Below are 57671 nucleotides of genomic sequence, written 5' to 3' on the forward strand. Positions count from 1 at the left end.
AGAGAAATAAGGTAATTAATTTTGTGAAAATCATTCCCAATAATAAAATTTTGGAGGGGTTAGATGCCTAAACAATGGTGGAAAGAAGCAGTAGTTTATCAAATTTACCCAAGAAGTTTTAACGACAGTAATAAAGATGGTATTGGTGATTTAAAAGGTATTACAGAGAAACTTGATTATCTTGCAAAACTAGGCATTGAGGTGATTTGGTTATCTCCGGTATATCAATCACCAAATGATGATAATGGTTACGATATTAGTGATTATCGTGCCATCATGGATGAATTCGGTACACTGGAAGATTTTGATGAAATGGTAACGGAAGCTCACAAACGCTCTATAAAAATCATGATGGATCTCGTTGTTAATCATACATCGGATGAACACGAATGGTTTGCCTCTTCACGTTCATCAAAAGACAGCGCTTTCCGTGATTATTATATTTGGAAACCGGCTAAGAAGGATGGAATGCCACCAACAAATTGGGGTGCAGCATTCGGAGGCAGTGTGTGGCAATATGATGAGAAATCGAATGCATACTATCTTCATCTATTTAGTAAAAAACAACCAGATTTAAATTGGGAAAACAAAGATGTCCGTCATGAAGTGTATAGCGTAATGACCTACTGGTTGGATCGTGGTGTAGATGGGTTCCGAATGGACGTTATAAATATGATCTCTAAAGATCAACAGTACCCAGAAGGAGAAATGGTAGAGACTGGTTATAGTGATGGCTCACCATACTATTTGAATGGGCCTCGGATTCATGAATTTTTACAAGAAATGAATCAACAAGTATTAAGTAAATATGACACGATTACGGTAGGTGAGATGCCTGGCGTTAATGCTGAACAAGCACGTTTGTATACTGGTGAGAATCGAAATGAACTAAATATGGTTTTTCATTTTGAACACGTAGATATAGGAAGTGGGAAGTTTGGTAAATGGACGCCACAACCATGGCAACTAACTGAATTGAAAACAATCTTTTCGCGATGGCAAGAAGGTTTAGAAAGAGATGGTTGGAACAGTTTATATTGGAGTAATCATGATCAACCACGAGCTATTTCGAGATTTGCGAATGACTCTGAGGAGTATCGTGAGGTCTCAGGTAAAATGTTGGCAACCTGTTTGCATATGCTAAAAGGTACACCCTATATATATCAAGGGGAAGAGATTGGAATGACGAATGTTGCGTTCGAAACAATTGATTCATACCGTGATATTGAAACAATAAATGCCTATCTAGATTACACAAAGAAAGATCTATTAAGTGAACAAGAAATGATTCAAGCAATTCATGCACGTAGTCGTGATAATGCACGGACGCCAATGCAATGGTCGAATGCGTTAAATGCTGGATTCACCGAAGGGAAACCATGGATTCCGCTTAATCCAAACTATCCATTTATTAATGCGGATAAAGCACAATCAGATTCGAATTCTATTTTTTATTATTACCAACAATTAATAGCATTACGAAAAAAACATCCAGTTATTGTCCATGGCAAATATGAATTATTACTCGATGATGATGAACAAATCTATGCCTATACAAGAAAATGGAAGGAAGACACGTTACTTGTTATCTGTAATTTTTCTAGTGAGTCCGTAAGCTTTCATCTTCCAAAGCACATATCATTTAATGAGAAAAATATATTACTAGCAAACTATGATGTAAGTGAAAAAGATCCAATAGAGAACATTACTTTAAAAGCCTACGAAGCACGAGTGTACAACTTAAGATAAAGGATTAGAGGGGGACGATCATGAATAAGAAGTGGTGGAAAGAAGCAGTAGCCTATCAGATTTATCCAAGAAGCTTTATGGATTCAAATGGTGATGGGATTGGAGATATCCAAGGTGCCATTCAAAAGCTTGATTATTTAAAAAATCTTGGTATTGATGTAATCTGGATGAGTCCAATTTACCAATCACCAAATGATGATAATGGTTACGACATAAGTGATTATCAGGATATTATGGATGAGTTTGGGACAATGGAAGATTTTGATCAATTACTAGAAGAGACACATAAACGAGGGATGAAAATCATTATGGACTTAGTGATAAACCATACATCTGATGAACATCCATGGTTTATTGAATCGCGTTCTTCTAAAAATAATGCCTATCGTGATTATTATATATGGAAAAAAGGTGAAAACGGGAAAGAACCAAATAATTGGGAGTCGATTTTTAATGGATCTGCCTGGGAGTATGATGAAAAAACAAATGAATATTTTATGCATGTATTCTCTAGAAAACAGCCAGATTTAAATTGGGAGAATAAAGCGGTAAGAGATGAATTATACAAGATGGTAAATTGGTGGTTGGATAAAGGTATAGACGGTTTTAGAGTCGATGCCATCTCCCACATAAAAAAAACAGAAGGGTATCCTGATATGCCTAACCCGAATAAGTTAACATATGTACCATCATTTAAAGGACATATGAATCGACCAGGTATTGATACATTTCTTAGTGAATTTGCAGAAAAGACACTCCATCATTATGACATTATGACTGTCGGCGAAGCGAATGGTGTGAAAGTAGAAGACGCTGATCAGTGGGTTGGAGAAACTAAAGGTTACTTTAATATGATTTTTCAATTTGAACATTTAGATTTATGGGGAAAAGGTTCATCGAATGGACTAGATATTCATGCATTTAAAGAAACACTAACCAAATGGCAAACTGGTCTTGATGGAGTTGGATGGAATGCGCTATTTCTAGAAAACCATGATCAGCCAAGATCAGTCTCCACATGGGGAAATGATACTAATTTGCGTCAAACTTCAGCAAAGGCTTTGGCAACCTTATATTTCCTCATGCAAGGCACGCCATTTATCTATCAAGGACAAGAAATAGGCATGACAAATGTTCAATTTGATTCAATTGATGAGTATAACGATATCGCAATAAAAAATCTCTATAAAAAAGAACGAAAAGAAGGGAAATCGCATCAGAAAGTAATGGAAGTGATTTGGAAGAGTGGTCGTGATAATTCGCGGACACCGATGCAATGGTCAAGCGCGAATAATGCTGGTTTTACAACAGGCAAACCATGGCTCAAAGTTAACCCGAATTATGCTGACATAAATGTCGAACAAAACTTAGAAGATCCGAACTCCATCTATCATTATTACAAGAAATTGATCACACTACGACGATCTAGTGAGACGTTACTATATGGTAGCTATGATTTAATAGGAGAAGAACATGACTACGTGTATGCATACACAAGAACACACGATGATAATACCGTATTGATTACAGTGAATTTATTTGAAAGTGAAACAACGATCACGTTACCAGATGAATTTAAAAATAAAGAACGGTCATTATTGCTTAGTAATTATAAGGTTCAGGAAAGCAATACTACAACCTTATCATTACAACCTTACGAAGCGAGAGTGTATCAATTAAAGTAAAAAGTAAAAAGGATCTATCCAACTCTGGATAGATCCTTTTCGTGATTCAACAAACCTTGACAACTTTATTTAACAGCACCATCAGCTATACCTTTAATAATGTACTTTTGTAAGAACATATATAAGATAATTATTGGAATAATCGCTAACACTAACGCAGCTAATGCTAAATGCCATTGTGTTGAATACTCACCAAAGAAATAAAAAGTTTTCAAAGGAATCGTATACATTCCTTCTTTATTTATTACTATGGATGGTAAGAGATAATCATTCCAAAACCAAATTGCATTTAGTACGATAACCGTTACCGTTGTTGGACGTAACATGGGGAGGATGATATAGCGATATACTTGAAATCTATTACATCCATCAATAATAGCTGCTTCATCAAGAGAGGTTGGAATACCCCTTAGAGCCCCAAAGAAGAGGAAAACAGCTAAACTAGACCCTAGCCCTAAGTACATAATGGAAATTCCAAAACGATTTAACATATCGAAAGAACCAAAAATGGATACTAAGGGAATCATAATTGCTTGGAATGGGACCAACATCAAGATTGCAAACAAAAAGTAAATAAGTGTACTCGTTTTCGTTTTCCTTCTAGATAGTGCATATGCTGCCATAGAAGAGAAAATAACAATTAACAATATACTAAAACCTGTTATAAAAACAGAGTTTAAAAAGCTTCTTACGAAATCGAGTTGTATAAAAGCTTCAGGATAATTGGCTACAGTTCCGTCATTAGGTAGTCCTAACGTATTCGTGAAGATTTCTCCTTTTGTTTTAAAGGAGTTGACGATCACTAAATAAAACGGATAAATCCAAATTACTGAAGTTATAAAGCCTAGAAATAAATAGATATATACAGATAGCTTCTGCTGTTTCATTACAAATCGACCTCTCTTTTACGTGTAATATAAATTTGTAAGACAGATATTATTGTAATAATCACCAAAAAGATAACAGCTTTAGCTTGGGCATAACCCATTTCCTGAATTTTAAAAGCTGTATTATAAATGTTCATTGTCGCCATTTCGGTCGAGCTAAAAGGCCCACCAGCAGTTAGTGCCATATTTTGATCATACACTTTAAAGGCATTTGAAAGTGTCAAGAACATACTAATTGTGAATGCTGGTGCAACTAAAGGAAATTTAATCTTCCAAAATTTCTGCCAAGCATTCGCACCATCAATCGTGGAAGCTTCTAATAATTCTTCTGGCACATTATTCAAAAACGATATATAAATAACCATTATATAGCCACTCATTTGCCATACAAATAAGATAACTAAACCCCAAAAGCCGGTATTTGTATCTGATAACCATCCATTAAAGGCATCAATTCCTGTAATTTCTCCTATACTCGCAAAAGCTTTTAAAAAGATAAACTGCCAGATAAAACCTAAAATGATGCCACCTATTAGATTTGGCATAAAGTAAATAGTTCTGAATAAGGTACTAGTGATTTTGCTGAACTTTTGTGTAACTAATAATGCAAAACCAAGTCCTAGTGCGTTAATACCAATTACAGATGCTATTGAAAACCCTGCTGTAAATAGCATACTATCCCAGAATTGTCCATCGCTTATTAATCTTGTATAGTTGTCTAATCCAATAAAGGCAGCAACTTGAAAACCGTTATATTCTGTGAAAGAGTAGTAGATACCTTGAATAAACGGGATGATTATGACAAGTGTAATTGCTAATAAACAAGGAATTAAAAACATCCAATAAGAACTTTTTTTGAAAGTCACGAATATCCAACCTTTCTATTTAACGCATAGTGTCGAAAAAAAGTTCGACTCTATCATTTAAATTATCCTGGTTCAATCGTACGTTAAGTGTGATAAACGGACGATTGAACCAGATTAAAATTTCACTTTATCTCATTTTAGAATAGTTTTCTTTTGTCACTTCTTCAAAGTCCTCCCATGTAATGTCACCATTTAGATACTTTTGAAATTCAGGAAAGAGAGCTGTTGAAAAGAATCCATCTGGATATTGGTTATTTGCCCATACACCAGTTTCACCGTTCATTAGCATTTCATAAATAGTTTTAGATACTTCATCTGCTATTGCATCTGTATCATAGCCTTCATGTGCAGGTATATATTTAAAATCACTCATAATTTTCTCTTGACCATAATCAGAGGTGTACATCCAATCCATAAATGCTTTGGATTCTTCGACAGACGCTTCATCTTTGTCACCGTTTATTCCCCAGAACCAAGAGGGACCTGCAATTATTTTACCTTCAGTATCATCTTCCACATACATCGGTAAGATACCAAGCTTTTCACTTGCAAAGCTCTCATCAATGCTGTCTAAGGATGGGATAATCCAGTTACCTTGATGTATAATAGCAACTTGCCCACCTGCAAACATTTCTTCCACTGATGTACTATAATCTAATGATAATATTGGCTGTGCATTGTATTGATTGAACAAGTCAGTATATTCTTTCATTCTACTTCCGTATTCAAGATCTAATTGTTCAGATTCATAAGCTTCAATTACGCTATTGTTAAATTCAGGTGAAGTAAAATGACTTGAAAATTGACTTACAACCCAATCTTCTTTTCCGCTAAAAGCGAACACGGACTCTAAACCAAGTTCTTCTTTTTGGCTATCGATCGTTTCCACAGCCTCGACAAAATCTTGATAAGAACCTATGCTTTCTGGATCTACTCCAGCTTGATTAAATATATCTTTATTAATCATCCAACTATAACCTTCTATATTTAGAGGGATGCCATAAGGCGTGCCATCCAGTGTTGCCCCCTCTAATGTGCCATCAATTGCAGTCTTAGCAGATTCCATTTCAGATACATCAATTAAATAATCTTGATATTTTGCAACATCAGATAGTCCCCCCAATAAAAAGATATTAGGTTCATCGTTTGATGAAAACTTTGCTTGTAATGCTGATGTTGCGTCTTGTCCGCCACCAACCGTAGTTAAATTAATCTTTACATCGGGATTCTCTTCTTCATATTTTGCTATCATTTCTTCTAGTTGATCTTTTGTTTCTACTTTAATATTAAAAATGGATAGTTCAACTTGATCGTTGTTACCGCTTTCAGTATTTGTCGAACAAGCAGATCCTATTAGTAAAAATACTGTCAGTGTAAAAAATAATCCTATTAATCTTTTTTTCATATTAACCCTCCTAAAAGTAATTACCTTCCAGATTTCAAGTGTATCTATACAAATGTTTATCTACAACATGGCCATTGTCTTACTTACAAGGAAAAAAACTATGAATTGCAGAGGAACCTATCACCTCCTAAATATATTATAATAAGTCAACTTTCATACTAGGGCTATAAAAGATTTACAATACAATATTTAATTCATGTGAACCATGAAGCTTAATTTTTACTTCTCCTGAATCTGTTTCTAACTCCCCGCTTGAAATGGAGCTAATCGTATCATATCCTTTAAGCACAATGGAATAATTTAATTCTTTCATATTCGTTTCAATAGCAATATGCTTACCTTTTTTTATAGCTGTGACGTTACCAATTTGCTTACCATCGAGATTGGTAACAGAGGTTTCTGCTAGTAAGTCATCTTTTAGTTCATAAATTGTAAAAGTAACATTTTCAGCAAATTCATAATCAGGTCGATCATTTTTTTCACCTAAAGCTAAAATCGTGTTCTCCTTAACAAATATAGGCATATCAAGGTAATTATACTTTTTGCTTTGCCAAGAACCGCCTTTTACCACGTTACCAGTTAATAAATGTGTCCAGTTACCATCAGGTAAATAGTACGTACCGACACCTTCCTCATTAAAGATAGGAGCGACTAACAATGAATCACCAAACATATATTGTCGATCAAGTACATGTGTGTTTGGATCTTGAGAAAATTCTAGTAACATAGGTCGCATTACTGGGACACCTGTCAGGTGATTATCAACAGATGTACGATAAATGTAAGGCATTAATTTATTTTTTAATTTAGCAAAGTGTTTCGTCACTGCAACAGCTTCTTCATCGTAAAGCCATGGGACACGATACGAAGAGCTTCCATGTAAACGACTGTGACTAGATAAAAGTCCAAAAGCTGTCCATCGTTTAAATAAGTCTGGGCTTGCTGTATTTTCAAATCCACCTATGTCGTGGCTCCAATAACCAAAACCTGAAAGTGAAAGAGATAAGCCGCCACGTAGGCTCTCAGCCATTGATTCATATGTTGCGTCACAATCACCACCCCAATGAACGGGGAATTTCTGACTTCCAACTGTAGCTGATCTTGCAAAAACCACTGCTTCTTGTTCGCCTTTTTCTTTCTTTAATAACTCAAATACCACTTCGTTATATTTATAGGCATAATAATTGTGCATGCGATCTGGATCAGAGCCATCAAAATATGAAACATCTATTGGTATTCTTTCACCAAAATCAGTTTTGAAGCAATCTACACCCATGTCTAACAGTTCTTTCAGTTTCGATTGATACCATTTACAAGCAGCAGGGTTTGTGAAATCAACAATTCCCATGCCAGCTTGCCATAAATCCCACTGCCATACGTCACCATTATTCTTTTTGATTAGGTAGTCCATTTCAGCTGCTTCATCAAATAATGGTGATTTTTCTGCAATATATGGATTAATCCAAACACAAATCTTTAATCCTTTTGCTTTTAAACGTTGTAACATTGATTCAGGATCTGGGAATGCATCCTCATCCCATTTAAAATTACTCCATTGGAATTCTTTCATCCAAAAGCAATCAAAATGAAAAACACGTAATGGTATATCACGTTCTGCCATCCCGTCAATAAAGTGATTGACAGTTTCTTCATTGTAGTCTGTTGTAAATGAAGTGGAGAGCCACAAGCCAAAAGACCAAGCAGGTGGTAACGCTGGTTTACCTGCTAGTTGTGTATAGTTACGTAATATTCCTTTTGAATTGGTACCGCTTACAATATAATACTCTAGCATTTCTCCCTCAACACTAAACTGTGTTTTGGAAACTGCCTCAGCACCTACTTCAAAACTTACATTTTCCGGATGATTAACTAATACACCATATCCACGATTGCTTAGGTAGAAAGGGATGTTTTTATAGGCTTGCTCTGAGCTTGTTCCACCATCTTCATTCCATATATCAACCGCTTGCCCGTTTCTCACAAAAGGGGTAAAGCGTTCACCTAATCCATAAATATATTCCCCAACATTGAGGTTCAATTGACTGCGGATATAACTTTCTTTCTCTGGTCCTTGAACCCAAGCAATCCCTTTTGTATCTAACTGTGTAAGTTTTTTATCGCCATAATAAAATTGAATAGTAAATGGATCTCGTTCGACTCTTACTTTCATATTTCCACTATGAAAGATGGTTTCTTCTGCTCCATTTTCAGTAGTAAAGTTTAATGGAATCGAATTATCAATTAACTCAAAGTTGGGCGTTTTGTTTTTTGCTCCTTTATGATGCCAGGCTCTTACTCGAATTACATCTTCCAATGGTGAAGATAATTGAATCGTAAGGGAAGAAGTGTTTAATGTATCCCCTCTGTCTTTAATAACTTTACATGGTGCATAAAGTGTTAATATGTCCTTCGTTTCCGATGTATCACGAATAACATATGGATGATTAATCGTAAAACCTTCTTTAGTAAGCCAGTATCCATTCGTAAATTTCATTTTGACACCCCATTCATTTGATATTACGTGTATTGAATTATCTACTTCTTTTCCTAACTTTTTTATATACTTTATATTTATAATTATATTGATATTTTAACTCTTTTTATTGCACTATTCTAATATTTAATAACACAATTCTGATATAATGAGCAAAGGGAGGCTACTATATGGATAAATTTATGTTGTTGGAGGATAGGGAACATGGAGATAATATGTTTCCTTTTCGTGTATACACAGTTGATTATTTAGATGGAGATGCAATATTTAACGTACATTGGCACCATGAATTGGAGTTTATTTATGTCGAAGAAGGTAAGATTAACTTACAGGTCGGAACTGAAAATCACACATTAAGAGAAGGGCAAGCTTTTTATATACCAACCGGCCAGCTACATGGTGCCTTTCCGATTGATAAAATACCGTTTAAACTTCATGCCATTGTATTTCATTTTAATTTATTAAGAAGTTTTAGTTACGATCGGATGGAGTCGAATTATTTAGAGCAATTAGAAAATCCAGCTATTTCAAGTGCTGTTAGGTTGTTACCTAATGAAAGTGAAGGGGAGATATTGAAGATTGTAAATAAATTAATAGATGCCTATGTTAATCGAAGACCTAGTTTGGAACTCGTAATTAAGGGATATTTATTTTTATTATTTGCTGAGATGTTTGATAAACAGGTATGGAAGTATAATGATCAAATAAGTTTCAAAGATTCAAATAAAATTACTTTACTAAAAACTGTCTTAAAATACATGAACAAAAATTATAATCAAAAACTTACTGTGCTTGACTTAGCTGCACAAGTTCAAATGAGTGAAGGACACTTTAGTCGATTTTTCAAGTCTTTGGTTCGTATGACACCGATGGAATATTTAAATAAAATAAGAATTAGCAATGCTTGTAAATTGTTACAAAAAACAGATAAAAAAATGATAGAAATTGCAATGGATGTTGGTTTTAATAATCAAAGTTATTTCATCCGCCTATTCAAAAAACAAAAGGGGTGCACACCGATAGCATATAAAAGAAAAAATCCTGCTATTAATCTATCAGAAGATTCCTCACATAGACCTTCTTGAAAAACATGAGAGTTTGTATAATTGAAATAGTGTCATTATCAAAGAAGAAGCACTTAAACATAACAATCAAAAAATCAATTTTATATCTTTTGGGTTTGTCCTACATTAGGAAACAGTTAAGTTATTTGCCTTTTATGACTTAGGTAGCACGAAAATGACTCATGAGATGGGCAATAGAAATAAAGAGTAAAATGGTACATCTTTAATTTTTATATGCTTAGATCAATTGTAAAGAAAGTGAAAGCTATTGCCAAACAATAATGAAAACGTATACAATATAAGAATATGATGCTAAAAATAATGAAAATTACATATCATGAATAACGATTGGCCTTTAAGTTAACTTGTTTCTTGAAAACATATTATTGTTTAATGGATACATTTCGAATTAAGGAATATTTTTTACCAACAGATGTGTGCTCCATGTAGTGTCGTAGTAGTTAAGAAAAAAATTTAGGACTGTGATGACTCGATTAATCGTACAATCGAAACCATTTGCTGATAGGGCAACAAAGAAAGAAAGCTACGTCGGAACAATCATCAACTGTGACGTAACAGAATCTCCTGACCCGCTACTCAAGTGAAATTGACTCCCTTTCCGCAGGCACGGCTTCAGCTAACTCGGAAACAAAGAACGTTACCGAGTGGATCTTCAGCCCGCGCTGTTCCTGCAGGAGTGTCGCCAATTTCATTTGATACGCTAGTTAGGAGAAATAAACAGCAATATTCACTATGAAGAATTAGGTTATCTAGGGAATGAAGCAAGTTTGAAGAAAAACAGTAATTGTAATGTTGAATATAAACAATTGATAAGCTTGTCTAGCTAAAGTGTCATTATTCCATACGCAATCATCATGTAGATTCTGAACTAGCTTTGGAAATATACGTAGACTCCTGTGGGAACAGCGCGGGCTGAAGATCCACTTAGTAAAGCGCTTTTTGCTTTACTAAGTTAGCTGAAGCCGTGCCCACGGAAAGCGGAGTATATTTCCTAAGCGGTATGTTACGTCGCAATTTCTCTCAAATGTGAGGTTTTAAGAGTAATTAGGCTCCAAAATAGTCATTCATTTAAAATAGATAAAAACAAGTAATTTTGTACCCATTACTCTAATTAGGGATGGTGAGAAGAAATGGGATCATTAATAAAGGTACTCATTGTGGATGATGAGTTGTTAATTAGGCAAGGCATCTTACACTATGTTAATTGGGAAAAAGAGGGGTTTGAAATTGTTGGCGAAGCATCCAATGGGGTGGAAGCATTAGCGCTAATTGAAACGCAAAAACCAGCTATCATTATTACGGATATCGTGATGCCGGTTATGGATGGAACTGAATTTATAAAAAAGGTAAAAAAAGAACAGCCCCACATAGATGTGATTGTTTTAAGTAGTTTCAATAACTTTGATTATGTGCGAAGCACGTTTCAAAATGGGGTAGCTGATTATATATTGAAACCGAAACTTGATGGTAAGATATTGCTTGATACACTTAAGCGCGTTGTAACTAACCGTTCACTTTCTAACAATATAGAAACAGCAGATGAAACAATAGATAACCAAAAATCGATAAGTGATCTATTTAAAAAGTTATTAGCGGGTTATGCATCAACAAGTGAGCTAGAGTTGTTAAAAACATCTTTACCAAATGAGATGTGTTGTTTAGTCGAATTAAATGTAACGAGTCAAGACGAACAAACTGCAATCAAACCGTTAGAGCAAATAGAATTTATGGTGCAAGCATTAGAGAAATCGGTTTGCCATTTGCTTGAGAGTACTGAACGAGCGAGTACTTTTATTATAAATTTATCATTTGATGCATATGAGATGCTAATCGCGACGATTACTGATCGTAATCATTTAACAAGTAACTTTACATGGTTAATAACTGAACAGTTTAATCAGGTTGACCAATTACCAGCTATCTATCAAGGTCAATTGGTCGCGATGCGCAAGTATTTATTTTATTTAACGGATGAGCGTGTACTTCGATATAACAACTTGCCTGACAATGTCATACCTGAAGTACCATTTGATTTAAATTACTTTCTTGAATTGTTTAAATATAAAAAGGTAGATGAATCGATTTACTATTTAAATAAACATATTGATTATTTAACAAATGACTATACGAGTGACCGTTCAGCATTTAAATCTTTTTTAGGTAATGTTATTTTTAATGTAATGGTCGTGATGGATCAATTAAAATATGATACTAATGAATTTAAAAAGGATAAATACGAATACTTTAATCAAATTAATAATGCGTATACCGCTGAACAAGCCCGAAAAGCACTTGCTCAGTTTATGCTAGAAATTAAGGCAATTATTTATCAAGCAGATAGTAAAATACAAACAACGAATATGACTGTCTTACTCGCTTATATCGATGAGCATTATTCAGAATCAATTAGTTTAACTGGATTGGCTAAACACTTTCACTTTAATCCGTCTTACTTGTCTGCTTATTTTAGTATGCATCACAACTTGGGGTTTAGTGAGTATTTAACAGGAGTACGTATAGGGAAGGCTAAAGAACTTTTAGAAAATAGCCAAATCTCCATTTCTGATATTAGTGGAATGGTAGGTTATGCCGATCATAGTTATTTTTGCAAAGTATTTAAAAAGAGAGTCAATAAATCCCCTGGTAGTTACCGAAAAGATAGATTGAAATGAGACAGTTTAAATGGATTAAACTAATTGAAAAGAATAACTTATTCATTAAAATATTCTTTGTTACCGTCATTAGTATTACGTTAGTATCATTGTTGATTACAGTTAGTTCAATTCGTATGTCAACGGAGCTTTTTTTAGAGACGTTTAGTATTACAAATTCAAAAATTAATACACAAATACGCTCTCAGTTTGAAGCGTATAGTAATGCGGTAGTGAAAACATCAAATCAAATTGAAAGTAATGGGACGATCAAACGTGTGTTAAGTGAGGAAGAATTTGATTCGCTTAATTTAGCTGGTTCATATTATGAAATTATTAATCAGCTAGAAAGTATTTACTCAAATTTACAGCCTTTAGGTGCTAATATGATTGTCACAAGTACAGATCAACAATTGTATAATATGAACTACTCTTATTGGCCAACTTCCTTGCCAATCTTAAAAAAACATCCGATTACGCAAATTACTTTAGCGACACCAGATCGCATTAATTATCATTTTGTCAAGCCTGAAACACTTAATGGAGAGGCAATGTTGGTTTCAACTAAAGCCTTATCTGAATTATCATCTGATCATATTTATGGCATACTGTATATTTCCATTAATGAAAAACAACTTAGAAGTTTCTATGAAGGATATACAAGCGCAGGCAATGATGTGCTGCTTATTGACCGAAGTGGTAAAGTAATCTCAAGTAATAATGAAGCAAATATTGGTTTAGATAACGTAGAATTATTAGAATATGCCCAAAAGGGTGATGATGAAGATATAGAGATTCAAGATATCACGCTTGGAAGCAGTGATTATTTGTTCTTGTCAGAATACATACCAGGTTTTGATATGTATTTAGTGAATCTGATTGATAAACAAAAAGTAACAAGTAGTCTAATTAACACACGTGAAATTATTCTAATTAGTAGTAGTATTGTTTTCTTTGCTGTGATTGGTGTGTTTATCGTATCACGTCGTATTACGAAGTCGTTGAGTCGACTAGTTACACAGATTGCAAAGCAAACCAAACATGATTTCAGTAAACGAATTGAAGAAACTGGTGGCTATGAGGCAGAAAAAATTGCGCGCGCCTTTAACTACACGTTAGATGAGCTACAAGATTATGTGAAAATTGTAGTAGAGTCCCAGAAAAATCAACGTGATGCAGAGCTAAGGGCATTACAACATCAGATAAATCCACATTTTCTCTATAATACGTTGACAACAGTTAAGTTCATGGTTATGCAAGAAAAAACCGAACAAGCAATGGAAACAATTCATGCACTCATCTCCTTATTACAAAGTGCATTAGGAGAAGTGAGCCAGACGGTTTCTGTTGAGCAAGAACTTGAAAATATGAAGTATTATGTCTTTATTAATCAAGCACGTTACGGTGAACGTATTAAGGTGAATTACTTTATCGTTCCAGATGTATTACACTACCACATACCAAAACTCGTTTTACAACCATTTATTGAGAATGCTTTCTTTCATGGCTTTAATAAAAAGAAAGAAGGTTATATCCAAATTATGATTCATCAAGAAGCGGATACATTAGTATGTGAAGTTGTTGATGACGGGGATGGTATGCAGTTGGAAAAAGAACAATTCCCTTATGTTTATAAAGGTAAACGCCAAATGTTTAGTGGTATTGGCATGCGGAATGTACATGAACGAATTCTTTTACTTTATGGTGATCGCTATGGTGTGCAAGTGTCTAGTACAATCGGAGAGGGTACTAAAGTAGTTGTTCGATTACCATTAATTACAAATTCATTAGATGATGAATCGTAACTCAATTTTTCCTGCTTCGTAAAATATTGTAATTTATTTCCAAACAGCTTGTTGCGATGTAAAAGTTATCTAATAACTAAAGAAAATACAAATTCTAAAGAAAATACAACTATAAATCTTACCGGTTATTTAACTGCATAAATAATTACAAGGATAGTCTAAAGATCGTTCTAACGATCTTTTTTTTCGCGCGTTATACTAAGAATGTAGTTAAAGATAACGCTTACAAAAAAACAGGGAGGTTTAATTATGAAAAAGTTATTTTTATTGGTATTTGCAATAGTTAGTGTATTTCTATTAGCAGCTTGCGGTGGAGATGGAAGTTCAGATGAGACAGAAGGAACAGACAGTACATCATCTGAGGACACGAGTAGTGGAACTCAAGAAATATCTGTTTGGGCTTGGGATCCTAACTTTAATATTGCGGCGCTTGAACTTGCAGAAGCGGCATACGATGGAGAGACAGATATAGAATTAGAAATTATTGAAAACGCACAAGACGATTTAATTCAACGATTAAACACAGGATTAAGCTCGGGAACAACGCAAGGTATGCCTGACATTGTGTTAATTGAAGATTATCGTGCGCAAAGCTTCTTACAATCATATCCAGATGCTTTTTATCCATTAACGGATTATATTAATGCAGATGATTTTGCAGCTTATAAAACAGAAACAACCAGCCTTGATGGCGAACAATATGGTGTACCGTTTGATTCAGGTGTAGCTGGTTTGTATGTACGCACAGATTATCTTGAAGAAGCAGGATACACGGTTGAAGATGTAACAAACATTACTTGGTCCGAGTATGTGGAAATCGGAAAAAAAGTGAAAGAAGCTACAGGTAAGGATATGATTACATTAGATCCAAATGATTTTGGGATTATACGGACCATGATTCAAACAGCAGGTACATGGTATTTTGAAGAAGATGGTTCCACACCTCATTTAGCTGATAATGCAGCATTAGAGGAATCATTTGAAATTTATAAAGAAATGATGGAAGCAAACATTGTGAAGATGAACTCAGATTGGAGTCAGTTTGTTGGAGCATTTAATAGTGGGGATGTTGCTAGTGTACCTACAGGCAATTGGATTACACCAAGTGTGAAAGCAGAAGAATCACAATCAGGAAATTGGGCTGTCGTTCCAGTTCCTCGTTTAGAAGTAGAAGGAAGTGTAAACGCTTCAAACTTAGGTGGTAGTTCATGGTATGTATTAAATACAGATGGTAAAGACGCAGCAGCAGAGTTTCTTGCGAACACATTTGGTTCAAATGAAGCTTTTTATGAAGAGTTAGTTACAGAAATCGGTGCTATTGGTACGTATATTCCTGGTATTCAAGGAGAAGCGTTTAAAGACGAAGATGAGTTCTTTAGTGATCAACCGATTATATCTGATTTCACAGAGTGGACAGAAGAAATTCCAGCAGTCAATTACGGCATGCACACCTATGCAATTGATGATATTTTAATCAACGAAATGCAAAACTATTTAAATGGTAAAGCTTTATCTGATGTGATGAATGATGCACAATCACAAGCTGAAACGCAGTTAAGATAAGAATAGAGAAAATGATCGTGAGATACGTTCGTTAATCACGACGATTGTATCTCACGCTCTTATTTTAATCGAAGGGAGTAACAAGGTATGAAACAGCTCTTTAAAAAGAATAATATCGGATGGCTCTTTGTCATCCTATCAGTTATTGCAATCACACTGTTTTATTTTTACCCAATGATTGACGCACTATTCTTGTCTTTACAATCAGGTATGGGCTCGACATTAACCTTTACAGGACTTGATAACTGGGGTCGCCTATTTAATGATCCTACTTTTATTGCAGCTTTGATCAATACAAGTATTTATTTAATCGTTCAAGTGCCAGTTATGATCCTATTAGCCCTATTATTCTCCTCTTTATTAAATGACCAAACCTTAAAATTTAGAGGCTTTTTTAGAACAGCAATATTTTTACCAGCAGTAACGTCACTGGTAGCTTATTCTGTTATTTTTAAATACATGTTCAGTGGTGATGGAATTGCTAATCAATTTTTAATGAGTCTATCGATTATTTCAGATCCAATAAACTTTTTATCAGACCCCTTCTGGGCAAAGATTACAATTATATTAGCAATCACATGGCGTTGGACTGGTTACAATATGATATTTTATCTTTCTGCTTTACAAAACGTAGATAAATCAATTTATGAAGCAGCAAAAATTGATGGTGCATCTTCGTTACAACAATTTCTAAAGATAACGATACCGATGTTGAAGCCAATTATTTTATTTACAACGATTACATCAACAATCGGAACGCTTCAGATCTTTGATGAAGTCGTCAATATTACCGGTGGTGGACCGGGTAATGCAACTATTTCCATTTCACAATATATTTATGATTTATCGTTTAAATATACTCCTGATTTTGGATATGCAGCCACTGTAGCCTATGTGATTGTTATTCTAGTGGTCATCCTATCTACTATTCAATTTAAATTGGCAGGTGATAAAAAGTGAAAAAAATAAAAAGAATTTCAGTCTATACATTTTTGTCGATTGCTACGATCATTTCCATTTATCCATTCTTTTGGATGATCGTTAGCATGACTAATAAATCGGTAGATGTCACACAAGGAAGACAGTTACCAGGTACACACCTAATTGAAAATTTGAAAAATCTATTTGAACAAGTTGATATTGTCACTGCTCTTACTAACTCAGCAATTATTGCAGTTGCTTCTACATTTTTGACATTACTTCTTGCGTCATTAGCAGGCTATGGCTTTGAAATGTATAAGAGTAAAGGGAAAGATATTGTTTTCAATATCTTATTGATTTCGATGATGATTCCGTTTGCAGCAATAATGGTACCACTGTATCGTCTGTTTGGACGAATTTCACAAACAGCACCAATGATTGGAATTGATACATTAGCGGCAGCCTTTTTACCAACCATTACGACCGCATTCTTCATCTTTTTCTTTCGACAAAACACAAAAATGTTTCCAAAAGATTTAATTGAGGCAGGTAGAATTGATGGATTAAGTGAAATAGGTATCTTTTTCCGAATTTACGTTCCAACAATGAAAACAACATATGCCGCAGCAGCAATTATTGCTTTTATGAATAGTTGGAATAATTTCCTTTGGCCATTAGTAGTATTACAATCACCAGGAAATCAAACGATACCATTGTTAATTTCTAATCTTGGTTCAAGCTACTCACCTGATTACGGTATGATCATGTCCGCGATTACGATCGCAACGTTACCAACAGCCATCGTGTTTTTCTTTATGCAGAAGCACTTTGTTGCTGGGATGATGGGGTCTGTTAAAGGATAATTAGCACGCAAAAAGCAAATTCACGCTTGCTTTTTGCGTGAAATTAATAGAGTTGGAGGTTTACAATGTCTATTTTATTTAATGAAAAAACAAAAGAATTCCATCTTCAATCTAGTAAAGTTAGTTATATCTTAAAGGTACTAGAAAATAACCAATTAGGTCATTTGTATTTTGGTAAACACCTGAACCACCAGGATAATTTCACACATTTATTTCATACCGCTCAAAAAGATAATACTTGTTATATCAGTGATATAAGTGATCCTTTTTCACTAGATTTAATCAAACAAGAATATCCGGCTTATGGTACGACAGATTTTCGTGAACCAGCACATCAAATTTTACAACAAGATGGTAGTAGGATTACCAACTTTGAATACGTTAGTCATGAGATTTATAAAGGAAAACGTGGATTGGAAGGATTACCTGCTACATATGTGGAGTCAGAAGACGAAGCAACAACGTTAGAGATTACCTTATATGATCAGGTGATAGAGACAGCGTTAATTTTATCTTATACGATTTTTGAAACCTATCATGTACTTACGAGATCTACACGTTTTGTTAATCGTGGCTCTGCAAATGTGAATCTATTGCGTGCGCTTAGTGCAAGTATAGATTTAAATGATAGTAACTATGAAATGGTTCAATTATCTGGTTCGTGGGCACGTGAGCGACATGTGAAAAAAAGGCCGCTTCAACCTGGATTGCAAAGCATTGCAAGCACTAGGGGAACAAGTAGTGCCCAACAAAATCCGTTTATTGCATTAAAACGTCCAGAAACGACAGAGCATCTAGGAGAAGTCTACGGATTTAGTTTAGTTTATAGTGGTAATTTCCTGGCTCAGGTTGAAGTCGATCATTATGATGTCACACGTGTGATGATGGGGATTAATAACTTTGATTTTAATTGGCTTTTAGAAGCAGGTGGTTCTTTTCAGACACCCGAAGTCGTGATGGTTTATTCTGATCAAGGTTTGAATGGGATGAGTCAAATTTATCATCAACTTTATCGAAATCGACTTGCAAGAGGGAAGTGGCGTGATCAAGATCGTCCAGTTTTAATAAACAACTGGGAAGGAACGTACTTCGATTTTGATGAAACGAAAATAGTGACGATGGCAAAAGAGGCAAAGCAATTAGGTGTGGAGTTGTTTGTGTTGGATGATGGTTGGTTTGGAAAACGCAATGATGATACGACTTCATTAGGTGATTGGTTTGTTGATCGAGATAAATTACCAAACGGAATCGCACATGTAGCAAATAAAATTTGTGATTTAGGTCTTGAATTTGGTTTGTGGTTTGAACCAGAGATGGTTTCACCAATTAGTCAGCTCTATCAAGAACATCCAGATTGGATAATTCATGTAGCTGACCGTAATCGTTCGCAAGGTCGTAATCAATATGTACTGGACTTCTCAAGAAAAGAAATTGTTGATCATATTTTTCAAGTAATGGCAAAGGTGTTAAAAGAGGCACCAATTTCCTATGTGAAATGGGATATGAATCGCTATATGACAGAAATAGGATCGATAACGTTACCACCAGAACGTCAACAAGAATTACCGCATCGTTATATTCTAGGTGTATATCAATTATATGAACGTTTAATCACAGCATTTCCTACTATTCTATTTGAATCGTGTTCAAGTGGAGGATGTCGATTCGATCCAGGTATGCTCTATTATGCTCCACAAGCATGGACAAGTGATAATACCGATGCGGTTGAGCGTCTAATGATTCAATATGGTACATCGCTGGTTTATCCGATTTCATCGATGGGGGCGCATGTATCTGCGGTTCCGAATCATCAAGTGAATCGACTAACTAGTATCGATATGCGTGCTGCTGTCGCTTATTTTGGGATGTTTGGTTATGAGTTGGACGTGACAACCATGAGTGATGCCGATAAACAAAAGGTTTCAGAACAAGTTCGCTTTTATCAAGCAAATCGTAAATTAATCCAGACGGGCCATTTTTACAGATTACTGAGTCCATTTGAAGGCGATCAAAATAGTGCAAGTTGGATGGTTGTCTCAGAAGATAAACAAGAAGCGCTTGTCGGTTATTATCAAATTCTATCACGTCCGAATCCAGCAGGAAGACGCATTCGATTAACAGGACTAGAGGCAGATGCACGTTATAAAATCGATGGAATTGAGGCCTGTTTTTATGGGGATCAATTGTTACAAGCAGGAATTGAAATTGACAGCTATCGCAAGAATGGCGCACATGGTGATTTCAGATCTGAACTATTTAAATTAACACGTGTATAGCTAGATTAATAAAGTTAGGAGCGATTAGTTATGACAAAAAAATTCATATATAGCCCACCAGAAAATGGTTATCCTGAATGGAATAATAATCCTGAAATTTTTCAATTGAATCGCAGGGAAGCACATGCAACACTAATGTCCTATCCTAAGATAGAGGGAGCAAAAAAATGTGATCGTACTGCTTCAGAAAATTATCGATCACTAAATGGCATGTGGCAATTTGCTTATAGTGATGAACCAACCAGTCGTATAAAAGACTTTTATCGGAAGGATTTTGACCATAGTGAATGGGATCAAATAAAAGTACCTAGTCATTGGCAACTGCAAGGTTACGATTATCCGCAATATACAAATACAACGTATCCTTGGATAGAAAAAGAGGATATAACTCCGCCATTTGCACCGACAAATTATAATCCAGTAGGTCAATATGTAAGGACTTTTACTGTCTCAACTGATTGGAAGGACCAGCCGGTTTATTTGAATTTCCAAGGTGTGGAGTCTGCGTTTTATCTTTGGATAAACGGTGATTTTGTTGGATATAGTGAGGATACGTTTACACCGGCTGAATTTGATTTAACACCGTATATTATTGATGGTGAAAACAAGTTAGCGGTTGAAGTGTATCGCTGGAGTGACGCAAGCTGGCTTGAAGATCAAGATTTCTGGCGCTTAAGCGGTATTTTTCGTGATGTGTACATCTATACAATGCCGACTGTGCATATCGATGATTTTTTTGTCAATACGCATTTGGATGAAAAATATCAAGATGCTGAACTAGTTGTTAATGTGAAATTACTCGATTATTTTAAGGCAAGGCAGTCTGTCGACCTTAAGGCAATGCTTTATGATGAGACTGGTAAGGCAGTATTAGATGAACATTTGTTGTCAAATGTGAATTTTCAGAACGATGGTGTTATTCGTCCTACACTAAAAACGATACTGAAAAATCCGAACAAATGGAGTGCGGAAAGCCCTTATTTATACACATTAGTTTTGAGCTTATATGAACAAGGTGGTCAATTACTTGAAGCTAAAAGCAGTAAAGTTGGTTTTAGGAAATTTGAATTAAAAGATAATTTGATGAAAATAAATGGCAAACGTATTGTCTTTAAAGGAACAAATCGTCATGAATTTGCATCTGATAAGGGGCGTGCCGTTACGTATCATGATATGGTCGCTGATATTAAGTTGATGAAACAATTTAATATTAACGCTGTACGTACATCGCATTATCCTAATAATCCATTATGGTATGAGTTATGTGATCAATATGGACTTTATGTGATTGATGAAACGAATTTAGAGACACATGGTACATGGGTTTATGGTCAAAAGGGATTGGCTGAAACGGTACCTGGTAGTCGTCCTGAATGGACTGAAAATGTGTTAGATCGTTGTAAGTCGATGTTCGAACGCGATAAAAACCATCCATCAATTGTTATCTGGTCATTAGGTAATGAATCATTTGGTGGTGATAACTTCTTGAGGATGCATGACTTTTTTAAGCAGAATGATCCATCACGTCTTGTTCATTATGAAGGAATATTCCATTATCGTGACTCAGAAGCGGCTTCAGATATCGAAAGTACAATGTACGTTTCACCAGAAGGTATTGAACAGTATGCAAAAGAGGCGAAAGAGGACACCAAACCATATATTTTATGTGAGTATAGTCATGCAATGGGTAACTCGTTAGGTAATTTTCATAAGTACACGGAACTGTTTGATACGTACTCTATTTTACAAGGTGGTTTTATTTGGGATTGGAAAGACCAATCCTTATTGACGGAAACAGCAGACGGGACTCCGTATCTCGCATACGGAGGAGCTTTTGGTGAATCCCCACATGATGGTAACTTCGCAGGAAATGGTTTGATTTTTGGGAACGGTGCAATTAGTCCGAAAATATTTGAAGTGAAACGTTGTTATCAACAAGTAGAATTCAGTGTTATGAATTTTGAAAAAAGAAAGTTTAATCTAAGTAATAAATTTCTATTTACTAATGTTAGTGATTACCGATTAAAATGGTTGGTTACTAAGAATGGTGAAGTGGAACAATCAGGTGAATTAACAATTGATTGTGAACCAGGAGAGAAAAAAGAATTTACACTTGATTACCAGTTGCCACATAGGATTGATGACCAAGGTGAATATATTGTAACACTTAGTCTGACAGAGCGGGTTGACCGTTTATGGTGTGAGAATGGACATGAACTCGCCTTTGGTCAATTCACTTTGCCTGTAAAAGCGCCAGCATTACGGGAAGTAGCGACATCAGCAGAAACCATAGAAGTTGATGTAAAAAATGATATGCTCGCCATTTCGGGTAATAACTTCTCCGTTGCATTTGATAAATCGACTGGTGTACTTTCCTCTTATCGTATTAATGGCAAAGAACTGATTAAGGAAGGATTAGCACCAAACTTCTGGCGTGCGATGACTGACAATGACCGTGGGAATCAGTTGGATCAGCGTAGTGCACTATGGCAATATGCGGGAGATACGCGAGAATTAATGGACTTTACTTACCAAGTATATAAAGATCATATTGTAGTTAAGACAGTTTATCTAATGGCTATAGTAAATTATTCAAAGTTAGAACTTGAGTATACAATAAGTGGTTTAGGTGAAGTGAAGATTGATTATGTTTTTGAACCAGGTGAAGCGTTACCAGAAATCCCTGAAATTGGTGTGAAGTTAACAATGCCAGTCGAATTTGACGAATTAAGCTGGTATGGAAAAGGACCACATGAGTCGTATTGGGATAAACAAAAAGGCGCTAAAATTGGACTTTATCAAGGTAAAGTAGCCGATCAATATGTACCTTATTTGAAGCCACAAGAATGTGGGAATAAGATGGGCGTAAGATCGGGCAGAATTCATTGTGGTGATGGTACTGGTTTAGAAATAATCGGAAGTCCAACTGTTGAGCTAAACGTATTACCTTACACAGCAAAACAATTAGAAGAGAGTAATTACGGCTTTGAATTGCCAAAGTCCGACCAGACTATTGTACGGATTAATCTCGCCCAAATGGGTATTGGAGGCGATGATAGCTGGGGTCAAAAAACACACAAAGATGTAACCTTGTTTGCTAATCAACTATACAGATATAGTTTTACTTTAAAAGGTAACTAAAAAAATAGAAAGCCCATCAAATAGATTCTATTTGATGGGCTTTTATCGTTTTGTCTTAAAAGCTAGTAATATAAATAATGTGGATGAAAAGAAGCTACTTAGGGAAACTAATATTAGTAAATTAAATGGAAATTTATAAAAGAGGATTCTATATGGATAATTATACGAATGATAACACAGCAAGACGTTATACAGCACATGTCAGTATTCTTGGAACTACACAAATTCATTTAAGAAACCCTTATATTGTTGCTTGGTGGAGTGCAGCCTTTCCTGGATTTGGTCATTTACTGTTATCTAAATATCTTCGAGGCTTTGTTTTATTTATCTGGGAGGTGGTCGTGAATATAAACGCACATATTAACGAAGCTATGGTCTATTCGTTTCAAGGTGAGATAGCTATGGCGAAAGAAGTTTTAGATACAAAATGGTTAGTAATTTATATACCAATATATCTTTTTGCGATTTGGGATAGCTATCGAACTACGATCGATTTGAACAAAATTTATCTTTTAGCAGAAAGAGAACAGCATCGGTTTAATTCGTTTAGTATAGGTGCACTCGAAATTAATTATCTTGATAAAAGAAATCCTATGATGTCCGTTATATGGTCCCTATTTGTTCCAGGTTTAGGCCAACTTTATATACATAGAATCGTCAGTGCATTTTTTGTGGTTGTTTGGGTAGTTATTTTCACTTATTATTCGCATGCACTAGAAGCGATTTCTCTCTTGTTCTTAGGAGAATTAGAAAGATCAACAGCAGTATTAAAACCTGAATGGTTATTGTTTTTACCATCTTCATACGGCTTTGCTATGTTCGATTCTTATATGAATACTGTTGAAAATAATAAGCTATTTGAGAAAGAACAGCGTGCTTATTTGACTAAAAGATACCAATCACATACGTTCCATATCAAAAAGAAAAAAGTGAGTGAATAGAATGCAAATTTTTTCGACTTTTGAAAATACAGTCTATTTAGAAATTGCACTTTCTATGCTTGAAAAAGAGGGAATTAGTAAAGAAAGAATTTTTGCAGTTCCTTTAGATAATCGAAAAGAGGAACGGAAGGTTTTTGATACGATCCATCGTTCAGATGGGACTTCAATGATTGATATTGGGATGGCGCTTGCGACAGCATTTGCAGTAGTTGGTGCTAGCATAGGGTTCAAGTTGGCTTGGGGTCCGATATATTGGGGATTAATTGGTGCGGTTTTGGGCTTTCTTTTAGGACTTTCGATTCGAATTTTTACCGAAATATTTCTGAAAAAGAGAAGGCGATTATTAAAAGGTAAACACGGAGAAGTGATTGTTATCGTAGATTGCGAAGAAAAGGATATAGATTTAGTAGAAGCGATCCTGTGGGATCATTTTGCATTAGGAGTAGCTAAAGTGAGTGAAGACTAATTAGACAAAAGAAACCACCGGGCTAGTAGCCACGGTAGCCTTTTCATTTCCATGTATAGGGTGTTTCTTGATAAACGTAGTAATTAAGCCAGTTCGAGAAAATCAAATAGGCTTGTGAACGCCAGCGGTTTAAAGGAGATTTATCTGGGTTATTTTCCGGGAAATATCCAGTAGGCATATGAATGTCTAATCCTTTATTCTTATCACGAAGGTATTCATCAGCAAGTGTGATTGCATCATATTCAATATGGCCAGTGATCATAATATGTTTCTCATCTTTTGAAACAATTAAGAAAGGCCCTGCATCATTTGATGAATCTAATGCGATTAACTCTGGATGATTATCAATTTTAGCTAAATCAATATCTGTATTTCTCGAGTGTGGAGCTAAAAACTCATCATTAATACCGCGAACTAGTTTAGAAGTAGGAACGACTAATTCATGGTTAAAAATCCCACTTAGTTTATTTGGACGTCTTTCCTTCTTAATCCCATAATGATGATAAAGCGCTGCTTGTGCACCCCAACAGATATGTAAAACAGAAGTCACATTCTTTTTAGACCATTCCATAATCTCGGTTAACTCTCCCCAATAGCGAACCTGTTCAAATTCCAAATGTTCAATTGGAGCACCAGTGATAATTAAACCATCATAACGATTAGCTTTAACATCAGTAAACGTCTTGTAAAACTGTTTTAAATGTGATTTATGCACATTTTTTGATTCGTAGCTTGCGGTATGAATAAAATCAACGCGTACTTGTAGTGGTGTATTACTCAGTAAACGTAATAATTGTGTTTCTGTTTTTTCTTTTTCTGGCATTAGATTTAAAATGAGGATGTTCATCGGTCGTATATCTTGTGTTGTTGCCCGTTCAGCATCCATTAAAAAGATATTCTCTTTTTCTAATATCTGTCTTGCTGGTAATTGTTTAGGTACATTAATCGGCATATCTCTTTTACCCCCCTGCATGGTACTTCCATTATTATAGCGAGGTTAACATAGATGAGCAACTGGTATCGACTAAAAACTAATAATTTAAAAAGCTATCTGCTTTACAAGTAGCAGATAGCCTCTTACGTTCATGTTATTTTAAATTTGCTGGTAAGGATAGGATGGATTCAATTAATGTATTCAATTTCCCTTCAATGCGATGTAATAAGTAGAACGTAACCGCAATAGGAAAGCCAACATCTGTTAGAATGGATACCCATGTTTCCTGCATAAAAGTTAACTCCTTTCTTTAGTTTAACTAGTTATTGAAAAAGGGAGCAATACTCTGCTCCCCATTTGTTATGCCTACTTTATTTTATAATGTAATTTCTTCTACATTACGTTCCACAATACGTGCACTTTTTTTACTTGTTAGTTCACCACCAGATGAGTAAAAAGCTTGTTGGGCAATTATACTATCCATTGCTGCATTGATTGCAATAGGATCTGCAGGTTCAATTGGATTATCTAGTGTAACGGTTACTATTTTATCTTGTTCGTTACCGAATTTTAATTCAAGTGTCTTCATGGTTTGACCTCCTTTCTTTTAATCACTTAGTACTACTCAACAGTAATAAGTTCTGTGTCATTACGTTTGACCATTTGTAATGTTAATGTTTGTAAAGGTACTAGTACTTGCGCAATGGTCAATAATTGGTCTGCTGTTGCGACTGTTTTGATGTTATTAAATGTCTTCGTTTTAATTACAATGTTTCCATCATCATCAAAACCATCTTCAAACAATAGTTGTAACCTAGAATCAATTTTTTCTGATACGGCCATCTGTCTCACCTCCTGTCATTGCTATAATCGAAATCATGCAAATAAAAGTGTGTTTAATGGAGGAGATTGTCTTATAGAGAAGCTTTTCACAAAAACAAAAGCAAGCCACTATAGGCTTGCTCGCTTTTTACTTATGGTTTTCGTTTTGGCATCCATTTTCTATCTTGATTAGATGTTTCGGGGAAAGATTGTCCAGCTTCTAGTCTTACTGATTTTGGATCTGCTACCATGCTACCTGTTTCACCAATTTCAACGTAAATGCCATTATTCGGTGCTTTCTGACCAGGATTGAATTGATGGTTTTGTCCCATGTGAACACCTCCTTTTTATTAGGCTTCCCTGAAATAGAAAGAAATAATGCGGAATTTTATTGACCTGAAACGCGTTTCATAAAGTAAGCTAAATTATGTTAAAATATTCGTATTCGAGTAAAAAAGGTGATTGAAATGACGAATATTAGAGATATTGCTAAAATGGCTAAGGTTTCTGTTACAACTGTTTCGCGAGTCTTGAATCAACATCCTTATGTAAGTGCGCAAAAACGGGAAGCTGTTTTGGACGCTGTTAAAGCGAGCAATTATCGTAAGAATATTAATGCGGTTCATTTGAGTAAAGGGAAGACTTTCTTAATTGGTGTTGTATTACCTTATACAGATCATCCTTATTTTGGCATGTTGTTAAAAGGCATTGCGAATCAAGCTTTAGAGGCCAATTATAAGTTAGTATTGATTCAAACAAGTTATCAAAAAAGTAAGGAAAAAGAAGCATTAATTATGTTAGAACAAAAACAAATTGATGGATTAATTATTTGTTCCAGAATTAGTGAATGGGATACAATCAAGCGATATCTCGTATACGGACCAATTATATTAGCAGAAAATGCTAGTGAGAAACAAATTTCCGCTACCTATATTGATCATTACCAGTCTTTTTATGAAGCAATTGACTACTTGTTTGTCAATGGGCATCGCCAAATAGGTTATTGTATCAACCGTAAAACAGGAGTTAGCAGTGAACAACGTGAAAAAGCTTATCAAACATTTTTAAAAAGCAATGCCTTACCTTATAACAATACCTATATTTTTGAAGGTTGCTTGAACTTTGAAGATGGCGAGAAAGTTGTCCAACAATGGAAACAAATGAAGGATCCACCTTCCGCTTTAGTTGTAACAAATGATCAAGTTGCTGCTGGAATTATAATATGTTGTCAAAACGAGGGGATAATAGTGCCAAAGGATTTAGCCATTGTTGGATTTGATAATCAACCAATAGCAAAGTACCTCGGGATAACAACAATGGAAATTCCATTAGTTGATATGGGTAAGCAATTATTTTTGCAAGCAATTGACACCGCGTCGATATCACAACACAAGGTTTCAGTCCATTTAATTGAAAGAAGTACAGTCTAGTAGGAACAAGCTAATACATAGTAAAAGTATAAAAGGAGAGCTAATATGACTGAAAAAAGTGTAATATTTTTTGATATAGATGGGACTTTATTAGATCATGATAAAAAGTTACCTGTCTCAGCAAAGGAAGCTGTATTCGAATTGAAAAAACAAGGACATATTGTAGCCATCGCAACAGGACGCGCTCCATTTATGTATGCTGATCTACGTGAAGAATTAGAAATTGATACATACGTTAGTTATAACGGACAATATGTTGTGGTCAACGGTGAGGTCGTTTATGGTCAACCATTAGACGTTCCTTCATTGGTTGAACTGACCGCAGTAGGCTTAACAAATGATCATCCAATTGTATATATGGATGAGGTGGATATGAAAGCCAATGTACCAACACATGAACATATTGTAGAAAGTATTGCTTCATTAAAAATTGACTATTTACCGTCACATGATCCAGATTATTATAAAGAACGTAACATTTATCAATCATTATTCTTTTGTACAGAAGGAGAAGAGGAACAGTACCGCGCAAAATTTCCAGCATTCGATTTTGTAAGATGGCACCCAGTTGCAGTTGATGTTTTGCCAAAAGGTGGTTCAAAAGCAAACGGCATTAAACAGGCAATGAAAGCGATCGGTATTGCAAAAGAGAATCAATACGCATTTGGAGACGGACTGAATGATTTAGAAATGCTCGCTTCAATAACGAATAGTGTTGCAATGGGAAATGCTAAAGAGGAAGTGAAGGCAGTCTCTAAATATGTAACGAAAGATGTCGATCAAGATGGAATTGTGCATGGTTTGAAACTAGTAGGGTTAATAAAAAAATAAAAATAGTGCCAATCAATTTGGGTAATAGTCGCTTAGTAAAAAAATAGCATGCAGTTTGTGCATAAAAAAACAGCTATAATACACAATTATCCTTAAATCTAAAGACGAGACTGTATATTCTGAAAAGATAGTCTATTAATAAGTTTGTTACTTATGACACATTTGGTTAGACGTTTAGGCTCCTATTTGTTAGAATAACATAGAAGATGCTTTTTCGAACGACAGGGATGGAAGCATTTGATGGACAGAATGTTAAAGTGCTATTAAATGTATACATAGCGACTTATAGACAAATAATTACACTATTGCTGTGCATCAATTCACTACAAATAAGGGGTTGAATGTAAATGAGTAAACCAAAAATCGTCCTACTTGGCGCAGGTTATGCCGGTATGATGACAACAAAACGTCTCATGCAAAAATTGTCAATTGAAGATGCAGAGATTGTATTAGTTAATAAGCACAACTATCATTATCAAACAACGTGGTTACACGAAGTTGCGGCTGGAACTATTGATCCAAATCGCGCTCGTGTTATGATCTCTGACGTGATTAATCCAAATCGCGTAACAATCGTAGAAGATACGGTAGAGAAAATTATGCCAGATCAGAAGAAAGTTGCATTAAAAAACGGTGAGTTAGATTACGATTATCTTGTTGTAGGATTAGGATTTGAGAAAGCAACATTTGGTATTCCAGGTATGGCAGAGCATGCATTATCTATCCAAAGTATTGATAAGAGTCGTTATATTCGTGACCACATTGAATATCAGTTCTCAAGTTATCATAACGCAGAAAATCCTAAAGAAGAGTTACTAACATTCATCGTAGGTGGAAGTGGCTTTACTGGTATTGAATTTGTTGGTGAATTAGCAGAGAAAATACCTGAATTATGTAAGAAATATGATGTAGATCGTAATAAAGTTCGCATCGTTAATATTGAAGCTGCTCCAACAATTTTACCAGGGTTTGATGAAGACCTTGTAAAATATGCACGTCGTTCTTTAGAAGATCGCGGTGTAGAGTTTAAATTAGGTACAATGATTAAAGAGTGTAAAGCTGACGGTGTTATTGTTGGTGACGATAAAGAAGAAATTAAAGCAGCAACAATTGTATGGACTGGTGGAGTTCAAGCTAACTCTATTTTAGGTGAATCTGGTTTTGAGCTCACAAAAGGTAAAGTGAATGTTGATTCTGATTTACGTGCACCAGGTTATGAGGATGTATTTATCCTTGGTGATTGTGCATGGGTTATGAACAAAGAATCAGGACGTCCTTATCCTCCAACAGCACAAATTGCTATTCAAGAGGCTGATGTTTGTGCAGCAAATATTGATGCACTAATTAAAGGTACTTCATTAAAAGAGTTTACGTTTGACAATAAAGGAACGGTTGCATCATTAGGTGGACGTCATGCAATGGGTACAATTTTCGAAGGTAAAAAATTGTATGGTTTATCAGCTAAAATGATGAAGCATGTCATTGATGATCGTTACTTGTTTATGCTTGGTGGAGCAGGTCTTGTATTGAAAAAAGGTAAATTCAAACCATTTTAAATTAAAAACATATCAACGTTAAGTTAAGTAAGCTGGTTTTTTTCATCATTTGAAGGAGGGAATCCGTTCATGAAGAACACGTTGCTTGTCACATTATTTACATTACTTACAACTGTAGTGTATGTCGTATTTTCACGACAGAATGAAAGTGGAAGAGAATTTCATTAAGTTTAGTAGAAACCAGCCTGGTCTTGGCTGGTTTTTTTGTGAATGAATTTAGAAAGTATACATATTATTAGTTGTAAAGTCTTAACATATTTCAAAAATAAGGTATAATTATTTTGATGTAAAAAACATAGAAGTGTAACTGGAAAGCGAGAGGAACGATATGGGACGTAAGTGGAATAATATTAAAGAAAAGAAAGCATCAAAAGATGCGAATACAAGTAGAGTTTATGCAAAGTTTGGACGTGAGATCTATGTTGCAGCACGTCTTGGTGATCCAGATCCTGAGACAAATCAAGCGTTGAAAATAGTCTTAGAGCGCGCAAAGACATATAGTGTACCAAAGCAAATTATTGATCGCGCAATTGAAAAAGCTAAAGGTGGGGAAGAAGAAAGTTATACGGAATTACGCTATGAAGGTTTTGGACCAAATGGTTCGATGCTTATTGTTGATACATTAACAAATAATGTTAACAGAACTGCAGCAGATGTCCGTGCAGCATTTAATAAAAATGGTGGAAACATGGGTGTGAATGGTTCTGTGGCATATATGTTTGATGCGACAGCGGTTATAGGTTTTGAAGGGAAAACAGCGGATGATGTCTTAGAATTATTAATGGAAGCGGATATTGACATTCGAGATGTTTTAGAAGAAGATAACGCGGTTATTATTTATGCTGAACCAGATCAGTTTAGGGCAGTACAAGATAGATTAAAAGAAGAGGGGATTACAGAATTTAGGGTTGCAGAATTAACAATGCTAGCTCAGAATGATGTTGTCCTGTCAGAAGAAGATAATGCACAAATGGAGAAGTTATTCGAAGCGCTAGAAGAGTTAGAGGACGTTCGTCAAGTCTATCATAATGTTGATTTACCAGAATAACTGAGATTTTGTTCAGTTATTCTTTTGTTTGAATATGTTTAAGACAATGATACAAAGGGTAAAATTTAGGAGAGTGATTAGATAGACAATTGAGGGAGATGTTTCATTTATGGCAGAAAGAACACAACTCGGAAAATCAGATTTATACGTTAATCCTATAGGTTTAGGAACGAATGCAGTAGGAGGACATAATCTATATCCTAATTTAGATGAAGAAGTAGGTAAGGATTTAGTGCGGACTGCAATAAAAAACGATATTAACTTTTTAGATACCGCATTTATATATGGCCCGGAACGCTCAGAGGAATTAGTAGGACAAGTGGTGAAGGAATTAGGAAATCGCGAGGATGTTGTGATTGCTACAAAAGGGGCGCACAAGTTTAATGGCGATGATGTTCTTATCGATAATTCACCGGCTTTTTTAACAAAAGCAGTAGAAGCTAGTCTTACAAGGTTACAGACAGATTATATTGATTTGTATTACATTCATTTTCCAGATGAGCATACACCAAAAGATGAAGCTGTTGGTGCTCTACAAGAATTAAAAGATGTAGGCAAAATAAGAGCAATAGGGGTTTCCAATTTTTCAATTGATCAATTAAAAGAGGCGAATAAAGATGGCCTCGTAGATGTATATCAAGGTGAATATAATTTACTTAACCGCGAGGCAGAGAATGAAATATTACCATATTGTAAAGAGAATAATATTTCGTTCATTCCATATTTTCCTTTAGCTTCAGGTTTATTAGCAGGGAAATATACAAAAGATATGAAATTTGATGATCTACGTAAAGACATGCCACATTTTCAAGGCAGACAATTTGAACATAACTTGGATAAGGTTGAACAAATCAGAGAAATCGCGCATGACAAGGGTGTAGAGGTTCCACACATCGTCTTAGCATGGTATCTAACGCAACCAGCAATAAACGCGCTTATTCCAGGTGCGAAACATTCAGATCAGGTCTTAAATAATTTAAAAACATTAGACGTGACGTTAACAGAGCACGATATTGAACGAATAGATGGTATTTTCAAAAAACAAGCATAATAAATATGTATAAAGAGCTTGGCCCCAAACATGGAGGTCAAGCTCTTTTAATTCTATATGCGCCGAATCGGGCGATAATTTCAATAATTGGGCGAACAGCAGAACTTATCGGGCGAAATTTTTAATAATCAATCGAAAACTAGAATAATCGAGCGAAAAAGAATATTTACTGTGAAACACACAGATCATTTGATAGAATAATAGTATAGAGAAGCTAGGAGGAAGTCTGTATGGATTTTGTTGCAATTGATTTTGAAACTGCAAATCGTTTTCGTGATAGTGCTTGTGCAGTGGGGATTGTCGTTGGAAATGAGAATGGCATTATTGATGAGTTTTACAGTTTAATAAATCCACAAACAAGTTTTGAAAGTCATAATATATATGTTCATGGAATTACAGAAAGAGATGTACAAAGCGCACCTACTTTTGATGAAGTTTGGAATACAATGAAAGATTACCTTGACAATCAAATCGTAATTGCACACAACGCTAGTTTTGATATGAGCGTTTTACGCGCGTCATTAGATAAATCGCGGTTAGCCTATCCGACATTCGATTATCTCTGTTCTGTTATGCTATCAAAATTAGTCTGGCCAGGAATGCCAAACTATAAATTGAATACATTGGCTGATTTAAAAGGTATTATGCTCGATCATCACCATGCACTTGCAGATTCACGAGCGGTTATTGAATTGTTGGTCCAAGCGATGCAAGATAATCAAGTATCAAATATTGATTATTTAATAAAACAGCATGCAGTGACATGTGGAAAAGTTTTTGAGAGAAGCTATCAAACACCTAAACGTCGTAAGCGAAGTGTAAAGTAAAAACTAATAGAATCTTTAGGAGGATAAAGATGGCTTGCAAAGGTTGTTCAGCATCCGTAAGGCATACAAAAGAAGAAGTAGAAGCACTTGTGAGTGAGCAATTAGCATTAGAACCTGATCTAGTAACAGAAGATATTTATCAATCTAGAATGCAAATCTGTGAACAATGTCCAAACCTGCAATATGAAACGACTTGTGGATACTGCGGTTGTTTTGTTGCATTTAGAGCAAAATTGGCTTATAAAAAATGTCCAGATCCAACTGGTTCGAAATGGCTAGTCAATTCATGAAGTAATGACTTGCATAAATTTTCACTAAGCATTATATTTAATCATTACTATATGAATACATACAACTAGATGGGAAGGGAATAATATTATGAAGAATAAACTACAATCAAATTTAGACATGTTTAAAGACAAACTATGGGAGATGAGTGATTACTTATATCATCATCCTGAATTAGGTGGACAGGAATACAACTCGATGAAACTTCTGGTTGAATTCTTACAGTCACATGATTTTGAAGTGGAAACAGGTTTAGTTGATCGAGAAACTTCATTTAGAGCTGTTTATGATAGCAATAAACCCGGACCGACAATAGCATTTATGTCCGAATATGATGCCTTACCGGGTGTTGGACATGGTTGTGGTCATAATATGATTGCTACAATGGGTGTAGGTGCTGGTGTGACCTTGAGTAAAGTCATAAACGAAACAGGAGGTAAAGTCATTGTTCTAGGAACCCCAGCAGAGGAAACGAACGGTGCTAAAGTACCAATGGCTGACGAAGGTATTTTTGATGACATTGATGTCGCGATGATGGTACATCCAGGAGATGTCTCAGCAAAGAGTGGTCATTCATTAGCAATGGATGCGATACAATTCTCCTACCATGGCAAAACAAGTCATGCTGCAGCTGCTCCTGAAAAAGGTATTAATGCATTAGATAGCGTGATCCAATTATTTAATGGTATTAATGCATTAAGACAACACGTTCGGTCTGATGTTCGAATTCACGGTGTCATAACAGAAGGTGGGGTTGCTGCAAATGTTGTTCCTGATAAAGCAACAGCACAATTCTATGTCCGTGCAAAAGATCGTGCTTATTTGAATGAAGTAGTAGAAAAGGTGAAAAATATCGCAGAAGGTGCAGCTTCAATGACTGGTGCATCAATTGAAATGAGTAACTATGAGTTGAGTTATGATGATATGCATACAAATGAAACGTTATCTGATTTATTCACGAAGAATTTATATGCAGCTGGTGAAACGAAAGTGAACCCTTCCAATGCATCATATGGTTCGATTGATATGGGGAACGTGAGTCAAGTTGTGCCAGCTATTCATCCGTATATTGGCTTCGATCATCCAGGTTTAATCGCACACACAACTGAATTCGCAGATAAAACAATTACCGAAAAGGGGCATACTGTAATTGCTCGTGGTGCTTTAGCTTTAGCGATGACTGGCTATGACATAGTCGCTGATAAAACATTACTTAAAAAAATAAATGCGGAATTTAACAAGTAATAACTAAAAAATGAGCTAATTTTTGATTTACTCTTCCCAAATGCATAAATATTTGTTAAAATGCAGTATCGTGTATAAATATACGTTACAAAGAGATAAAAGAAGGGAAGATAAAAATGAAAAAACAATTTTTCTTAATGGCAGCACTTATTGGAATATTTTCACTATTCTTAGTAGCTTGTGGTACATCTGATGAAGGAGAAACGACGGGGGATACTTCAGAAGAAACGACAGACGCAACTGAATCAGAAGATAAAGAAGTATTAGAAATGGCAACTTCTGCTGATTTCCCACCATTTGAATCACGAAATACGGATGGCGATTTCGTTGGTTTTGATATTGACTTAGCTAATTATGTAGCAGATGAACTAGGATATGAATTAGAAATTACAGATATGAATTTTGATGGTTTAATTGGAGCACTACAGAATGATCGTGTAGACATGGTATTATCGGGTATGTCGGCAACGGATGAACGTGCTGAAAATGTTGATTTCTCAACAGCATATAACCATTCAGGTGAAATGTTTGTAACACTTAAGGATTCCGAAATCACTTCATTAGAAGATATTGAAGGAAAAACTGTTGGTGTTCAATTAGGTACGATTCAACAAGATGGTGCAGAGAAGATTCAAGAAGATACAGACTTTGAAATAAAAGCTGTTGATACTGGATCAATATTAATTCAAGAATTAATGTCTAATCGAATTGATGTAGCATACATGGATAAAGCCGTAGCTACTGGTTATATAGAGGAGCAAGATCTTGCTGGATTCGATGATCCAACAACAAGTTCACCAGGAATGGCGATTGCATTTCCAAAAGGAAGCGAAATGGTTGATGAAGTGAATGAAGTTCTAGCTCAAGCAGAAGAAAGTGGCTTTTTACAAGAATTAAAAGATAAATGGTTAAGTGAAGAAGAATAAATTATATTAGTCAAATAAAATATTATAGGAAGAAATGAGGTGTAAGGCATGAATTTGGATTTTACCCAAATCGTGCCTTATATTCCTTTTATGATAGAAGGAATATGGGTAACATTAAAGTTTGTATTTGTCGCTATTATATTTGGTTTCATATTGGGAACCATCTTAGCATTATTTAAAATTGGTAGCATTCGACCACTGAGATGGTTTGCTGATGCGTATACATCAATATTTCGTGGAACACCGTTAATATTACAATTAATGATTATTTATTTTGCTGTTCCTCAACTTACAGGATATGATATCCAACCATTTTTATCAGCAGTTTTAGCATTTGGATTAAATTCATCTGCATATGTATCAGAGATTATTCGTGCTGGTATTCAGGCAGTTGATAAAGGCCAAACTGAAGTTGCACAAGCATTAGGAATACCGTATCGTCAGATGATGACGGATATTATACTACCACAAGCTATGAAGAACATTTTGCCAGCATTAATGAATGAATTTATTACTCTAACAAAAGAATCAGCTTTAGTTTCAACAATAGGTTACTTAGATCTAATGCGCCGTGCACAGGTCGTTGGTGCTGAAATGTATCGCAATTTTGAACCGTTATTATTTGTTGGTGTGATATATTATCTATTAGTTATGGGACTTACAATAGTAGGTAAGCTTGTGGAACGGAGGTTGAGAGTTAGTGATTAAAGTAGAAAATCTATCAAAAAAGTTTGGAAACAATGAAGTATTAACAGACATCTCAGCAGAAATTAAAAAAGGTGAGGTTGTCTCTATTATTGGGCCCTCTGGTTCAGGTAAATCAACTTTTTTACGATGCATCAATTTATTAGAAAAACCGACAGAAGGTAAAATATATATTAACGGTCAAAGCTTAACAGATCCTGGAACGAATATTATGAAAGTAAGAGAAAAGATTGGTATGGTATTTCAACACTTTCACTTATTCCCTCACTTATCTGTTTTGGATAACTTAACGTATGCTCCGATGAAAGTGAAACGCGAATCAAAAGCACAGGCACAAGAAAAAGCGAAAGAGCTTTTAGCTAAAGTCGGTTTAACGGATAAAGAGGAAGCATATCCAAGTAGTCTTTCAGGTGGTCAAAAGCAACGTGTAGCAATTGCTCGTGCTTTAGCAATGGAACCTGAGTTAATGTTATTTGATGAACCAACTTCAGCATTGGACCCCGAAATGGTTAAAGAAGTATTAGATGTAATGAAAGATTTAGCGCATTCTGGTATGACGATGGCTGTCGTAACACATGAGATGGGATTTGCTCGTGAAGTTGCTGACCGTGTAATCTTTTTAGATCATGGTAAATTAGTTGAAGAAGGCGAACCAAATCAGTTTTTCGATAAACCTAAAACAGAGCGTGCAGCATCTTTCTTAGAAAAAATATTATAGGTTGTTAAAAAGAGAGTTAACTTCGATGAGGTTAATTCTTTTTTTATGATGACAAATCATTTAAATTGACCGTAATTCCTTGTCATTATATAATGGTTATAATAGGTTTTTAAGCTTTATGTGTATAGTAGTATTATAAAAACATATATTGTTAATAAAATGAAAGGGTGTTTTTTATGAATCCTTTAATATCTGAGCACATGCCGTTTTTCATAAAAAGAGAAATGGAAAAGATCGCAGAACAAGTTCAACCTTTAATGAAAAGAAATTCGAGATATATACTGTTTGCATTTCCTCTCATGTTAGTAGGAGGGATTAATTTAATAATTATGGCTTTTCAAGGGAATTGGAGCGAAGATATGCTACCAATTGCGGTGACTTATGCTTTGATTGCCTCCATCGGAATGGCGTTATATAAAGAAGCAAAACATGTTAATAAAAAGATTCATCAGATTGGTAAGGAACACATGATTGAACGTATAAAGACTAGCCATGTTGTTGCTGATGATAAGAAAAAGGCATATATTAATATGGTGAAAGAACATTCTAAAATGAGTCTCCAAATTTTTTTCAACTTTTTGACAGAAGAGAATAAAGAAAAGCAAGATACATTTTCATAGCACACGAAAAACTAGCAAGCATTTTAAATGTTTGCTAGTTTTTTATTTAATTTAAATATAAAACTTTTATTACTGTTAAGATTCACAGTTGATAGAAAATGTGACATAACATGCCGCTTTGGAAATGTACTTCGCTTTCCGTGGGCACGGCTTCAGCTAACTTAGTAAAGCAAAAAACGCTTTACTAAGTGGATCTTCAGCCCGCGCTGTTCCCACAGGAGTCTACGTATATTTCCAAAGCTAGTTCAGATTCTACATGATGATTGTATATGGAATAATGACACTTTAGCTAAAGACATGCTTATCAATTGTTTATATTCTCCATTACAATTACAGTTTTTCTTCAAACTTGCTTCATTCCCTAGATAACCTAATTCTTCATAGTGAATATTGTTATTTATTTCTCCTAACTAGCGTATCAAGTGAAATTGGCGACACTCCTGCAGGAACAGCAAATGTTTTCGATGGGATGAGTAATCGAAATCCCACGGGCTGAAGATCCACTCGGAAACGTTCTTAGTTTCCGAGTTAGCTGAAGCCGTGCCTGCGGAAAGGGAGTCAATTTCACTTGAGTAGCGGGTCGGTCAGGGGATTTTGTTATGTCACAGTTGATGGCAATTTTGACGCAAGTAATGTTATGCCGGTGTCTATGGATACTTAATCACAAATAATACTTTTAAAAAGAGTTGAAAAATGTTCATATGTTTTCCTGTAGAACATTGGTATAATTAGTTGTGCATAACTTCACATAACTAATTAGAAGAAGGGTTTGGTTGACATGAGTTTTTATACGCCACAGGAAATTGCAACGTATACGGTATCGTCTGGAAAAAAAAAGGCGCATTTATCTATTTTACAATCTTCTGTTTTGGGATTTGAAGCAGGAGCCTTTATTGCACTTGGGTTCTTGTTATATATTCGTGTAACAGCGAGTATGCCTGTTGAATGGGGAGGGTTTTCAACTTTTATTGGAGCGTCATTATTCCCAATCGGTTTAATTCTAACACTTCTTGCTGGTGGTGAATTGTTAACTGGAAATATGATGGCAGTTCCTTTGTCACGAATGGAAAATAAAATTAGCACGTTGCAATTATTGAAAAATATAAGTATTATCACACTAAGTAATTTTATCGGCGCACTATTTGTTGCATATTTTTTTGGGCATATTGTTGGATTAACAGAGACTGGAGCATATTTAACAGCAACAATTAGTTTAGCAGAACATAAATTAGACGCAACATTTTTACAAGCATTTGTATCTGGAATTGGATGTAATTGGTTAGTCGCTTTAGCAGTTTGGTTAAGTTATGGTGCAAAAGATATGGGTGGTAAGATATTGGGTATTTGGTTCCCTACGATGGCTTTTGTTGCAATAGGCTTTCAACATGTGGTAGCTAATATGTTTCTAATTCCTGCTGCTATATTTGCAGGTCATTTTACATGGTTAGCATATTTAAGTAATTTTGTGCCAGTATTTTTAGGTAATGCTGTAGGTGGTACTTTATTTGTAGCTGTTGCTTATTGGACTGCATATCTAAAAGAAAGACCAAATATATCTGATAAAAGGGGAGATGATATTCCACTTTCAGTCGTTTCAAATAAAATAAATTAATGAAATAGACAATAGCGATTGAATGTCAGCATTATTTTATTTTTCGTTCAATCAATGCTTCTTTTAATAAAAAGATAAATTGATTATCCAGTTTTAACCTAATTGCAGTCTGATAGGCTTCAATAAGTTGTTTATCAGTTAATCGTTCCATCTCATCTCCCACTTTCTTTATGGTATTAATTAAAATTTGTTTGTTTAAGTAAATGGTTGGCTTATAATAAACTAAATAGTAGTTATTAATTTAGTGGAAATGTTATAATGTAATTTGTACTATACTTTATTTAAATCGGTATCGTTTAATATTTAACTGAACAAGTATGTCCTAAGAGGTGGAGAGATGACAACGTTATTTGAATCAATGGTATTTCCTGTAGATAATTTGTTAGGGATATTTTTATATGCTGTCTTGTTTGTTATTATTACTAGCTTAATAATTAGCCTGCTATTGCACTTCATTCCTAATTCACTAAGTAAAAGGTTAAAAAGTTTTATCTTAGGAACAGCTGTATTTATTTCACTGTTTTTTTGGTGGTCTATTATTGTTGTATGAAAAATTGAGATTAGTTTTCTAATTTAACAATGATTTCCTTCGTATTTTTCCCGATTTTTAGAAATATAAACATTCTACAATAGCTAATTTTACTTTTTCTTAATAGCAAGTTCAATTGAAAGCGCAAACATAGAAAGGAGAGAGGTTATTTATGAATTTAGAAGATATTCAAACGATTACGAATAGAATAAAAGAAAATGTGCAACAAGTTATTGTTGGGAAATCCGATGTTGTAGAACAACTCTTAGTAGCGTTACTTGCTTCACGTCATGTATTGTTAGAAGATGTGCCAGGCACAGGTAAAACATTGTTGGCAAAGTCTTTAGCAACTTCACTAGATTGTAAGTTCAACAGAATTCAATTCACTCCAGATCTTTTACCCACGGATGTAACAGGTTTGACTATTTACCGAACGAATAAAGGGGAATTTGAATTCCAACCTGGACCATTATTTACGAATTTACTATTAGCAGATGAAATTAATCGTGCAACACCGAGAACACAATCTAGCTTGTTAGAGAGCATGGAAGAAAAACAAGTAACGATAGATGGAAAGACGCATGTGTTGGATCGTCCGTTTATGGTAATAGCTACTCAAAATCCAATTGAAAGCCAAGGAACATTTCCATTACCAGAAGCACAATTAGACCGCTTTTTCTTAAAGATTAAAATGGGGTATCCAGACAAAGAGGAAGGAATGGAAATACTAAAGCGATTTAAGGATAATGATCCATTAGCATCACTTAAGGCAGTTGTGAGTAAAGAAAGTCTTATAGAAGCACAGAATCTTTTTACAAATGTATATGTAAGTGATGAAATATTGGAATACATAATGGCTATTGTGGAGGAAACAAGACACCACAGCGAAGTATTAATTGGAATCAGTCCACGTGGTTCGCAAGCTTTGTTAAGAGCAGTACAAGCATACACAGCAGTTAAAGGGAGAAGTTACGTTATACCTGATGATATTAAAATGATGGCAAAGTCTGTTCTGGGTCATCGGTTAGTCTTAAAACCAATGGCTAGAAGAAGCTTAAATGGAGCAGATGATATTATTGATAATGTACTAGAACGGGTCACAGTTCCTACAGAATCATTTAAAACAGAAGGTTCATAGCATATGAATATCGCCTGGGTCATTGTTGTGACGATTGGATTTATTTATCTACAAAGTAGTCTTTATCAAAGATGGGGATTAACTAAAATCACATATCATCGGAAATTTAATAAACTAGCTGTGTTTGAAGGTCAGGTAGTTGAACTTATCGATCAAATAGCGAATGAAAAAATATTGCCATTACCCTGGGTTCGTTTAGAATCTAAAATTAATAGACATTTAGCAATAAAACAGACAGAAGATCACGTCTCAGAAGATAAACAATTTCATCGTACACTGTTTAGTTTTCTTCCATATCAAAAAATAACGAGAAGGCATGAAGTGACCTGTTTAAAACGTGGTGTATATGCCCTACAAACAGTATCATTAGCAACAGGTGACCTTTTTGGCTTTCAAGAAAAGTTTAAGCAATTTAATACAGATGCAGTTTTAACTGTCTATCCAAAACTATTAGAAATAGAGGAGTTAAGCTTACCTGTCCATAGCTTTCTAGGTGAACAATCAGTCAAACGTTGGATTATGGATGATCCATTTATGAAGATCGGTACACGAACCTATCAAGAATCCGATCCAATCCATTCAGTCAATTGGAAAGCTTCTGCTCGAACGAATCAGCTACAAGTAAACATGCATGACTATACAGCTGATCATTACGTCATGATTTATTTAAATGTAGATCAATCAGATGATATTAAATTGCCAATTGAAAATGAACAATTGTTAGAGCAATCGATCACGTATGCCGCATCGATCGCACATTACACAATTAGTAAAGGTATCGAAACAGGTTTTGCAACAAATGCTGTTTTGGACAAAGATAGATTTGAGCAGATAAAGCCATTTGTTCATCTATATCCTGAGAGCGGAGACGGACAGTTATACTATTTATTAGATTCCATGGCCCACCTTACATACGAGCGAAGCAGAAACTTTCACTACTTGATTGAAGAAGCAGTTAGCAACGATACCAGAAAAATCGATTATGTATTAATAACCTCACGAATTTCAAATGAGACACAACAACAAATTGAACTACTAAGAAATAAAGGGCAAGCGGTTGAAATAATTTGGATGACCTCAGAAGATGATGATTAGCGTAAAGGAGGAGAAATATAATGCAGCATAAAGTAATATTTCGAATCTTTAGACAGACTATTGTTGAATATATAGCGTCATTTCCTATATTACTTGGTATAACAATTTGGTTAGTGCCTGTACCTCTGTCTATACCTTTTTTAGTTACGATACTATGCCTATATATGCTAGGTATCTGTGTGGGTAGCTTTTTTCAAAAAAAGTCGCTACTAACTGGTAGTCTATTTTCTATTGCACTTATTCACATGCTTCTGTATGATGGTTCGCTCATTCAAGACATTGGGCTCTTTCTATTCAGTGGTAGTATTCTCATTCGGGGGTTCCAGTACAGTAAAACAGATTGGAACGTGTTGCTTCCAGTCCATGTTTTGTGGTCATTTGGCGTGCCGTTATACTTTATCAGTTACTTTATTTATCGCTATACCAATCTGTTAGAAGTTTATGTACCTGTTATAACAGGTAGTGGTTTAATTTTTTTAGTGCTATTACTTTTTAAATCAAATGCAGATCATTTGGAACAGGCAATCTTAGTTAATCAAGATAAAAAATCCATTAGTAGTGTTATTCGAAAACAAAATTATGTCTATATTGTAATTATGCTTGTGATTATCACATTACTAACACAGTTTGGTATAGTCAAAACAGTAATATTTACGACAATTCGTACGATGTTTCTAGCGATTTCTGATTTTTTTAGTCTTTTTGAAAGCGATTCACCTGCAGAAGTACTAGTATCAGATGTTCCGAATGAAACGTCTTTTATTGGCGAAGAAATAAATGAACCTTCTCAATTCGCTCAAATTCTTGAAATAGTTGCTACTATTGCAGTTATTCTTGTGTTAATACTATTCATAATTTTTATCGGGTATAGAATATCAAATAGTTTTCAAAGATTCATTCACTGGATCACCGCTATTATTTACCGTATGATAGAAATAATAGGTAGTAAATCAATACTTGATACAAACATGTCAACGCATCAAGATGAAAAAGAAACGCTTTTTGATTGGAATAGATTTCGTAGTAAAATAAAAAAACAAACAAACCGTTTTGTGAAAAAGCGTCTGTTAAAGCAGAAAAAATGGGAAGCACTATCAGAAACCGAGAAGGTTCGTTATTTGTATCTTCAATTCGTTAAAAAAGCTCAAGAAGAAGGATACCAAGTAATGAATAATGAAACTGCGCATGAACTGCTGACTCGAATTGATAAAAATGAACTGTTGAAAAAATCAACACGATTGGAATTAGACCAGTTATACAATCGAGCACGTTATAGTCAAGAACGTCTTATAAAGTTAAATAAAGAGAATTATCAGCAACTCTTGAATAAATAATGGGGCATAATTATTCAAGAGGATGGTATTGGTTGACTATTGAGTTAATTATTCATATAATTATCTTGAATTCAAGATACGAACGAATGAAAGGGAGGACATCATAAAAATGAAACATATTTATAATGAAGGTAGCTCGGATCGGACATTATTATTGTTACATGGGACAGGTGGAACAGAACAGGATCTTTTACAAATTGCTGAAATGATTGATTCTTCTGCTAATGTACTTAGTGTAAGAGGAAATGTTTCAGAAAATGGTATGGCGCGTTTCTTTAGAAGATTAGAAGAAGGCGTTTTTGATGAAGAAGATTTAATTAAGCAAACAAAGGATTTAAATGACTTTTTAACAAAAGCATCAGGTGATTACCAATTTGATCGTGATAATATTGTAGCTATTGGTTATTCTAATGGGGCTAATATCGCTGGAAGCTTATTATTTCATCATGAACAAGCTCTAAAGGGCGCTATTTTACACCATCCAATGGTTCCTAGACGTGGTATCACATTACCTGATCTTACAGGAATGAATGTTTTTATTGGAGCAGGTCATAATGATCCCTTATGTACGGAAGCTGAATCGAAAGAATTATATGAAATCTTAGAAGGTAATGGTGCAGATGTTACATTGCATTGGGAAAATCAAGGGCATCAATTAACACTACCCGAAGTTGATGCAGCTAAACTTTGGTATAAGGAAAAATATTAAATATTTCAAACATAAATTGGTATATTATGATAGAATCAGCTTATAGATAAAGTTTGACTCAGGAGGTAGTTACACTGCGATGAATACCATTGAAGAGACAATAAATGAAGCTGGATTTGGACGAAAGAAAATCATTAAGAAATATACTGAAGTCTTCAAGAAAAATAAGTTAGATACTGATGAAGTATTGCTAGAAATGGCAACTACATTTGATAAGCCGACAGATTTATTATTTGTTACAGATAAACGTGTTTTTTATTTTAAAATGAACACAGAGGATTCATCAGTTGATAAACGCGTTAACTTTAAAGATGTTCTAAATTGTCAAATAGAGGATCAAGGTATTGAAAAACGTTTTGTAATTGGTTCTCGTTCACAAGAAGTGATAATTAGTAAGTTGATAGTAAATACGAGTATTGGGGTAGTAATAGAAATAGCTAAGGTACCAACCAAAATTGCCGAACAAGTAAAACAAACGATTGATTCAAAGATAGAATAGTAAACAAAAGCTGCTGGATATTAATCCTGTAGCTTTTATTTTTTCTTATGAAAAACGTTTCCGTAAAGTAATTGTTGATTTAAGAATATCGCAATAGGCAGTAAGATGCCTGAGATGTTAATTTTAGATGAACCCTTGATGGTCTTGATCCAGTTGTTCGCCAAAATAAAATTAAGAATATCATGATTCAAGATCTTGCTGATCGAAATATGACAATCATTATTTCTTCTCATAATTTGCTTGAGGAGAGGCTAAAAAAAAGTATTAGCTAGGTGTTGTAACAATACTAATACTATATCCGTTATTTCGTAATGTAACTCGTCTAAAATTGATAAATGATTTTAAAGATGAAGAAAATTGCTAAAAAATTAAACATCTATTTGTATATAGTGAAAATACAAATTCACAGAGCGCGAAAGCAATTTAAAAAAGTTTAGTTTTCATTGTAAATGAACTTTCATAAACGTTTCAATTTGTTCACTGATCAACACTCCCTGCTTGTCAAAAATTACAGGTTGTATTCTAGACGAATTAGTAAAAAGTATAAGCAGGAGGTGAACAACTAATGCAAAAAAATAAAGGTATGATGCTTCCGATGCTTGCATCTATTGGTGTAGGTGCTGCTACTTATTATAGTATGAGACGTAATGGTGGCGGAAAAAATGTAATGAACAAAATGACTTCTGCAATGAATCAAAACAAAAATATGTAAGTGAACAACGAGTAGGCGAATGAAACAATTCGTCTGCTCGTTTAATTTCATGAAGTGTTAACATAGCGAGTGCGATATTCTTTTGTTATAATTAATGAAACTATACAATACATAAAGGAGTTTTAGATGATGGGGAAAAATTTAATAGGCTATATAGGATCTTACACAAAGAAAACTAGTGAAGGGGTTTATCAATTCACATTAGATTTGGAAAAAGAAATGATCACGGATGTAACACCTGCAGCTAAGCTAGATAACCCAACTTACCTTACGACTACAAAAGATAACAAATTTCTGTATGCGGTATCAAAAGAAGGGGAAGAAGGTGGTGTAACAGCATTTTCTATAAATGAAAAAACAGGAGAATTAACAAAATTAAATAGTCTTGCTTCTGCTGGTTCACCACCTTGTCATGTTAGTGTTTCAAATGATAATGCAAATGTTGTAACAGCAAATTATCACACGAAAAAGGTAGAATCTTATTTAACTGCTGCAGATGGTTCTCTGCAATCACTTGCCGACGTTGCAGAGCATGAAGGAAGCGGACCACATGATCGCCAAGAAAAACCACATATGCACTTTGCTGGTTTCACACCAGATGAAAAATATGTTATCGCAATTGATTTAGGTAGTGACAATGTAATCACTTATGCTGTAGACAAAGGTAAATTAACAAAAGTTCAAACTTTTGAACCAAAACCAGGAAGTGGTCCTCGTCATATTGTCTTCCACCCAGATGGTAAGCATGCATATATTATGACGGAATTAACTTCAGAAGTTATTGCATTAGAATATGACGCAAAAGATGGCCATTTCACGGAGATGCAAGCAATTAAAGCTATTCCATCTACTCACACTGATGTAAACGATGGAAGCGGTATTCATATAACAAAGGATGGTAAGTTTGTTTATGTTGCAAATCGTGGTCATAACAGCATTGCTGTGTTCGCAATAGATCAAGCAACAAAAGAACTAGCATTTGTTGAATGGACATCAACTGAGGGCGATTGGCCAAGAGATTTTGTATTAGATCCTACTGAAAAGTTCTTAGTTGCAGCTAACCAAAATTCTGGAACATTAACACTTTTTAGAAGAGATGAACAAACAGGTAAGCTAGCCTTATTACAAAAGGATGTTAAAGCGCCTGAGGCAGTTTGTGTAAAATTTTTAGAAGCATAATAAAGATGGGTCTTCGAACATAGAAGGCCCATCTTTTTAGCGGAAGAGGAGAAAAGATGGAACCAATTATACAAGGAAATACTGTAGATAGTGACTATATTCGCGAACAAATTATTGCTTATAATATGGAACAGTTGCCTGATAGCGTAAAAACTGCAAAACAAAGTTTCTGTTTTAAAATAGAAGATCCACAAACAAAGAAAATTATTGCCGGAATTACCGCAACAGCATTTTGGTATCATCTTCATATTGATTTTCTTTGGGTCGATAGTAATAATAGAGGTAAGGGATATGGCAGGCAATTACTAAAAAGAATAGAAGAGACGGCAAAAGAAAATCAATGCCGTTTACTGTTTTTAGATTCATTTAGTTTTCAAGCACCTGATTTTTATAAGAAACAAGGTTATCAAATGGTTGGTAAGATTGAAGATCATCCAGAGGGTTATTCGCTTCACTTTTTAGAAAAAAGGCTAAAATAGTAATTTTAAGTGCAAAGGCTCTGTTGGAAAATAACAGAGCCTTTGCACTTATTATAGTATTTGGGATAAAAATAACTTTGTTCGATCTTCCTTAGGGTTATCAAATAGTTCTTCAGGGGAACCAGATTCAATAATTTCACCTTGGTCGAAAAGGACAATCCGGTCGGCAACTTCTCTAGCAAATCCCATTTCATGCGTTACGACCAACATAGTCATACCTGAATGTGCTAATTCTTTCATAACATCTAAAACCTCTTTTATCATTTCTGGATCTAGTGCGGAAGTAGGTTCGTCAAACAACATAATTTCTGGTTGCATTGCTAATGCCCTTGCAATCGCGACACGTTGTTGTTGTCCACCTGAAAGTTGACCTGGATACTTATCTGCTTGTTCAGGAATTCCTACACGTTCTAATAATTCTTTTGCAAGTTTTTCTGCTGCTGCTTTTGGCTTTTTCCGAACCCAGATTGGTGCTAGTGTGATGTTCTTTAAAATGGTCATATGTGGGAAGAGATTGAATTGTTGAAAAACCATCCCTGTTTCTTTTCGAATTGCTTCAATATCTTTAATATCGTGTGAAAGGTTAATACCGTCAATATGAATTTTCCCTTTTTGTATTTCCTCTAATCCATTAATAGTACGAATAAAGGTTGATTTCCCAGAACCTGATGGACCGAGTATAACGATAACTTCTCCTTTATTTGCTGTTAACGTAACATCTTTTAACACATGTAGATCACCGAACCATTTATTGACTTTCTTACACTCTATTATAGGACCCTGTTGTGTTTGTTTTGCCGTACTTTCGATCATATCAATTCCTCCTTAATAGTATAAGTTATCTTTCACCAACACCTAAAGATCGTTCCAAACGACGACTAGAATAAGCCATTGCATAAGCGATTACCCAATAAACAAGCGCAATGAATAGATAAACTTCCATATGACGTCCTAGATAATCAGGATTAGATTTAACAGTTTGGGCAATGCCTAAAATATCGAATAACCCAACAATTGCGACAAGAGATGTATCTTTAAACATGGAAATACTTTGTCCTACGATTGCAGGGATAACAGCACGTAATGCTTGTGGCATAATGATAAATGTCATAGAATGTACCGAATTTAAACCAATTGCTTTTGAGGCTTCGTATTGTCCATTTGGAATAGACTGAAGTCCTCCACGTACATTCTCAGCCATATAAGCAGCTGTAAATAGCGTACAGCCAATCATAACGCGAATGATATTGGTTATTTCAAACCCTTCTGGTAAGAATATTGGAATTAATATTTGTGCCATGAACAATACAGTAATTAGAGGAATGCCGCGAATAACTTCTATATAACCAATACAAAAGTATTTAATTACTGGCAACTTACTTGTGCGTCCTAACGCAAGTAAAATTCCGATTGGAAAAGAAAAGATTATTGCTACAGCTGATAGTAATACTGTAAAGAGTAAACCACCCCATACATTTGATTTCACTGCAGGCAAAATTCCAAATCCATTTAGCAAAAAGATGATTAGTGGAAAGGCCAAACAAAACCCAATTATCACAATCAATTTTTTCTTTGGTAAATATGGCGCAATAATATAGCCAGCAATAATCACTGCAATAATGGATAGTAACCATAGTTTACTTTGTCCTGACGTAAACGGTACGAAAATATGAACAAGAAAGATAAAGATCAGTACACCAGAAAGTATACGGGGTGTGCCTTTCCAAATTCCAGCTGACATCCCGAACAAAAGCGAGATGAATCCTAATCCAGTCCAAACACGCCATAGTTCTGATGGTTCGTACTGGCCAACCATAAACAAACGGTAGTTATTACTAATTACACCCCATTCGGCAGTGATAAAAACCCAATTTGCAGTACCCGAAATAATCTGATAAAGCAAGTAAATGGAAATAAAAGATAATAAAACATTCCACCAACTATTAAACATATTTCTTTTTAGCCATGTTAATAGGCCTGGTGAATTTTTCGGTGGTTTAATTGAACTTGTTGCTTGGTTTGTATTTATATTCATATCCATTCTATTCACCTCTCTACTAACCGAGATTTAGCATTATAGAAATTCATAAAGACGGAAGTTATTAAACTTAACGTTAAGTAAACAAGAATCATAATGACAATCATTTCAATAAAATGTCCGGCTTGGTTCATCGTTGTATTTGCAACAAAGACTAAGTCTGCGTATCCTGCTGCAATTGCTAAACTAGAGTTTTTTGTGAGATTGAGATATTGGCTTGTTAATGGCGGGATAATAATCCGGATAGCTTGCGGAAATACAACGAGACGCATTGTTGTAGAGCTTTTTAAACCCAATGCTTTGGCTGCTTCTTTTTGCCCTTTTGCAACGGATAGAATACCCCCACGAACAATTTCAGCAATATAAGTAGCTGTATAAATGGTTAAACCTAGTAAAACAGCTAAGAATTCTGGTGATATAATATATCCACCTTCGAAGTTAAAATTACCTAGAACTGGCGTATCAATATTTACTGGCCCAGACATCGTAATCACAAATGCAAGTAGAAGAGAGAGGATTAAAATTCCTATCCCCCAAACAACTGGGTATTTTCTATTACCCGTTTCAATTTGTTTTGTTCGCTTGATTTTCCATAGAATAATTGCACCTACTAGCCCAATTAAAAATAAGATTAGCCATGTAAATGTGTGGGCGTTCATATTTAACCATGGTATAGCAATACCGCGATTACTTAAGAATGCGGGTCCAATTTCAATACTTTCATCAACAGCTGGTAAGGGTAATAAAACAGCAAAATACCAGATGAATATTTGAACGAGCAAAGGTGTATTTCGAAATACGTCAATGTACAATCCAGCTAATTTTTGAACGAGCCAATTAGTAGAGAGGCGGGAAATACCAACAAAAACCCCAATTAGCGTAGCGAAGAAAATCCCAATTATGGATACCTTAATTGTGTTTAGAATTCCAACTAAGATTGCCCGTAAATATGTATCAGTGGGTTGATAATCGATCATTGATTCAGAAATATTAAAAGAAGCTGTATTATTTAAAAATCCAACTCCTAAATTCATTCCGATACGGTCCAATCCTGCATGTGCATTATTAATTAAATAAGTACCAATAAGAAAAATAAAAATGACAAATAGTACTTGAAATAGGATTGGTAATATTCGATTATCACGCCAGAACGGTGTACGGACAGTTTGTTCTTTATTCATAGTATTCACCCTTCCGTATGGAAATAAATTGACCTGCTCCCCTAACTGAAGAGAGCAGATCTTAATCATCTATTAGATAATCTTAATTGAATGGTGGTGAGTAAAGTAATCCGCCATCTTTCCAGTTTGTATTATAACCACGTTCTAAATTAAAGACTGAATCTGTTCCTAAATTACGATTGTATATTTCTTCATAATTACCAACATGTTTAATTACACGATAAGCAAAGTCATTTGGTAAGCCCATTAGGCTGCCAAGTTCACCTTCGATTCCTAAGAATCTACGAACTACAGGATCTTCACTATCCATGAAATCATCAATATTTTCTGACGTAATTCCTAGTTCTTCGGCCTCAATAATCGCAAATGTTACCCATTTAACTATGTTGAACCACTGATCATCACCCTGTCTAACTGTTGGTCCAAGTGGTTCTTTCGATAAAGCTTCTGTAAGAATTAGATGTGCATCAGGTTCTGCTAATGTTGCTTGACGAGAAACTAGACCTGATTTATCAGTAGTCCATGCATCAACTGTACCTGCTTCATATGCCTCAACTAATGAATCACTGTCATCAAATACTACTTGTTCATATTCGATTCCTAATTTACGGAATTGGTCAGCTAAGTTCATTTCTGTTGTGGTACCTGTTTCAACACCAATACGTGCTCCAGCTAAATCTTCCAAACTTGTTATGCCACTTTCTTTTGTAACCATCATTCCTTGCCCGTCATAAAAAGTCGTTGGACCAAAATTTGTTCCAAGCTCAGTATCACGTGTTGTTGTCCATGTTGTATTTCGAATCAAGACATCAATTTCACCAGTTTGTAAAGCGGTAAAACGCTCTTGAGCTGAAAGGGGTCTTACTTCAATTGCTTCTGGATCATCAAAGATAGCAGCTGCAAGTGCTTTACCAAAATCAATATCAAATCCTTCGTAATCACCATCTTCATTTACATAACCAAAACCAGGTAATTGACTATTACCACCAACAACAACTTCTCCTCTTTCTTCAACAGCAGCTAGAGTGGAACCAGAGTCGTTGTCAGAGGAAGTTTCTTCAGTATCTTCTGTTTCTTCGGTAGGTGTTTCACTTTCGTCTGTGCTAGCATCTTCTTCGGATGAACAACCAGTCAAAAATAGTGCGAGAATCAAGAAAAAGCTAGCCAAAAGAACGGATAAATAATTTTTGCGTTTTATCAAAGTAAATCCCCCTTATTTTTTATAGTTCTATGTAAATGGTATAGAACTAAAGTAAAAAGTGTTGTGAGAATATCCTACACGCTTAGTTTACAGATTGATCACAAAAAATAACACTAGTTGGTTAGATTGTCTTCCGTATTATTTGAAAATTCTGATAATATTTTAGTTTTTAATATGTATAGTTTCAAAAATTGTAGATAAACTAACAAAAAGATTATGTTTCATGTAAAGGAGAATCTGCAATGAAAGTAAGATTAGTATGTGGCTTTCTACTGGTATATTTTATGCAACCAACTATATTGCAAGCTGCACATGAAGACGAGCAACAATCTGAGAATCATATATGGGAGATTCAAAAGGTTTCATATCATGACGTTCCTATTTACTCGCATGAATTTAATGTATGGCACCATTTTATTGAAAAAGAAAAAACGTGTAGCGTGGTAAATAAAGTTAAAACAGAAGTAAGGTATTGCAAAGTACACGATCATATTGAAACAAAAGTAACCTCACAAGAAGTTACACACAGTCATGATCATTAACTGAAATGAAGCCGGATATTCATAATGTAGATTTACTATAATCATTAAGTGTGAAACAACATTGTTATTGACTACATAAATAATTCACTAATTTCTACGCTACGGTAGCAAATGCTTTCCCTTTCCACGGGCACGGCCTCAGCTAACTTAGTAAAACAAAGAACGTTTTACTAAGTGGATCTTCGGCTCGCACTGTTCCTGTAGGAGTGTCAAGCATTTGCTTCCTTCGCTGTTTAGTGGATCTATTTTTAGCGTAAGACCAGAGTCAATCGAAACATTTTCAAGAGATTGATTAATTTGTTTATTTGTAGTTCATAAAATGTTTAAAGACAAAACTAGCGGATCAAGTGAAATGGGCGACACTCCTGCAGGAACAGCAAATGTTTTCGATGGGATGAGTAATCGCAATCCCACGGGCTGAAGATCCACTCGGAAGCGTTTTTTCTTCCGAGTTAGCTGAAGCCGTGCCTGCGGAAAGGGAGCCCATTTCGCTTGAGGAGCGGGGGCATAAATTCTGTTGTATTGCAATTTATATAAAGAATTTTACGTCGTAGTTTCTCTCTATTGCGTTGTTTAACTAGCAAGATAGTCTTATGAAAAATATATACTAAAAAACCCTCCTAATAAGGAGGATTTAGTTGGTGATAACAGCTGGGTGAATGATATGGTTTGATTCGAATTTATCGATTTTATCTGCTTGGGTTAACGTAACAGCTATTTCGTCCCAGCCATTTAAAAGCATTTCTCTTTGATAAGGTGAAATGTCAAAGTCAGCTTCAAAACCTTCACTATCATAAACTTTCTTTGACTCTAAATCTACTGTGATATCATAATCTTTTGCTTGTGCATTTTCAATTAATTGTTGTGCTTCTTGATCGGTTAAACGAACAGGCAAAATCCCGTTCTTTGTGCAGTTATTATAGAAAATATCTGCAAAACTCGATGCAATGATAACTCTAAAACCAAAATCTTGCAGTGCCCAAGGAGCATGTTCACGAGATGAACCACAACCAAAGTTATCACCAGCTACTAAAATAGAAGCATTTGCGTATTTCGGTTGATTTAAAGAAAAATCAGGTCTAGGTTGATCCTTTTCATCATAACGCCAATTATAGAATAAGAATTCGCCAAATCCTAAGCGAGAAATTCTTTTTAAGAACTGTTTTGGTATTATCTGATCAGTATCGACATTAGCGCGATTCAGTGGATAGACAAGTCCGTTATGTTTTCGAATTGGTTCCATTTGAAGTACCTCCTAATAAAATTGTTAGTAAAAGGGGAGGGAGGTAATAAATTAGTCATGCTTGTTTCCCTCACACCCAATTAAGCTTACACACCTACAGGCAAGTTGCGAACATCAACAAAGTGGCCTTCAATTGCAGCTGCAGCCGCCATTTCTGGACTAACTAGATGTGTTTGTGCACCAGTACCTTGACGACCTTCAAAGTTGCGATTTGAAGTAGAGGCACAACGCTCACCAGAAGGTACAACATCATCATTCATTGCAAGACACATACTACAACCGGCTCCGCGCCATTCAAAACCAGCATCGATAAAGATCCGATCTAATCCAAGTTCTTCAGCAGCTGTTTTAACAGATTGTGAACCAGGTACGACCATAGCACGTACATTCGGGTGGACTTTTCTACCGTTAATAATCTCTGCCGCACGTTGTAAATCAGCTAGCCGTGAATTTGTACAAGATCCGATAAAAACATGCTCGATTGTTACCGATGATATTGGTTTGCCTGCTTCTAGTCCCATATATTCTAATGCGCTTTTTATTTCATTTCTATCATTCTCAGAAGTTGCATCATCTGGACTAGGAATATTAGCGCTTATTGGAATACACATACTAGGATTTGTTCCCCAAGTAACTTGCGGTTCAATTTCAGCAGCATCCATTTCTACCATCGCATCATAACTAGCACCTTCATCAGTAGCTAGTGCTCTCCAGTCTGCAGCCAACTGGTTAAAAGCATCTTCATCTTCTGGTATATATTTTTTTCCGCGAAGATAATCAATCGTTGTATCATCAGGACTAACTAACCCGGCACGCGCTCCAGCCTCAATGGACATATTACAGATAGTCATTCGGCCTTCCATAGAAAGATTTCGAATTGCCTCACCAGTATATTCAATGACATAACCAGTTCCAAATTTAACGCCGAATTTACCAATTATTGCAAGTATTAAATCTTTAGCTGTAATACCAACACCTAATTTACCATCGATTTTAACATTCAACGTTTTCGGTTTTGCTTGCCAGATAGTTTGTGTAGCAAGAACATGTTCTACTTCACTTGTACCAATACCAAACGCTAGTGCACCAAAAGCACCGTGTGTCGATGTATGGCTATCTCCACATACAATGGTCTTTCCAGGCTGTGTTAAACCAAGTTCTGGACCAATGACGTGTACAATACCTTGATGACGGTGATTAATACCTGCCAAAGGTACACCGAATTCTTTACAGTTTATTTTTAGTTGATCCATTTGTTTTTTTGATACTTCATCTTTAATAACATTTCGGTGCACAGTAGGTACGTTGTGATCCATCGTAGCAAATGTTCGATTTGGTTGACGAACCGTCCGTCCTTGCAAACGCAATCCCTCAAAAGCTTGAGGGGAGGTAACTTCATGAACAAGGTGAAGGTCAATGTAGAGAAGATCTGGTTTACCTTCTTCTTGATGGACAACATGTTTATCCCAGATTTTTTCGATAACTGTTTTGGCTTTTCCCATGTTAGAAATCACTCCTTTACTTTTGTGAAAATGAAGGTTATTATTTTTGCTCGATGTAAGCAATAATAGCTTCAGTCATTTCCTGTGTGTTTACTTTTTCTCCACTTTGAACTTGTAAATCAGCAGTATAGTATCCTTTGTCTATACACGCTTCAATTGCTTCTTCGATTAAAGCTGCTTCTTCTTCGAATGAAAAAGAGTAGCGTAACATCAAAGCAGCTGATAATAATGTTGCAATAGGGTTCGCTATCCCTAAACCGGCAATATCTGGTGCTGAACCATGTGCTGGTTCATATAAACCAACGCCATTTTCAGCTAAGCTTGCAGATGGTAGCATTCCTAAAGAACCTGTTAAGACAGAAGCTTCATCGCTTAAAATATCTCCAAACATATTCTCTGTAACAATTACATCAAATTGGCTAGGATTTGTAATTAATTTCATTGCGGCAGCATCTACTAGTAAATGATCTACTTCGACATCTGGATAGGCAGCTTTTTTTTCTTCGACAATTTCTCGCCATAGTTTACTAGATTCTAAAACATTTGCTTTATCAACTGAAGTAAGTTTCTTGTTACGTAATTGCGCGCTTTGAAACCCTTTATCGATAATTCGTTCCATTTCATAACGACTATAACTCAATGTATCGACTACCGCATTACCGTTATCACGTCGTTCACTAGGAGTTCCGAAATATAAACCACCAGTTAACTCTCTAACGATTAATAAGTCACTACCGTTAATAACTTCTGCTTTTAATGGAGAAGCACTTAATAGTTTTTTGAAACCTTTTACTGGGCGTAAATTAGCGTATAAATCTAATGCTTTACGAATGCCTAGAAGGCCACGCTCAGGTCGTAAGTGGGAAGGGTTGTTATCCCATTTCGGCCCACCTACTGCACCTAATAAAACGGCATCTGCTTGTTTACAAGCTGCAATCGTTTGATCGGGAAGAGGTGTGTCATATAGATCGATAGCACTACCTCCAATTGCTTGTGAATCAAATGTAAAGCTATGACCAAATTTAGTTGCAATAACCGAGAGGACTTCTGTTGTAGCATCGATAATTTCAGGTCCAATTCCATCACCGGGAAGAAGTACAATATTTTTTTCCATCATTTATCCTCCGATTGGTTAGATATTTTCAGATGCATCTATTTTTTTAGTATTATTTTTAGTTAAGAAAATTCTGTTTATTGCATTTATAAATGCGTGAGCAGCAGCTTCTAATACATCCTGAGCAGTACCACGGCCACTCATAGAAGTCTGGTATTCTTCTACAGTCATACTTACATGTACTTCTGCTAGTGCATCTGTACCTTTACCAATTGAATTTAAGGTAAAATCAGTAAGTTGTATTTTTTCTTCAATTAATGCTTCAATCGTATTATATAAAGCTTCTACACTTCCTTGACCAGTGCGTGCTGTTTCAACTCTTTTGCCCTCTGGTGTATTTAACGCAACTGTTGCAGTGGGCAAGTTATGGGAACCGTACTGAACTTGAAAAGAAAGTAACTCATATTTTTTACGTGTACTTAAATCGGTTTGAATATCAGTTAATATAACAAATAGATCATCTTCGGTTACTTCTTTTTTTCTATCTGTTAAAAGTTTAAAAGATTTAAAAGCTTCTGTAATTTGTTCATCTGTTAAAGTGAATTCGAGTTGTTCAATTTTATCTTTAAAAGCATGTTTTCCAGAGTGCTTACCTAGAACCAAGTTATTGGATTGAATACCAACCAATTCAGGAGTGATAATTTCATATGTTTGTGCATTTTTCAGTACACCATCTTGGTGAATACCAGATTCATGAGCAAATGCATTACGACCAACAACGGCTTTATTACCGGGAACAACCATTCCAGTAAGTTTACTTATTAGATCGCTCGTTCGCTTTATTTCCTTTAACGTTAAATTAGTAGTGTAAGGGTAAAAATCTTCTCGTATTTTAAAAGCAACGGCCAATTCCTCTAAAGCAACATTACCTGCCCGTTCTCCAATACCATTAATTGTACCTTCAATTTGTGTCGCACCATTCTGAACGGCTGCAATAGAGTTTGCTGCTGCCATTCCAAGGTCATCATGGCAGTGACAAGATAAATCAACTTTGTCGATATTTGGTACATTTTCTTTAATATACCGAAACATTTCTCCATATTCTTTTGGTGTCGTAAATCCTACAGTATCAGGCAAGTTAATTACGGTTGCACCGGCATCAATTACTTTCTCAATAATAGATGCTAAAAAAGGTAATTCAGTTCGAGATGCATCTTCTGCTGACCATTCGATATCATCACATTTTTCTTTCGCATAACGTACCATGTTAACTGCAATATCTGTTACTTCTTCAGCGGTCTTTTTTAACTTATATTCCAAGTGAATAGGGGAGGTTGCGATAAAAACATGTATTCTTGGTTTTTTAGCATTTTTAATCGCTTCCCAGGCACGATCAATATCTGATTTAAACGCTCGTGCTAAAGCTGTAACCGTAACATTTTCGATTGTATCTGCAATTTTTTGAACGGCATCAAAATCACCTTGGGAGGAAGCAGGAAAACCTGCCTCCATAACATCAACACCCAAGCGTTCTAATTGTTTAGCAATTTCAAGTTTTTCAATTTGATTCAAATTCACACCAGGGGACTGTTCGCCGTCCCGTAGTGTGGTATCAAATATTTTAATTCGAGTCATTCTTGACCACTTCTTTCTTAGCTTTTGCTCTTTGATTTACAAAGGGCATTAACTCACGAAGTTCTTTCCCAACTTTTTCAATTTGGTGTTTATTTTCTGAAGCAGTAATAGCGTTAAACTGTGGACGGTTTGCTTGGTTCTCTAAAATCCAACCTTTAGCAAATACACCTGTTTGAATATCAGTTAATAC

General features: G+C 35.2%; 54 protein-coding genes and 1 pseudogene (1 of these 55 running past the window's edge). 36 read left to right on the plus strand and 19 right to left on the minus strand.

The genetic code is table 11. From position 1 onward, the window contains the following. Nucleotides 1-63 precede the first annotated feature (63 nt). On the plus strand, nucleotides 64-1749 hold the full coding sequence (locus tag DM447_RS07515) for a glycoside hydrolase family 13 protein (protein ID WP_112180627.1): 1686 nt from the start codon (nucleotides 64-66) through the stop codon (nucleotides 1747-1749). A gap of 20 nt (nucleotides 1750-1769) precedes the next feature. Further along, the gene (locus DM447_RS07520; RefSeq protein ID WP_112180628.1) at nucleotides 1770-3434 is read left to right on the plus strand and encodes a glycoside hydrolase family 13 protein; all 1665 of its coding nucleotides are present in this window, start codon (nucleotides 1770-1772) and stop codon (nucleotides 3432-3434) included. A 65-nt stretch (nucleotides 3435-3499) separates the two neighbouring features. Here the strand turns inward: DM447_RS07520 and DM447_RS07525 are convergent, their stop codons facing one another. The 4 genes from DM447_RS07525 to yicI all read right to left on the minus strand — a co-directional run bounded on the left by DM447_RS07525 (nucleotide 3500) and on the right by yicI (nucleotide 9086). Continuing rightward, the gene (locus DM447_RS07525) at nucleotides 3500-4321 is read right to left on the minus strand and encodes a carbohydrate ABC transporter permease (RefSeq protein WP_112180629.1); all 822 of its coding nucleotides are present in this window, start codon (nucleotides 4319-4321) and stop codon (nucleotides 3500-3502) included. Further along, nucleotides 4321-5187 carry a carbohydrate ABC transporter permease gene (locus DM447_RS07530; RefSeq protein WP_369974622.1) on the minus strand — a complete coding sequence of 289 codons (867 nt, stop codon included), beginning with the start codon at nucleotides 5185-5187 and terminating at the stop codon, nucleotides 4321-4323. The genes DM447_RS07525 and DM447_RS07530 overlap by 1 nt, the downstream gene beginning before the upstream one ends. Before the next feature lie 127 nt (nucleotides 5188-5314). After that, the gene (locus DM447_RS07535) at nucleotides 5315-6592 is read right to left on the minus strand and encodes an ABC transporter substrate-binding protein (RefSeq protein WP_112180630.1); all 1278 of its coding nucleotides are present in this window, start codon (nucleotides 6590-6592) and stop codon (nucleotides 5315-5317) included. Nucleotides 6593-6767: 175 nt separating this feature from the next. Continuing rightward, nucleotides 6768-9086, minus strand: coding sequence for an alpha-xylosidase (gene yicI / locus DM447_RS07540; RefSeq protein WP_112180631.1), 2319 nt, complete (start codon nucleotides 9084-9086; stop codon nucleotides 6768-6770). A 170-nt stretch (nucleotides 9087-9256) separates the two neighbouring features. Here yicI and DM447_RS07545 point away from each other — a divergent pair, with 170 nt between their 5' ends. The 10 genes from DM447_RS07545 to DM447_RS07590 all read left to right on the plus strand — a co-directional run bounded on the left by DM447_RS07545 (nucleotide 9257) and on the right by DM447_RS07590 (nucleotide 24798). Further along, nucleotides 9257-10171 carry an AraC family transcriptional regulator gene (locus tag DM447_RS07545; protein ID WP_112180632.1) on the plus strand — a complete coding sequence of 305 codons (915 nt, stop codon included), beginning with the start codon at nucleotides 9257-9259 and terminating at the stop codon, nucleotides 10169-10171. Between the two features lie 1130 nt (nucleotides 10172-11301). Beyond that, nucleotides 11302-12843 carry a response regulator transcription factor gene (locus tag DM447_RS07550; protein WP_112180633.1) on the plus strand — a complete coding sequence of 514 codons (1542 nt, stop codon included), beginning with the start codon at nucleotides 11302-11304 and terminating at the stop codon, nucleotides 12841-12843. Next, the gene (locus tag DM447_RS07555; protein ID WP_112180634.1) at nucleotides 12840-14627 is read left to right on the plus strand and encodes a sensor histidine kinase; all 1788 of its coding nucleotides are present in this window, start codon (nucleotides 12840-12842) and stop codon (nucleotides 14625-14627) included. Before DM447_RS07550 ends, DM447_RS07555 begins: the two co-directional genes overlap by 4 nt. Nucleotides 14628-14876: 249 nt before the next feature. Continuing rightward, nucleotides 14877-16190 carry an ABC transporter substrate-binding protein gene (locus DM447_RS07560; protein ID WP_112180635.1) on the plus strand — a complete coding sequence of 438 codons (1314 nt, stop codon included), beginning with the start codon at nucleotides 14877-14879 and terminating at the stop codon, nucleotides 16188-16190. An 87-nt stretch (nucleotides 16191-16277) separates the two neighbouring features. Beyond that, the gene (locus DM447_RS07565; RefSeq protein ID WP_112180636.1) at nucleotides 16278-17150 is read left to right on the plus strand and encodes a carbohydrate ABC transporter permease; all 873 of its coding nucleotides are present in this window, start codon (nucleotides 16278-16280) and stop codon (nucleotides 17148-17150) included. Continuing rightward, nucleotides 17147-17974, plus strand: a complete 828-nt coding sequence (locus tag DM447_RS07570) for a carbohydrate ABC transporter permease (protein ID WP_112180637.1) — start codon at nucleotides 17147-17149, stop codon at nucleotides 17972-17974. The genes DM447_RS07565 and DM447_RS07570 overlap by 4 nt, the downstream gene beginning before the upstream one ends. A gap of 65 nt (nucleotides 17975-18039) precedes the next feature. Continuing rightward, nucleotides 18040-20250, plus strand: a complete 2211-nt coding sequence (locus DM447_RS07575) for an alpha-galactosidase (RefSeq protein ID WP_112180638.1) — start codon at nucleotides 18040-18042, stop codon at nucleotides 20248-20250. 30 nt (nucleotides 20251-20280) lie between these two features. Then, nucleotides 20281-23391 (plus strand): beta-galactosidase, LacZ type, encoded by a 3111-nt coding sequence (gene lacZ, locus DM447_RS07580; protein WP_112180639.1) that lies wholly within the window; start codon nucleotides 20281-20283, stop codon nucleotides 23389-23391. 152 nt (nucleotides 23392-23543) lie between these two features. After that, nucleotides 23544-24332, plus strand: coding sequence for a hypothetical protein (locus DM447_RS07585; protein ID WP_112180640.1), 789 nt, complete (start codon nucleotides 23544-23546; stop codon nucleotides 24330-24332). Nucleotide 24333: 1 nt separating this feature from the next. Next, nucleotides 24334-24798, plus strand: a complete 465-nt coding sequence (locus tag DM447_RS07590) for a hypothetical protein (RefSeq protein WP_112180641.1) — start codon at nucleotides 24334-24336, stop codon at nucleotides 24796-24798. A gap of 43 nt (nucleotides 24799-24841) precedes the next feature. Here DM447_RS07590 and metA read toward each other — a convergent pair whose 3' ends face one another. From metA to DM447_RS07615, 5 genes are all read right to left on the minus strand, one after another. Next, nucleotides 24842-25750: a homoserine O-acetyltransferase MetA gene (gene metA, locus DM447_RS07595; RefSeq protein WP_112180642.1), complete on the minus strand. Its 909-nt coding sequence runs from the start codon at nucleotides 25748-25750 to the stop codon at nucleotides 24842-24844. Nucleotides 25751-25886: 136 nt separating this feature from the next. Then, complete coding sequence (locus DM447_RS07600; RefSeq protein WP_112180643.1) at nucleotides 25887-26024, minus strand: YvrJ family protein; 138 nt, start codon at nucleotides 26022-26024, stop codon at nucleotides 25887-25889. 84 nt (nucleotides 26025-26108) lie between these two features. Beyond that, nucleotides 26109-26321 (minus strand): DUF2922 domain-containing protein, encoded by a 213-nt coding sequence (locus tag DM447_RS07605; protein WP_112180644.1) that lies wholly within the window; start codon nucleotides 26319-26321, stop codon nucleotides 26109-26111. A 32-nt stretch (nucleotides 26322-26353) separates the two neighbouring features. Further along, nucleotides 26354-26575: a DUF1659 domain-containing protein gene (locus tag DM447_RS07610; RefSeq protein WP_112180645.1), complete on the minus strand. Its 222-nt coding sequence runs from the start codon at nucleotides 26573-26575 to the stop codon at nucleotides 26354-26356. Between the two features lie 131 nt (nucleotides 26576-26706). Beyond that, on the minus strand, nucleotides 26707-26886 hold the full coding sequence (locus DM447_RS07615) for a YjzC family protein (protein ID WP_112180646.1): 180 nt from the start codon (nucleotides 26884-26886) through the stop codon (nucleotides 26707-26709). Nucleotides 26887-27021: 135 nt separating this feature from the next. Between DM447_RS07615 and DM447_RS07620 the strand changes: the two genes are divergently transcribed. The 13 genes from DM447_RS07620 (at nucleotide 27022) to DM447_RS07680 (ending at nucleotide 39411) form a co-directional block, all read left to right on the plus strand. Continuing rightward, complete coding sequence (locus DM447_RS07620) at nucleotides 27022-27984, plus strand: LacI family DNA-binding transcriptional regulator (RefSeq protein ID WP_112180647.1); 963 nt, start codon at nucleotides 27022-27024, stop codon at nucleotides 27982-27984. Between the two features lie 45 nt (nucleotides 27985-28029). Next, nucleotides 28030-28815, plus strand: coding sequence for a Cof-type HAD-IIB family hydrolase (locus tag DM447_RS07625; protein WP_112180648.1), 786 nt, complete (start codon nucleotides 28030-28032; stop codon nucleotides 28813-28815). 347 nt (nucleotides 28816-29162) lie between these two features. Then, on the plus strand, nucleotides 29163-30371 hold the full coding sequence (locus tag DM447_RS07630; protein ID WP_112180649.1) for an NAD(P)/FAD-dependent oxidoreductase: 1209 nt from the start codon (nucleotides 29163-29165) through the stop codon (nucleotides 30369-30371). Between the two features lie 328 nt (nucleotides 30372-30699). Further along, entirely contained in the window at nucleotides 30700-31419 is a 720-nt protein-coding gene (locus DM447_RS07635; RefSeq protein WP_112180650.1) for a YebC/PmpR family DNA-binding transcriptional regulator, read from the plus strand. 109 nt (nucleotides 31420-31528) lie between these two features. Next, a complete protein-coding gene (locus DM447_RS07640; protein WP_112180651.1) occupies nucleotides 31529-32470 on the plus strand; it encodes an aldo/keto reductase in 942 nt (313 codons plus the stop codon). Nucleotides 32471-32700: 230 nt separating this feature from the next. Then, entirely contained in the window at nucleotides 32701-33297 is a 597-nt protein-coding gene (locus DM447_RS07645; RefSeq protein ID WP_112180652.1) for a 3'-5' exonuclease, read from the plus strand. Nucleotides 33298-33326: 29 nt separating this feature from the next. Beyond that, a complete protein-coding gene (locus tag DM447_RS07650) occupies nucleotides 33327-33587 on the plus strand; it encodes a DUF6171 family protein (RefSeq protein WP_112180653.1) in 261 nt (86 codons plus the stop codon). Between the two features lie 88 nt (nucleotides 33588-33675). Further along, nucleotides 33676-34830, plus strand: a complete 1155-nt coding sequence (locus tag DM447_RS07655) for a M20 family metallopeptidase (RefSeq protein ID WP_112180654.1) — start codon at nucleotides 33676-33678, stop codon at nucleotides 34828-34830. A 116-nt stretch (nucleotides 34831-34946) separates the two neighbouring features. Continuing rightward, complete coding sequence (locus DM447_RS07660; RefSeq protein ID WP_112180655.1) at nucleotides 34947-35756, plus strand: ABC transporter substrate-binding protein; 810 nt, start codon at nucleotides 34947-34949, stop codon at nucleotides 35754-35756. Between the two features lie 48 nt (nucleotides 35757-35804). Then, complete coding sequence (locus DM447_RS07665; protein ID WP_112180656.1) at nucleotides 35805-36464, plus strand: amino acid ABC transporter permease; 660 nt, start codon at nucleotides 35805-35807, stop codon at nucleotides 36462-36464. Continuing rightward, nucleotides 36457-37179: an amino acid ABC transporter ATP-binding protein gene (locus tag DM447_RS07670; protein ID WP_112180657.1), complete on the plus strand. Its 723-nt coding sequence runs from the start codon at nucleotides 36457-36459 to the stop codon at nucleotides 37177-37179. The genes DM447_RS07665 and DM447_RS07670 overlap by 8 nt, the downstream gene beginning before the upstream one ends. A 176-nt stretch (nucleotides 37180-37355) precedes the next feature. Next, nucleotides 37356-37799 (plus strand): DUF5392 family protein, encoded by a 444-nt coding sequence (locus tag DM447_RS07675; RefSeq protein ID WP_112180658.1) that lies wholly within the window; start codon nucleotides 37356-37358, stop codon nucleotides 37797-37799. Between the two features lie 778 nt (nucleotides 37800-38577). Beyond that, complete coding sequence (locus DM447_RS07680; RefSeq protein WP_112180659.1) at nucleotides 38578-39411, plus strand: formate/nitrite transporter family protein; 834 nt, start codon at nucleotides 38578-38580, stop codon at nucleotides 39409-39411. A 31-nt stretch (nucleotides 39412-39442) separates the two neighbouring features. Here DM447_RS07680 and sda read toward each other — a convergent pair whose 3' ends face one another. Beyond that, entirely contained in the window at nucleotides 39443-39562 is a 120-nt protein-coding gene (gene sda, locus DM447_RS07685) for a sporulation histidine kinase inhibitor Sda (protein WP_112180660.1), read from the minus strand. A 186-nt stretch (nucleotides 39563-39748) separates the two neighbouring features. Between sda and DM447_RS07690 the strand changes: the two genes are divergently transcribed. The 10 genes and pseudogenes from DM447_RS07690 to DM447_RS07730 all read left to right on the plus strand — a co-directional run bounded on the left by DM447_RS07690 (nucleotide 39749) and on the right by DM447_RS07730 (nucleotide 47085). Continuing rightward, complete coding sequence (locus tag DM447_RS07690) at nucleotides 39749-39961, plus strand: hypothetical protein (protein WP_112180661.1); 213 nt, start codon at nucleotides 39749-39751, stop codon at nucleotides 39959-39961. Nucleotides 39962-40112: 151 nt separating this feature from the next. Next, a complete protein-coding gene (locus DM447_RS07695) occupies nucleotides 40113-41078 on the plus strand; it encodes an AAA family ATPase (RefSeq protein ID WP_112180662.1) in 966 nt (321 codons plus the stop codon). A 3-nt stretch (nucleotides 41079-41081) separates the two neighbouring features. Further along, nucleotides 41082-42173 carry a DUF58 domain-containing protein gene (locus DM447_RS07700; RefSeq protein WP_112180663.1) on the plus strand — a complete coding sequence of 364 codons (1092 nt, stop codon included), beginning with the start codon at nucleotides 41082-41084 and terminating at the stop codon, nucleotides 42171-42173. A 20-nt stretch (nucleotides 42174-42193) separates the two neighbouring features. Continuing rightward, nucleotides 42194-43507: a hypothetical protein gene (locus DM447_RS07705; RefSeq protein WP_112180664.1), complete on the plus strand. Its 1314-nt coding sequence runs from the start codon at nucleotides 42194-42196 to the stop codon at nucleotides 43505-43507. Nucleotides 43508-43616: 109 nt separating this feature from the next. Next, nucleotides 43617-44216 carry an alpha/beta hydrolase gene (locus tag DM447_RS07710; protein WP_112180665.1) on the plus strand — a complete coding sequence of 200 codons (600 nt, stop codon included), beginning with the start codon at nucleotides 43617-43619 and terminating at the stop codon, nucleotides 44214-44216. Nucleotides 44217-44295: 79 nt separating this feature from the next. After that, on the plus strand, nucleotides 44296-44715 hold the full coding sequence (locus tag DM447_RS07715) for a PH domain-containing protein (RefSeq protein ID WP_112180666.1): 420 nt from the start codon (nucleotides 44296-44298) through the stop codon (nucleotides 44713-44715). Nucleotides 44716-44814: 99 nt separating this feature from the next. Further along, nucleotides 44815-44960, plus strand: a pseudogene (locus tag DM447_RS18515) (ABC transporter ATP-binding protein); the annotation flags it as partial. 320 nt (nucleotides 44961-45280) lie between these two features. Then, nucleotides 45281-45427, plus strand: a complete 147-nt coding sequence (locus tag DM447_RS18350; RefSeq protein ID WP_157967370.1) for a hypothetical protein — start codon at nucleotides 45281-45283, stop codon at nucleotides 45425-45427. A gap of 129 nt (nucleotides 45428-45556) precedes the next feature. Beyond that, nucleotides 45557-46606, plus strand: a complete 1050-nt coding sequence (locus DM447_RS07725) for a lactonase family protein (RefSeq protein ID WP_112180667.1) — start codon at nucleotides 45557-45559, stop codon at nucleotides 46604-46606. A 56-nt stretch (nucleotides 46607-46662) separates the two neighbouring features. Continuing rightward, nucleotides 46663-47085: a GNAT family N-acetyltransferase gene (locus DM447_RS07730; RefSeq protein WP_112180668.1), complete on the plus strand. Its 423-nt coding sequence runs from the start codon at nucleotides 46663-46665 to the stop codon at nucleotides 47083-47085. Nucleotides 47086-47136: 51 nt separating this feature from the next. Here the strand turns inward: DM447_RS07730 and DM447_RS07735 are convergent, their stop codons facing one another. The 4 genes from DM447_RS07735 to DM447_RS07750 form a co-directional block, all read right to left on the minus strand. Beyond that, entirely contained in the window at nucleotides 47137-47898 is a 762-nt protein-coding gene (locus DM447_RS07735; protein ID WP_112180669.1) for an amino acid ABC transporter ATP-binding protein, read from the minus strand. A 25-nt stretch (nucleotides 47899-47923) separates the two neighbouring features. Continuing rightward, nucleotides 47924-49126 carry an amino acid ABC transporter permease gene (locus DM447_RS07740; RefSeq protein ID WP_112180670.1) on the minus strand — a complete coding sequence of 401 codons (1203 nt, stop codon included), beginning with the start codon at nucleotides 49124-49126 and terminating at the stop codon, nucleotides 47924-47926. A gap of 5 nt (nucleotides 49127-49131) precedes the next feature. Continuing rightward, nucleotides 49132-50304 (minus strand): amino acid ABC transporter permease, encoded by a 1173-nt coding sequence (locus DM447_RS07745; protein WP_112180671.1) that lies wholly within the window; start codon nucleotides 50302-50304, stop codon nucleotides 49132-49134. A gap of 82 nt (nucleotides 50305-50386) precedes the next feature. Further along, the gene (locus DM447_RS07750; RefSeq protein ID WP_112180672.1) at nucleotides 50387-51505 is read right to left on the minus strand and encodes an amino acid ABC transporter substrate-binding protein; all 1119 of its coding nucleotides are present in this window, start codon (nucleotides 51503-51505) and stop codon (nucleotides 50387-50389) included. A gap of 242 nt (nucleotides 51506-51747) precedes the next feature. Here DM447_RS07750 and DM447_RS07755 point away from each other — a divergent pair, with 242 nt between their 5' ends. Beyond that, nucleotides 51748-52047 carry a hypothetical protein gene (locus DM447_RS07755; RefSeq protein WP_112180673.1) on the plus strand — a complete coding sequence of 100 codons (300 nt, stop codon included), beginning with the start codon at nucleotides 51748-51750 and terminating at the stop codon, nucleotides 52045-52047. Nucleotides 52048-52681: 634 nt separating this feature from the next. Here the strand turns inward: DM447_RS07755 and leuD are convergent. The 5 genes from leuD to ilvC all read right to left on the minus strand — a co-directional run. After that, nucleotides 52682-53290: a 3-isopropylmalate dehydratase small subunit gene (leuD, locus tag DM447_RS07760; RefSeq protein ID WP_112180674.1), complete on the minus strand. Its 609-nt coding sequence runs from the start codon at nucleotides 53288-53290 to the stop codon at nucleotides 52682-52684. Between the two features lie 86 nt (nucleotides 53291-53376). Next, nucleotides 53377-54792: a 3-isopropylmalate dehydratase large subunit gene (gene leuC, locus DM447_RS07765; protein WP_112180675.1), complete on the minus strand. Its 1416-nt coding sequence runs from the start codon at nucleotides 54790-54792 to the stop codon at nucleotides 53377-53379. Nucleotides 54793-54832: 40 nt separating this feature from the next. Then, entirely contained in the window at nucleotides 54833-55906 is a 1074-nt protein-coding gene (gene leuB, locus DM447_RS07770) for a 3-isopropylmalate dehydrogenase (RefSeq protein ID WP_112180676.1), read from the minus strand. 18 nt (nucleotides 55907-55924) lie between these two features. Then, complete coding sequence (locus DM447_RS07775; RefSeq protein WP_112180677.1) at nucleotides 55925-57481, minus strand: 2-isopropylmalate synthase; 1557 nt, start codon at nucleotides 57479-57481, stop codon at nucleotides 55925-55927. Next, on the minus strand, nucleotides 57468-57671 hold the final stretch of the coding sequence (gene ilvC / locus DM447_RS07780) for a ketol-acid reductoisomerase (protein ID WP_112180678.1). The gene runs 828 nt beyond the window's last position; 204 of the gene's 1032 nt are visible here — the last part of the coding sequence; its start codon lies beyond the right edge, outside the window — the gene reads right to left on this strand; the stop codon is at nucleotides 57468-57470. The genes DM447_RS07775 and ilvC overlap by 14 nt, the downstream gene beginning before the upstream one ends.

Source organism: Paraliobacillus zengyii (assembly GCF_003268595.1).
Lineage (GTDB): Bacteria > Bacillota > Bacilli > Bacillales > Amphibacillaceae > Paraliobacillus_A > Paraliobacillus_A zengyii.

What these genes read in the sequence shown, in the direction of transcription:
- DM447_RS07555 (WP_112180634.1), top strand. Translation starts at nt 12,840, where the DNA reads ATGAGACAGTTTAAATGGATTAAACTAATTGAAAAGAATAACTTATTC.
- DM447_RS07545 (WP_112180632.1), top strand. Translation starts at nt 9,257, where the DNA reads ATGGATAAATTTATGTTGTTGGAGGATAGGGAACATGGAGATAATATG.
- DM447_RS07675 (WP_112180658.1), top strand. Translation starts at nt 37,356, where the DNA reads ATGAATCCTTTAATATCTGAGCACATGCCGTTTTTCATAAAAAGAGAA.
- DM447_RS07560 (WP_112180635.1), top strand. Translation starts at nt 14,877, where the DNA reads ATGAAAAAGTTATTTTTATTGGTATTTGCAATAGTTAGTGTATTTCTA.
- DM447_RS07525 (WP_112180629.1), bottom strand. Translation starts at nt 4,321, where the DNA reads ATGAAACAGCAGAAGCTATCTGTATATATCTATTTATTTCTAGGCTTT.
- DM447_RS18350 (WP_157967370.1), top strand. Translation starts at nt 45,281, where the DNA reads ATGCAAAAAAATAAAGGTATGATGCTTCCGATGCTTGCATCTATTGGT.
- DM447_RS07775 (WP_112180677.1), bottom strand. Translation starts at nt 57,481, where the DNA reads ATGACTCGAATTAAAATATTTGATACCACACTACGGGACGGCGAACAG.
- DM447_RS07590 (WP_112180641.1), top strand. Translation starts at nt 24,334, where the DNA reads ATGCAAATTTTTTCGACTTTTGAAAATACAGTCTATTTAGAAATTGCA.
- DM447_RS07700 (WP_112180663.1), top strand. Translation starts at nt 41,082, where the DNA reads ATGAATATCGCCTGGGTCATTGTTGTGACGATTGGATTTATTTATCTA.
- DM447_RS07610 (WP_112180645.1), bottom strand. Translation starts at nt 26,575, where the DNA reads ATGGCCGTATCAGAAAAAATTGATTCTAGGTTACAACTATTGTTTGAA.
- DM447_RS07625 (WP_112180648.1), top strand. Translation starts at nt 28,030, where the DNA reads ATGACTGAAAAAAGTGTAATATTTTTTGATATAGATGGGACTTTATTA.
- DM447_RS07630 (WP_112180649.1), top strand. Translation starts at nt 29,163, where the DNA reads ATGAGTAAACCAAAAATCGTCCTACTTGGCGCAGGTTATGCCGGTATG.
- DM447_RS07740 (WP_112180670.1), bottom strand. Translation starts at nt 49,126, where the DNA reads ATGGATATGAATATAAATACAAACCAAGCAACAAGTTCAATTAAACCA.
- DM447_RS07585 (WP_112180640.1), top strand. Translation starts at nt 23,544, where the DNA reads ATGGATAATTATACGAATGATAACACAGCAAGACGTTATACAGCACAT.
- DM447_RS07710 (WP_112180665.1), top strand. Translation starts at nt 43,617, where the DNA reads ATGAAACATATTTATAATGAAGGTAGCTCGGATCGGACATTATTATTG.
- leuC (WP_112180675.1), bottom strand. Translation starts at nt 54,792, where the DNA reads ATGGGAAAAGCCAAAACAGTTATCGAAAAAATCTGGGATAAACATGTT.
- DM447_RS07695 (WP_112180662.1), top strand. Translation starts at nt 40,113, where the DNA reads ATGAATTTAGAAGATATTCAAACGATTACGAATAGAATAAAAGAAAAT.
- DM447_RS07640 (WP_112180651.1), top strand. Translation starts at nt 31,529, where the DNA reads ATGGCAGAAAGAACACAACTCGGAAAATCAGATTTATACGTTAATCCT.
- DM447_RS07715 (WP_112180666.1), top strand. Translation starts at nt 44,296, where the DNA reads ATGAATACCATTGAAGAGACAATAAATGAAGCTGGATTTGGACGAAAG.
- DM447_RS07550 (WP_112180633.1), top strand. Translation starts at nt 11,302, where the DNA reads ATGGGATCATTAATAAAGGTACTCATTGTGGATGATGAGTTGTTAATT.
- DM447_RS07620 (WP_112180647.1), top strand. Translation starts at nt 27,022, where the DNA reads ATGACGAATATTAGAGATATTGCTAAAATGGCTAAGGTTTCTGTTACA.
- DM447_RS07655 (WP_112180654.1), top strand. Translation starts at nt 33,676, where the DNA reads ATGAAGAATAAACTACAATCAAATTTAGACATGTTTAAAGACAAACTA.
- DM447_RS07535 (WP_112180630.1), bottom strand. Translation starts at nt 6,592, where the DNA reads ATGAAAAAAAGATTAATAGGATTATTTTTTACACTGACAGTATTTTTA.
- DM447_RS07600 (WP_112180643.1), bottom strand. Translation starts at nt 26,024, where the DNA reads ATGCAGGAAACATGGGTATCCATTCTAACAGATGTTGGCTTTCCTATT.
- DM447_RS07565 (WP_112180636.1), top strand. Translation starts at nt 16,278, where the DNA reads ATGAAACAGCTCTTTAAAAAGAATAATATCGGATGGCTCTTTGTCATC.
- DM447_RS07650 (WP_112180653.1), top strand. Translation starts at nt 33,327, where the DNA reads ATGGCTTGCAAAGGTTGTTCAGCATCCGTAAGGCATACAAAAGAAGAA.
- lacZ (WP_112180639.1), top strand. Translation starts at nt 20,281, where the DNA reads ATGACAAAAAAATTCATATATAGCCCACCAGAAAATGGTTATCCTGAA.
- DM447_RS07645 (WP_112180652.1), top strand. Translation starts at nt 32,701, where the DNA reads ATGGATTTTGTTGCAATTGATTTTGAAACTGCAAATCGTTTTCGTGAT.
- DM447_RS07755 (WP_112180673.1), top strand. Translation starts at nt 51,748, where the DNA reads ATGAAAGTAAGATTAGTATGTGGCTTTCTACTGGTATATTTTATGCAA.
- leuD (WP_112180674.1), bottom strand. Translation starts at nt 53,290, where the DNA reads ATGGAACCAATTCGAAAACATAACGGACTTGTCTATCCACTGAATCGC.
- DM447_RS07635 (WP_112180650.1), top strand. Translation starts at nt 30,700, where the DNA reads ATGGGACGTAAGTGGAATAATATTAAAGAAAAGAAAGCATCAAAAGAT.
- DM447_RS07680 (WP_112180659.1), top strand. Translation starts at nt 38,578, where the DNA reads ATGAGTTTTTATACGCCACAGGAAATTGCAACGTATACGGTATCGTCT.
- DM447_RS07575 (WP_112180638.1), top strand. Translation starts at nt 18,040, where the DNA reads ATGTCTATTTTATTTAATGAAAAAACAAAAGAATTCCATCTTCAATCT.
- DM447_RS07690 (WP_112180661.1), top strand. Translation starts at nt 39,749, where the DNA reads ATGACAACGTTATTTGAATCAATGGTATTTCCTGTAGATAATTTGTTA.
- DM447_RS07665 (WP_112180656.1), top strand. Translation starts at nt 35,805, where the DNA reads ATGAATTTGGATTTTACCCAAATCGTGCCTTATATTCCTTTTATGATA.
- DM447_RS07660 (WP_112180655.1), top strand. Translation starts at nt 34,947, where the DNA reads ATGAAAAAACAATTTTTCTTAATGGCAGCACTTATTGGAATATTTTCA.
- DM447_RS07730 (WP_112180668.1), top strand. Translation starts at nt 46,663, where the DNA reads ATGGAACCAATTATACAAGGAAATACTGTAGATAGTGACTATATTCGC.
- DM447_RS07520 (WP_112180628.1), top strand. Translation starts at nt 1,770, where the DNA reads ATGAATAAGAAGTGGTGGAAAGAAGCAGTAGCCTATCAGATTTATCCA.
- leuB (WP_112180676.1), bottom strand. Translation starts at nt 55,906, where the DNA reads ATGGAAAAAAATATTGTACTTCTTCCCGGTGATGGAATTGGACCTGAA.
- DM447_RS07735 (WP_112180669.1), bottom strand. Translation starts at nt 47,898, where the DNA reads ATGATCGAAAGTACGGCAAAACAAACACAACAGGGTCCTATAATAGAG.
- sda (WP_112180660.1), bottom strand. Translation starts at nt 39,562, where the DNA reads ATGGAACGATTAACTGATAAACAACTTATTGAAGCCTATCAGACTGCA.
- yicI (WP_112180631.1), bottom strand. Translation starts at nt 9,086, where the DNA reads ATGAAATTTACGAATGGATACTGGCTTACTAAAGAAGGTTTTACGATT.
- metA (WP_112180642.1), bottom strand. Translation starts at nt 25,750, where the DNA reads ATGCCGATTAATGTACCTAAACAATTACCAGCAAGACAGATATTAGAA.
- DM447_RS07515 (WP_112180627.1), top strand. Translation starts at nt 64, where the DNA reads ATGCCTAAACAATGGTGGAAAGAAGCAGTAGTTTATCAAATTTACCCA.
- DM447_RS07745 (WP_112180671.1), bottom strand. Translation starts at nt 50,304, where the DNA reads ATGAATAAAGAACAAACTGTCCGTACACCGTTCTGGCGTGATAATCGA.
- DM447_RS07615 (WP_112180646.1), bottom strand. Translation starts at nt 26,886, where the DNA reads ATGGGACAAAACCATCAATTCAATCCTGGTCAGAAAGCACCGAATAAT.
- DM447_RS07725 (WP_112180667.1), top strand. Translation starts at nt 45,557, where the DNA reads ATGGGGAAAAATTTAATAGGCTATATAGGATCTTACACAAAGAAAACT.
- DM447_RS07605 (WP_112180644.1), bottom strand. Translation starts at nt 26,321, where the DNA reads ATGAAGACACTTGAATTAAAATTCGGTAACGAACAAGATAAAATAGTA.
- DM447_RS07705 (WP_112180664.1), top strand. Translation starts at nt 42,194, where the DNA reads ATGCAGCATAAAGTAATATTTCGAATCTTTAGACAGACTATTGTTGAA.